Source organism: Salinivibrio sp. IB574, from assembly GCF_001996205.1.
Taxonomy (GTDB): Bacteria; Pseudomonadota; Gammaproteobacteria; order Enterobacterales; family Vibrionaceae; genus Salinivibrio; species Salinivibrio proteolyticus.
The window spans coordinates 62,198-119,868 of the sequence record NZ_MUFN01000001.1 but is presented as its reverse complement, the minus strand read 5'-3'; the positions used below and the strand labels follow the sequence as shown (position 1 = coordinate 119,868).

Below are 57,671 nucleotides of genomic sequence, written 5' to 3'. Positions count from 1 at the left end.
GAGAAAGATTACACCAGTGTTATCCAGTGGTTATCCCAACGCACCGGTGTCATATGATAATCCGGCGTGTGTGCGGTATTCAGCGTGACCATTTTGCCTCCTCCAGAGCTGAGGTTGATCACATCGCCATCGCGACTCGCTCCGGACGCATCGACCAACGGGTGAAGACCGATCATCTCGCCACTGTCGAGTGACCAGATGCCATAACAATTTCCTCGCGGAGAGGTCGCCACAATCCAACCATTTAAGGTCGCAATACTGGCAACGTAATTGTTAAATCGCGCCCACTGCTCTGGTTCTGCAGTGAGCTGTCGCATGGGCTCGCCCCGGCGATGGATCGCTACCAACGGAGCATTATCGTCACCGTGATACTGTTGGCCGGTGGCCACATAACCATCATGAGACACCATAAGATGCCGAATGCTGAGCTTTTTATTGGCCAACTCGGCACGCTCAACAACGTCACCACTGGCAATGTCGAGGTAGACTAACGCAGGCTGCATCTCGTTGATGTTCAATACGGTGCGGCCATCCGTGTGCATACCGCCAACCCCTACCACCAGCGTTTGCGCATCGTACAGGGCTACTTCATGAGGGCCGATACCAAAACCACTGATCTCACGCACCTTGCTCACTTGACCGTCGGATGACAAGCGATACACACCAATCACGCCTTCACTGGTTTGGCGTTTTCCTTCTGTGGTATACAACCATTGGCCATCGTCAGAGATAGCACCGTGGCCATAGAAATAACGATCCGGCTCGGCATCAACTTGTGACAAGGTCACTCCACGTTGATAATCAAAAACCTGCATGAAATCACCGGGACGACGCGCAAACGCCACGGCCAAACTGCCTACGTGACGACGCTGGGCTGCGACACCATGACCACGATCTGGTAACGGCAGACGAAACAGCGGCTGGCCGGAATCATCAGCGCCCACCACCGCGTAAGCGCCATCCGTGCTCAAGGCACAGCCCAGCAAGGTGCAGGCCTTTTGCGATTCTTTTTCGCTACAGCCTGTCACTAAGCTAACGACGGAAGGAAGCGCCGCGCCCATTAAGGCCGCTTTAAGCAAACGGCGACGTTTAAGACTAGTCTCCATCGGTGGCATTAAACCCTACAACGATACCCAAATCTTGCGCGACCTGCCCATTTAGCACTAACTTGAGGTATTCCAAGTTATTGTACACCGTAAGCATATCGCGATACCCGTCAACGCTATTAAGCCGCTCAAACAGCGGCACACCGTCCGTCGGCACACTGTCATAGGCAAGCTGCCAATGCTCGCTAACACGATCTGCAACCTTTTCAAAACCACGCTCGCGCAGTGCCTGCTCAATGCCACCATCAGCATGATACATCGCCTGCATCGCTTGAATACTCTCGCCTAATAGCGCTAACGAATGGCGAGAACGCCATGCTTCGCCTTGGTACGGGTTGGGAAAACCCGGCTTACCCAATGGGTTTGAAAGCTTCTTCATTACGTAATCTAACTGGTGGTTCAATGCACCAAGTTTTTCCGCCATCGCCATCGATGGGGGCATGCCCTGCCACGGATTTTGCTGCCAAGCCTCATTCAAGGCACTGGCAGTTTGCGATAATCGGCCACTCACCGCTTTCGCGAGCTGACATTGTTTGGCATCACGCATATCCGCTTGGGCGTCATAAAGCAGCCATTCCATTGCACCAACACCTTGGACCGCGACGCTTTGCTCGGCCAAATCATTCGCTTGCCATGTTTTATCCGCAGCAAGCAACGCATTAATTTTGCGTCCGGTGGTGTTTTTCTTATCCGGATAGAATTGAATGCGCCAACTTTGTGCGAGCGCTTGCTCCGATCCCTTTTCTACCCCTTGTAGCGGCATCCACGCCGCCATAGTGGTTTGCCATGCCGCACGAGCCTCTGCCAAAGTTGCGCGATCATCACATACCGCCGCTGTGGTTGAGGCAAGTTGCGCTGCCGTTTGTTTAAAATGCTCACTGCGTTGTTTTTGCAGCTGCCACAAGCCATGATTAGGCCCTGTCTCGGTTTGGGATAAACACCCCGTTAGCCATAGCGTGGCGCTCACAGAGAGCACCGCCACAGCATTGAGTCGAAAACGCATGCGATATGACTCCAATAATCGTGTTAGTTAATACCGTTATAATGAGCGTAAGAAAGCAACCAATGCATCACGCTCTGTTTTAGACATGCCTAGTACTGCCTGTTTGGCTGTCGCGGCTTCACCATCATGCCATAAAATCGCTTCCATCAGGGTACGCGCGCGTCCATCGTGAAGGTATGTTGCTTCTGGGCTAACTTCTTTGGTGTAGCCAATTCCCCAAAGCGGGGCAGTACGCCACTCTCGGCCATTGGCAATAAACTCGCCGCGGTGGTCGGCAAGCCCCTCTCCCATGTCATGCAAAAGCAAATCCGTATACGGATGAATGGTCTGCTCGCTCAATGCCGGTAAGTCAGGCCGCTTTTGGGTGGTAAAAGTCGGGACATGACATGCATGGCAGCCCGCTTCAACGAACAGCGCCTGTCCTTGTTTTACACTAGGATCTTCCATATTACGGCGCGCTGGCACGGCAAGATGGCGGGCATAAAAGGTAACAAACGAGAGAATATTGTCACTTACCTCCGGCGTTCCTCCATTTGGCATATCCTCACAAACGGATTGCGAAGACATGCAATTGTGATGCGGGAACATGGAGGTCGTGAGGCCGACATCACCGTTAAAGGCCGCTGCATTTTGTTGCTTAACAGTTGGCAAACCGGCTTTCCAGCCAAAGCGACCCAGTGCGGTACGCCCTTGTTCGACGTCCCAGACTTGGTTTGCCCGTCCTGAAATCCCATCGCCATTATCATCACTGGGGTCGGCCAGCGCGTAGATATCCTCTGCGGCAATCGACTCAAGCAGTCCCAGTCCAATCATGGGCGGCGCAATGCGTGCAGACATCTGCACATTCTCAGCCATAGGCCCGTAGTTTAAATCGGTGATCGCAATGTTAGGCTTGCGCAGTGTCACCGATTCTCCGTCTTCGAATGTGACCGTTACTGGCTGGTAGGAGAGTGTCACTTTTCCTTCTGGTTTGGCGCCCGGCAGCGCGAAGTCTTGTAACTGGCCACCGTAATTTGGCTCGGGAATATTGCCGTACTGGATCAGCTTTTGTTTTTCCGCGTCACTCAACGCCGGTACGCTTAGCCGCACTAACATCGAAACCGCGTTAATATCCCCCGCCTGGGGCGGATGACCACGACCATCTTTAATGTGACAGTTTTGGCAACCATTGGTATTGAATAAAGGTCCCAGTCCATCTCGCGCATCCGTAGATGCTGGCGAACTTACCCAAGGGTTACGAAAAAAACTATTGCCGACGCTAAAATCGATGCGCTCACTCATCGGTAGGTTAGCGGCTGGCTGTGAAAAGGCATTCTGCCCTTCTTTGATAACAGTGGTACTGCCACCCGAGGTGCGTTCAAATGCAAGGCTGGAAGGAAGGTACAACGCGCTTATACACGCTGCACTGAGATAAGCAATGACATAGGGCTTCATAGTGTATCCTGACAAAGCAAAAAGCCCCGCTGAACGGGGCTTGTCTTTCGCGGCTAAATTAGAATTGGTGATCCGCGGTATCTGGGTTGAGGTTATCAATACCAATCAGTTTGGCGGCACGTTCAATGTGCTTGGTTTGATCAACCAGCGCAAAAATTGATTGATTAACCAACGCATTACCCTCGGTGTTGCCCGCGGCAATCAACTGGTCAAAATGCACGTTGTTTTGCTCAGCCGACACAACCAAGGTTTTGACTTGTTGGTGGGCTTTGTCAAAGCTCGCTTTGATCTCTTTTGCCGCTTGTGGGTCTTTTTCCGCAACCAGATCCAAAATCGAAGGGCCAGACAGTTCACTACCATCCACACGCTGATAGGAGCCCGTCAGAACATTGTAAATCCCTTGCTCGTTGTAAAAGTGCGAGTTGTGTGTGTTGTCTGAGAAGCAATCATGCTCATCTTCAGTTGAGTTCGCTTCCAGTGCCACTTTCATGCGCTCACCGGCAAGCTCACCCAAAGACAGTGATCCCATACCAAACAGCATTTTACGCAAGCCATTTTCACTCGAGTCCGCCAGTAAGGTCGCACGATAGTTGTCTTTGTTTCCTTCCGCCCATTGGTCGCGCATCCACGCTAAATCATCGACCAACAGATCGGCCGCCGCTTTCAGATAGTCACGACGACGGTCGCAGTTTCCGTGCGTACACGCTTCACCGTAGGCAAAGTCGGTGTAAGGACGCTCACCGGCGCCTGCTTGGGTGCCATGTAAATCTTGTCCCCACAGCAAAAACTCAATCGCGTGATATCCAGACGCCACATTGGCTTCTGACCCACCCACTTCATTCAAACTTGCCAGCAAGTCAGGTGTGATCTCAGCAACGTCGAGCTTAGTGGCACCAATTTGAATGGACTGGTTAGCAATAATATTGGCCGTTGCGCCCGCATTACCTAATTCCGCTTGATATCCATCAGCAACATAATCAATCAGGCCTTCATCGAGTGGCCAAGCATTGAGTTGCCCTTCCCAATCGTCGACAATAGCGTTACCAAAACGGAAAACTTCCGATTGTTGGTAAGGTACACGCGCATCGAGCCATGCTTTTTTTGCTGCTTGAAGAGTTTGTTCAGAAGGTTTAGCAACAAACGCATCGATGGCCTGCTCTAACGCGATAGCTGTTGTGTGTGAATCAGCAAATACCGCATGAGCAACGTCAGCGTAATGCTCAACAACATCCTGCTGGGTCGCTGCCTGTGCACCTAAAGGTGCCGCAAAAAGGGAAAGCGCGATAAGATTACGCTTAAAAGGGGTCAGTTCCATAATACCTTTATCCTTCGCTAGTGAGATTCAAATGGTTATGAGAACCATTCTCTTTTATTGGCAAGCGATTTTAAGCAATGTGTAACTGAATGCAACAATCAATTTGCGTTATTTCTCTTTATGTGATCGACCCATTATGCTTAGTGTTGAATACAACGAGTTGCAACGCTGATCGGACCTGTTTGGCAGGAAAGTTTGTGACAAAGTAGTGCTTTTTGCACTGTGTCACTGAAAGAGCTAAAAATAACAATAAATTAGATTTAATTTGAACTCTAACGATTATAATATACTGAAAGACGGCGAGTTATTTCGCAGAGAAAAAAACCGTAAATCATCGTTTTTTCTCTAAATATCTTTGCACTACATCTGCTTGTATTGTAAGTTTCGCTCGCTGTTTTACTGGTGGAGGTTAATGAATGGAAAAACACGAAGAAGTCCTGGTCGCGCTGCGGCAAATCATCCGAGCGATTGACCTGCACTCACGCAAACTCAACAAAGTCTCTGGCATTACGGGTCCACAGCTGGTTTTAATGCGTGCTATCAAAGAATTAGGTCAAGTGACCATTCGAAAACTGTCCACGCACACCAACATGAGCCAAGCCACTGCAACCACGATCCTTGATCGCTTAGAAAAGCGCGGATTGATTGTGCGGGTGCGCAGTGAGCTGGATAAGCGTAAAGTCCACGCGCATTTAACCGAGCAAGGTGAAGCGGCACTCGAGCAAGCGCCGAAACCTTTGCAAGAAAGCTTTATTTCTCGCTTCCAAAACTTGGAAGAGTGGGAACAGTCATTATTGCTCTCGTCAGTCCAGCGTGTGTCATCGATGATGAATGCTGACGATATTGACGCCGCCCCACTTCTTGAGGTGTCTGCGCTCACATCACACAACGCGCAACTTCAAGCTAAAAAATAGTCGCGACCCGGCAGGTAACAGGACGTCTCCACCGGGCAACCTGCCAGTTATGGCGTCATGAAAGCAAAGGATCATCGCTCTCGTCGCCATTCATACTTCCCCACACTATCGCTGATTTCACCTATTACGGTGATAAAAAAGACGGCACCATGGCCGCCCTATTTGCTACTCTATTTGGCTATTCGCCGCTGCGCCTAAGGCACATTATGCCCTTTTGAGGCGACCCAAATACGGTACCATTGTTCACGACTTAAGGTTAATGAGCGCGCATTGATCGCTGATTTCACGCGTTCAATATTCCCTGAGCCAATAATGGGGAGCGGTGCTGACGGCAAACGCATCACCCACGCGTAAATCACTTGGTCGATGGTTGCACCCAACTCATCCGCAATCACTTGTAAGGTTTCTCTTACCCGCGTCGCCTGCGCACTTTCACCATTAAATAGCTCACCGCCGGCAAGGCACGACCACGCCATCGGCTTAATCCGCAAACGTTGCAACTGATCAAGCGTACCATCATGAATCACATCAAAGCGCAGTGGGTTGATTTCGACTTGGTTGGTCACTAACGACTCATCGAGTCGCGATTGCAGCAAGTCAAACTGCGATGGGGAAAAGTTCGACACCCCTAAGTGCTTCACTTTGCCGTGATGACGCAGTGTGGTGAAAGCTTCTGCCACTTCATCTGCGTCCATCAACGCATCCGGACGATGCAGCAAGAGTACATCTAGACGCTCAACGCCTAAACGCGACAATGAGTTATCAACAGACTGAATAATATGACGATAGCTGGTGTCATAGTGGTTAATTTTGCGGGTTGGCGCCGCTTCACTGACCAATTTAATGTCACACTTCGAGACCACTTGAATTTTCTGACGGACACTCGGATCGAGCTTGAGAGCCTGACCAAATAAGGACTCACAGCGATAATCACCGTAAATGTCCGCGTGATCCACCGTAGTAATACCAAGGTCGATATGCGCTTTAAGAAAGCTAAGGCGTTGTTGTGGCGTCATTTGCCAGTCATCAAGGCGCCAATAGCCCTGAACCAAAGGCGAAAAATACGGACCGACGGGCGAAATAGAAGTTGCAGTTAACTCAGACAAAACACGTCCTTAATGTCGAGAAGTGAGAGTTTCATGCTAATCCGAACCAGATAAATCTACAATCTTTTCTCGTCTATTCCCCGACCCAGTCACCTTGGTGGTTGGCTGTGTTCACTCCTCCCCCAAACGATGAGCAAATTATCATCAACACTTGGCAAACGGAAAGAAGGTCGGTATCTTATTTCGCGCAAAAAACGCAAAAAGGAAGCGAAAATGCTTATTCGACGCATGGAGTTGCGTGATTGTGACGCGATCAACACCATTTATAACTATTACATTTCGCAAACCGCGATTACCTTTGATCTGGTGCCTTGGCAAACGGTCGAGCGTGAACGTTGGTTTGCTCAGTTTGATGCGTCATCTCGCTATCAGGCATGGGTCGCGGAGCAAAACAACAAACTTGTCGGTTTTGCATACAACACCACCTTTAATCCCAAACAAGCCTATCTTATTTCCTCAGAAATCACGATTTATGTCGCTCACGATGCAGGTGGGCAAGGCATTGGTTCTCAACTGATGCAAACGCTACTCAATGGCATGCGTCAACAAGGCCTGCGCCGCGCCTACTCTTTGATCACTTTGCCTAACCCTGCGTCGTTGGCGCTACATCGCCGCTATGGCTTTCAACAAGTCGGTCAGCTCAGTGATGTGGGTGAAAAGTTTGGAAAACTGCACAGTGTCGCCATGCTGGAATGTGATCTCACCCGTTAAGTGATTTTCTTCATCGAATAAGCCTCTCCCACCTTGTCGCAGCAAGGTGTCTTTTTACGCCGGGATAACGACGTCTCAGGAGTCCAGTAGTATGAAAGTTCGTACCAAGGTATCTGCAGCCATTATCGCTGTTTGTATACTCTGCATTCTCGCCACCGCCGCGGTATTGGCACACCGCACTACCCTGCTTTTCGGCAATGAAATGCGCACGCAAGCCACCAATCAGCTCAAAGCCGTGCGAGAGGCCAAACACTCAGAGTTAGCTAGCTATTTTGATTTTATCGGCCAACAACTCACCGCACTGGCCGATTCTACAATGACCGAAGAAGCCATAGACGCATTTAGCCAAGCATACCAGCTGTATGATCGTGAAGTGCGTACCGACCGCGCTTCTCGCCGTGCCTTACAAGACTACTACACCGAAACCTTTGGTCAGGTCTACAAAGCACACAATGATACCAATGCCAATGCTCGCTCAAATCTTGCAGCACTGGCGCCGGCAACTCGCACGTTGCAGCAAGCCTATATCAGCGGTAGTCCGCATCCTCTCGGTGAGAAAGATAAACTGATCGCGACCCAAGACGGTTCAACCTACGACCAAGTTCATCAACACTATCATCCCAATTATCAACGTTATGCCGAGACCTTTGGGTATCAAGATATTTTACTCGTTGATGCAAACGGACGCATTGTGTACTCGGTCGCCAAAGAAATTGATTTCGGAACCAGTCTTTTTGCCGGTCCCTATGCGACAAGTGGAATGGGTGATGCATTTTTAGCTGCCATCGATGCGAATGCAGGCCAGATTAGCTTCATCGATTATCGCCCTTATTTTCCTAGCTATGACGAGCCCGCCTCTTTTATCGCCACCCCGGTTATTGCAAAGGACGAAACCGTCGGTGTGCTGATCTTTAAGCTACCCATTCAACGTCTCAGTGGTGTCATTAGCGCACAAGGCCATTGGCAATCCGCAGGCTTTGGTCAAACCGGAGAAATGTTCTTAGTCGGCCCAGATAATGTGCTGCGCACTGAATCTCGTTACTTACAAGCAAACAAGGATCAATACCTTCAGCAACTTACCCAAAATGGCGTAAAGCCCGAGCTGCTTAGACGGATTGCATTCACCGAGACAGCCGCCGGTCAACAACCCATTGAAAGCCAAAGCGTGACACGAGCACTGAACGGTCAATCAGGCACTCTCCAAGAAACCAGTTATACCGGCGATAGCGTATACACCGCCTACGCCCCGATAGAAGTGTTTGGCACGCGCTGGGCGTTGGTCAATCAAATCAATCAAGATGAGGCGTTGGCGCAAGTCAGTACCATGGAGACCACGATATTGACAGCCACGGTGGTCACATCATCTTTATTGATTGTGATGACTATCATTGTCGGCTATGTGCTCGGCGGGAGTATTGCCAAGCCACTGATGGCGATTACCACACGCATCAAAACCATTGCCGAAAACAAAGATCTTACTCAACGGCTACCTGACAAAGGCAACGACGAAACTGCGCGACTCGGGCAATCACTCAACGCCATGTTTGCCAGTTTCCAACAGGTGATTCAAGAAGCCAGCCAAGCTTCAAACCTATTGGGTAAAGCCTCCGATGATATTGATCACGACATGGTATCGATGCGTGACAGTGTGAACGGACAGGTCAGACACACGCACCAAGTGGCCTCCGCGGCAACGGAGATGGCCAGTTCCGTGACTGATGTGGCTCAGTATGCCGATAAAGCCTCAGCGGCTTCCGATGATATAACGCAAGCCGTGCATCACGGTACCCAAATTGGTGATGACTTAGTTAGCCAAATCCGCACCCTGTCTACCAGCATGAGCGCCGCCACCGCAACCATGGGACGACTATCGCAACAGAGTGAAGAAATCGGTACCGTGTTAGATGTGATCCAAGCAGTCGCAGAACAAACTAATTTGCTCGCACTTAATGCAGCTATTGAAGCGGCACGCGCTGGCGAACAGGGACGTGGTTTCAGTGTCGTGGCTGAAGAAGTACGTACGCTCGCCAATCGCACCCAAGAATCCACAGAAAGTATTCGTGAAAAAATTGCTGCGTTGCGTCAAGAAACGCAATCTGCGGTGAACGACATGGATGCGACAAATCAAACCGTCGAACAATGTGTGAATTACTGTCAGCAAAACAATGCTGCGCTAATTGATATCGCTAATATGGTGACTGAAATTAATGAGATGACGTCACATATTGCCACCGCAACGCAACAACAAACTCAGGTAACACAGGAAATTAGCGAGAGCATTACCGACATCGCTCAGTCTGCCGAATCGGTGTCACAAAAAAACCAAGATACGGCAGATACCGTGGYGAATTTAGGGCAACGTTCTCAACGCTTAGCAAACACCATTGATCACTTCACGACGGAAGCGACCCACTAATCACGCTCTTTGGACAAAAAGTGACAGCGTACGTCACTTTTTGTCTGTCTATTTTAGAATATGTCGATCTAATTATACACGACATTAAAAATACACGTATCGGGCATCTATTTCTGTGCACATTGACACTCTGGTATCTATCTTTTGCTTAAAGCAGTACGTGGAGTGTCAAAAATGAAAGTCAGTAAAAAAATAACTCTCGCCATTGTGGTTGCCTCATTAAGTTGTGTCATTATTGTTGCTACCATTCTTGCGACAAGAACCATTTCACTGTCTTCTCAATCACTCACTGCGAAAGTGAGTGACCAACTCACCGCGATCAAAGAAGCCAAAAAATCGGAGATAAGTAACTATTTCCAACTGATTGGTAATCAAATAAAAACTCTGGCTAATTCAACGATGACGGAAGATGCATTGGCACAGTTTTCTTATGCATTTCAAAGTATTAATGATGAAATCTCCACATCGCCTCAGAAAGAAACCGCGCTAAAGCGATATTATACAGAACAGTTTTCTAATCAATATCAAAACATTAATGACGAGAGAACCAACGCATTAGAAAAATACAATCAATTGACTGAAACCGCAAAGCGCCTTCAGCAAAGTTATATTAGTGAAAACACGCACCCACTGGGGAGTAAAGATACATTAGCAAACGCAAATGATGGGTCAGTCTACAGCGAAATTCATGCCGTATTTCATCCTAACTTTCAGCACTATTTAAAAACCTTTGGTTATTACGATATATTTCTGATTGATAATCAAGGCAATATTGTTTACAGCGTGTATAAAGAGCTTGWTTACGCCACTAATTTACTCAATGGTCCCTACGCATCGAGTGGCAWCGCACAAGCGTATAAAAAAGTGCGCCAAGCGCCAAAAGGCGAGCTGGGATTTGTCGACTTTGCCTCCTACTACCCGTCTTACGACAGCCCTGCCTCATTTATCGCCAGCCCTGTGTATAAAAATGATAAACAAATCGGCGCCTTAATTTTCCAGATGCCGATTGAGCGCATCAGCCAAATTATTAGCAACAATGATAAATGGGCTGAATCAGGCATGGGCAAAACAGGCGAGCTATTTCTCGTGGGTCCTGACAAGCGTCTGCGTTCTGAGCCACGTCTGCTAACCGATGACAAAGACGCCTATCTTAGCCGGCTGCAGGCGATGGGCATAAATGAAGCAACGATCCACAAAATTGACTACCAGAATAGTGCGGCTGGTAAGCAACCCATCGACAGTGAAGCCGCATCAAAAGCATTAACGGGTCAGCAAGGGCTCATGACCCAGATGGGCTATCGCGGCAATGAGGTTATCGCCATCTATTCACCGCTAGAGGTGTATGGCATCACTTGGGCTGTCGTGAGCCAGCAAGATACGTCCGAAGCCTTGAGTGCTATCGCGCAGATTAGCGATGATATCCTCTACTCGACATTACTAACCGCACTGGGCTTGGCCGTGGTTGCATCGATTGCCGCGTTCTACCTCGGCCGCAGTATCGGCGCCCCCATTCTTGCCCTTGCTGATAAAATTCAACACATTGCAGCCAATAAGGATTTAACCATTCAACTTGAGCTCAAAGGTAAAAACGAGCTTTCACAGCTGAGCAATAGCCTCAATGGTATGTTTGCTAGCTTCAGAGACGTCATCCAGCAGACCCACAGTGCGTCTTCATTACTACTGCAATCCTCAAAAGATATCAGCACCGATATTGTCGATATGCGTGGTCAAATTGATGAGCAGGCACGCAACTCAAGCCAAGTCGCGACAGCTGCTACACAAATGGCGGCCTCGATTAGCGAAGTCTCTGAGCATGCGAGTAATGCCTCTGAAGCCTCAGATAACATCACCCTATCTGCTCAAGAGGGAAGCCAAATTGGCGATAATCTCGTCGCGAGGATGCAGCAACTTCAAAACGATATGTCTAATGCCACGCAGTCTATGGAGCAGCTGTCGCAAGAAAGTGAGTCCATTGGCTCGGTGCTTGATGTCATCCAAGAGATTGCAGAGCAAACCAACTTGCTGGCACTGAATGCGGCGATTGAAGCCGCGCGTGCCGGCGAGCAAGGACGCGGATTTGCGGTGGTTGCGGATGAAGTGCGCTCACTGGCAACACGCACGCAAGACTCGACGGAAGAAATCCGTAAAAAAGTCGAAGCACTTCAACTCGAAACACGCAAAGCGGCGTCGGGCATCGAACAGGCGAACAGTGCTGTGCTTGAAAGCGTTGAGAACTGTACAGAAAACAATAATAAACTCAGCCAAATCACAGAGATGATTGAGCGTATCAACGAGATGAATATGCAGATCGCCACCGCCGCTAATCAACAGACTCAAGTGACCGATGAAATCAGTCAAAACGTTAATACCATGGCGCAATCGGCCGATCGCGTCTCAGAGCGCACCCGCAGTACTGAGGAAACAGTGACGCAGTTAAGTGAGCAGGCGACCACCTTAGAAAATACCATCAGCCACTTTAAAACCTAATCTTAACGCCACAAAAAAAGGCCAGCATTCGCTGGCCCTGTTGTTTTTCAGTCTTGCCTCTAGCCGAGGACGGGTTCTTGCGCTAACTCTCGGCGCTTTTCTTCACCGAAACCGCGCAATCCAACCACATGCACATGCTCCCGATCGTTGAAGATCTTACGCACTAGCTTGTACGTCGTGCCTTGCTCAGGACTGATGTTTTCCGGTGCCGCAATCAAAAGCTGCATATCAAGGCGGTGACATAGCTCAAACAACGTCGAAATGGATTTAGCATCTAGGCGCGCTGCCTCGTCCAAGAACAGCAGACGACATGGGATCACATCTTTACCGCGCAAACGGCGTGATTCTTCTTCCCAGCTTTGCACCACCATCAGCAAGATAGCTTGACCCGTACCGATTGCTTCACCGGTCGATAACGCGCCCGACTCGGCCTGCAACCAGCCATCCGTACCACGGTTAACCTCAATGCCTAATTCTAGGTAATTGCGATAATCAAGGAGCTCTTCTCCCAACACCTGTGGCGAACGTTGGCCCAACTCAATATGCGGGTTGAGGCGCTGGAACAGCTTCGCCATCGCTTCCGAGAAGGTGAGGTTGTGATTGCCAAACAAGTCTTGATGTTGCTCAGCATTCTCAGCCAAGCCCGCTAAGAGTTGTGCATGCGTCTCGCGAATCGACACATTCAAACGCACCCCTTTTACCTGACCAAAGCCAATATTCTGTAGGCCTTGGTTAAGCATGCGGATACGGTTTTGCTCTCGCTGAATGGTTTTACGAATGATGTTCGCCACCGACTCTGAGCTTATCGCCAAACGTTTTTCCCGTTGCGTCAGCTCTTCGGTCAAGCGCGCGAGTTCAACTTCCATCTCTTCAATTGCTTCGACAGGATCATCGGTGCGAATAATGTCGTGGCGAATACGCTCGCGTAAGTGCTGATAAACCGCGACATAAAAGAGTACCTTGCGTTCAGGACGACCAATGTCTTCCGATGCACGCAGTGCGTCACGTAAGGTTTCATTGTCGGCGACTGCCAAACGCAACGCGCCCAGTGATTTATCCGACAACGAACGCAATTCATCAGCCGACATATAGGCCATTTCGCGGCGATGCAGCTGTTTTTCCACGCCGTTATCACGCGCAATACGCATCACCGTGCACCAGCCTGCTTTCGCATTCACCACAAATGTGCGCAAGTCTTGATATTGCTTCAATGATTTACGCAGGCCTTTAGTCAGCGATTTCACTTCCATATCCAGCGAAGTAATACCGCGTGAAAGCTGACTATGGCGCTGACGCGCTTGGTGCACCTGTTCATGTAAGGTGTCCCGGCGGACACGAGCACGTTCCATCGCATCATCGTCGGCCTGAACGCCCAACTCAGCTAACTCACGTTTAAATTCGGCGACGGTTTCTTGTTTCGCCTGGTGCGAGCTTTTCAGTGACGCCAATACCTGATGGTATTGATTCGTCTGTTGCTGAATATTTTTTAGTGCCTCGCGCTCACGCTGCCGCACTTGCTCCGCGGTTTTCAGCTTGCTTTTCAGTTGCTCATTCAACTCACTGCTTTGCGTGAGCATATCTGCCGCATCTTGATAGGCAAAGTGCGGACGACGCTCGGCTAAATCGGCGATCGCAAACACTTGCTGCTTAATCTGTTGCAGCTGCGCGTCTGCATCTTGGTATGCCTGCTCAAGCTTATCAAACTGCTCAGGATCAGCATCCAACGTCGAGAGTCGCGCTTCCAACTCGGTGAGGGTGTCACCGTGCTGCTTGATAAAGGCACTAGCCTGCTTTGCCGCTTCAACCCGCTGTTGCATCGCATCGATTTGACTGTCCAGATCGCTCTCAGCCAGCGCGCCAGCGCAATAACGGAGTTTGTCGAGGATCTGCAGCGCGTGCTGAGTCCGTTTGATTGCCTCGTCCGTTTGTTGCTGTTGCGCTTTGGCGTCTGCCAATTGACGCTGAATAGCCGAGCGCTTATCACGGCGTTGCTTGATGGCTAATTCGGGATCCGCCTCAAAAGCAACCGTTAAATGCTCGGCAATAAAATGGCTAAATGCCTGAGACAAACGCTGTTGTTTTTGCACATCAAAAGATGCTTTGGCGTAGTCTTCGACCAAGGCTTCGCGTTGCTCGCGTAACGCTTCAAGACGGTACTCACGCGCTGCGCGACCAAACAAAGGCGTTTCAGGGAAGCGCGAATAACGCATTTGACGATCATTGAGGTGTACACACACCGCGCCAGAGAGTTCCTCAGCATCAAACACGCTGTCGTCAAACGCGTCAGCATCACCTTCGATGACATACAGATCGTCTGGGCAATCCTCTAAATCAGCCAGTTTTGCTTTCACGCCTTTTAAGTCAGGGACCACTATCGCGTGACGAGCCGGACCATACAGCGCACTGAAATAAGGCGCATCATCCAGGGTGATGTCGTCATAAATCTCAGAGAGCAAGGTACCCCCTAAGGTATCCGCCAGCGCTTGCAACTGAGCATCATCACTGCCACCTGGCTGGGCAAGCTGCTCGATCGCTCGCTCGACCTTGGTTTTTTGCGCCGCTAATTGATCGCGCGCTTGGGTACGTTCACGCACTTGCTCATGCGTCTCATGCATCGCCGCCATCACCGCTTGGCGATCGTGCAATGCTTGACCACTCTGCTCAATGAGCTTGGTCAGTGCGTCGTTGGCGGCTATCCATGCAGGTGCTTGTCCCTCTAACACACGAATTTCGTTTGCCAGTGCATCATCTTGGCGTTGATGCTCGCGAACCTGCTCGGCCTGTTGCTCGCGGGCTAGCTGCAACTCATCACGCGTCGCTTGCTGCAATGCTACCGCCTGCTCGACCGCATCCGCGTTGGTCAGTGTTTCGTGGGTTACATCCTGATATTGACTCACCAGTGATTGTGCTTGATCACGGTGCTGCTGACGTTGCAACAGCTCGCGCTGCTCATACTGTAGTTGATTCAGGCTATCGGCTAAATAACGACGCTCGCGGCCTTGTTCCACCCAATACTTCGCTTGCGTTCCGGCTTTCTCGCGCAGCGCATCCGGCTCAATGCGACGTAATAACGTAAACGCATGATCAAATTGGCTCGCCGTCGCAGAAGCAAGGTCACGTTTGTGCTTCAGGGACAGCACGGTATCGGTTTGCTGCGCTTCTTCGGCTTTAAGTGTCTGCAACCGAGCACTGGCATCATCAGCCAGTAGCTCTTCATCGCCGGTCAGCACACGGGCTTTTTCCAGCGCATTCACCGCTTGCTGGTATTGCAAAGAACGCGTCTGTTGCGTGTTCAATGCCTGTTGATAATCGGCCAATTGGCTTTTTAGGCTATCAACTTCTTCTTCGCTTTGCGCCGCTCGTAGTTCGGCCTCAGCTAATTGCTCAGCCGCCTCTTCCACCACCATGATTTGTTCTTCAAGGCGCTCACTCAATTCAAGTAAGTCTTCTTCATAGCGTTGGATTTTTTCTTGCTGACGTAACGCAGATTGCACTAACTGCAAATGATCCGATGCCGCTTGGTGGTCTTGTTCCAAGTGATCTTGGCCCGCTTCCAACTCATCCAGCTCTTCTTGCATCGCGTGTGCTTGCGCTTGCTTTTGCTGCAATTCCGCTTGTGCACTGCCCAACTCGGCACGCAACGACAAGGCTTGTTCTAATTTGCTGCGTCGTTCGTTGGCATGGCGCATGTAGTCTGAGGCGACATAGTGCGTTGCTTCGGTGATCAAGTGCTTGAACAAATCCCGATCACGCTGGGTCAGTTTAATCGCTTCCAGCGTCATCCGGTTCTCTTTTAAAGCGACTTCCATATCTTGGAACGCTTTTTTCACGCCACCGTTTTGCGGCAACAAATAATCGCGTAACGATTTGGTGATGGCACTTGAGATCCCGCCGTACAAGGACGCTTCAATCAAACGATAGTATTTACCGCGATCTTGCTGAGTGCGCAGCTTTTTCGGCAGTACGCCAAACTCAAACATCTGGGCGTGATAGTCGGTGACCGAGTTAAACGCCTTGAAATGCGCGGTCTCATAGCCTCCGGCTGCCTCTTTCACTTCATTTAATTGACGAACACGAGCCTGCCCATTAGCCAGTGTTTCTACCAATACTTCAGTCGGGGTCACGTGTGAGGGCAACCCTTGAATGACGAAAGGTTTAATATCGACTTTTTTGTCTCGCCCTGCGACTTGCTGCAAACGTACCGCAAATAACACTCGTTGCTGACGGGAATTCACCACATCCAGCGCGGCATAACACGACCCCGGCTGCAACTTACCGTGTAGCCCTTTGTCTCGTGAGGCACTCGAGCTGCCCGCTTCCGTGGTATTTCGGAAGTGAAGCAAGGTTTGGTCGGGAATCAAAGACGTGATAAACGCCGCCATCGTGGTTGATTTACCGGCACCGTTACCACCAGAAAGCGTGGTCACCAAGGTATCGATATCAAAGGTTCGAGCAAAAAAGCCGTTCCAGTTCACCATGGTGAGTGATTGATATTTACCGCGTTGGCTCATGCTGTCTGTTCCTCAGTTGGTTCGGATTGGGTAGACGAATCCTCTTCATGCAGATCGTCGTCCAAAAAGCTGGATTGGATATGCTCTTGGGTATGCACTACCGCTTCACCATCGCGGATAAGGCGCAATTGTGCATCCTGCATGTCTTCTCCAGTGCGCACATCGGCGCCAAAACGGAACGTAGCTTCGCTGACACGGAACTTGTGCCCTTCACCAATTGGAATGATCATGCCTAATCGGCGCAGACGGCGCAGTGAGGTTTTGACTTTGTCGAACAGTTTGTCACGATCTAAGTCAGAGCCGCTGGCGCGATGTGTGACCAGCTTCATCAGCTTTTTCTCATCGGCAAGCGCCATCAGTTCGTCGAAGAGCTCTTGGGTGGTGAAAATCCCTTCTTGCGCCAGTCGCTCTGGGCTGAGATAAAGAAAACACAAGACTTTGCCCACCAGCATATCTAGCTCAGACAGAACACTGCGGCGTATCAGGCTGGTTGAGCGAGGACGCAGGTAAAAGAACCCTTCTGGGGCACGCACTAATTCTGCGTTGTAGCGCTGGTAAAAAAGATTCAGTTCTTGCTCAAACTCAACCAACAACGCATGGTTATCCAAATCTTCACTGGCAATATGGCGGCCAGCACGCAAAGCACTATCCAACGCCGGAAACAGTGGATTAGCGATCGCTTTTGCTAACCCTTCAGGCATTGGCATTTCAGTATTTATCGATGACATTCGCTTGTACCTTGGCTCCAAAGTCATTAATGGCCTGCCAGTCAGGCTGGATCGCGTTAAAGTCGGACTGGGAATAGCCCATCCGAACCGCTTGGTTAATCACCAAACGCGCGAGATCAAAGTGGCGGGCTTGCGGGTGCTCGGCCAGATAAGATTTCAGGACGTCGCCTAAGTTGATGGCTTGACCGGTTTGACGGTGACGCTGCAGCATCTCAGAGACTTGACGTGATAACGCATCATCCACCACCGTCAGCTCTTCAAATTCAACCTCTGCAGGCATTTCTCCCGTTACTTCATCGTCACGTAGCACTAAGGCTTCATCACGGGTGTCACGAAGTCGCTCTGCATCGGCATAGGTCAAAAACCAAGGCGCATCGAAAAAGTCACTCACCGATTGACGTAAGCGCTGGCTGAATGCGCGGTTTTTATCCATGTCGATGGCGGTACGAATAAACTTGTGCACATGACGGTCGTAGCCGATCCACAAGTCAATCGCTTGCTGCCCCCAGTTGATGATCCGGTCGAGTTTCATTTGCAGGCTGTAAACCATCGCATCCACGAAATCGAGGTCATCACGCGAGCGCACCACTTCTTGAATCTCGAGCAATTGGCTTTGTAAGTTATCTCCCGCGGCTTGCAAGGTGTCTTGCAACTCGCGCAGCGTGCTCGAGGTTTCATTGAGCAAATATTCACAGTTAGCGATCGCAGCCTGCCAATCTTGCGTCAGCAGCGCAGCAATATCATCTTTCACTTGCTGTTGCTGCTCGTCCATCACGCGCTGATTGAGGTCGATGCGATCAAAAATTTCGGCTACCGAGTATTTCAACACGCCATATACGTTGTGGCGCCAAAACTTCGCATCGCCGTCTTGCATCGCTGCACTGCGGGCTTTTTCAATTTCATCAGCCACCATCGATAATTGCACCGACAACTTCAATGCTGAATACTCGCGGTGGCGCGCATAATAATCTGCAATGCCCATCGCCAACGGCGTTAAGCGATAAATGCTATCGCCCTCGGTCATTTCACTCGTAAACCGGCTCAGCAAACGGGCTTGTACCATTTCATTGATGGCGTTGTTGGCGCGAAAGGCAAGGTTCCCCGCAGAGCTATCACCCGACGCGGCAAACTGTTCGCTCACGATGCGGAAGGCATCAATCAATTCACCTTCGCTTAGTTCATCTTCGAAACGTTCTTGGCTCATTACCGTAATGGCCAATAAAAACGCCAATCGCTCCGGCGGCAAGTTAAGTGAAAAGCCACCTTGCTTCACCCAGTTGACCAATTCGGGCACTGTCTGAGCGTCGTCTGCCCGCGTCAGGGTTGATTGGGCCTGATCACTCATCCGTTGTCCTTGTTGTTTTCATCATTTCTCATCTTATTCTGCCTTCTGTGCCCAGACGTGAATGTAACGTCCTAGCGACACAAAGGGTTCTTCGCGGCATAGCTGCTGTTCTAGCGCCACTACTTGTTCAAAGGTAAAGTCACCGGTGCGGGTATCTCGCATGTAATCATGAAACGTGCGCACTCCGGTTTTGCCCTTAATCTCGCATCCTGCTTGCGTGATCCATTGATACACGTCGTTAGGCATTAAGCCTTTCGTCGGCTGCAGTTTGAAGCGTTTTCGGTGCGGCATCCCCGCCTGAACATGACTTAAATTGCCGCACACTAAATTCTTAAAGAGTAAGCCGGTCTGGTTATAAAACATCACCGATGCGAAACCGCCGGGCTTTAGCAACGTCAATAACGTCTTTAGCACCTGTTCTGGATGCTCTAGCCATTCCATCACCGCGTGAAACAAAATCACATCCGGTGCAGTGGTCAAATGTTCGCCGATCGCTTGCACGGGGGCGTGAACCAGCTGATACTGCGAGAGTAAGCCTTGTTGTTCAATCTCCTGTCGCGCTAAGTCGAGCATTTGCGAAGAGAGATCACATACTATATTTCGGGCGACATTGCATGTTTGAATTAAAAAAACTGATCTCAACCTTGATAATGCCCTTGCCCGCGCTGTTGTTGTTGGGTCTTTTCGGGCTATGCCTGCTTTGGTTCTCTCAGCGTAAAAAGCTGGCATCATTTGTTATCTTAGGGGCATTTTTAGGTATCTTTCTCGCGTCTTTCCAACCCGTCGCCTCTGGACTGCTTCGGCCGCTGGAACGTCAATATCCCGCCTTTCTCCCCACGGATAAACCCGTGGATTTCGTCATGGTGTTAGGCAATAGTCATGTAGTTGATGACGCATTGCCTCCCACCTCCGAGCTATCACGTACCGCGCTGATGCGCTTGGCTGAAGGTATACGCATCCATCGGATGTATCCAACCTCCAAACTGATTTTATCTGGTTATGATCACGGATATGAAGTGAGCCACGCCAGAATGTTGGCGAGAGTGGCCATGGCACTGGGCGTTAATAAGAACAGTATTCTGTTACTTGAAACCGCCAAAGATACATGGGAAGAAGCCTATCAAGCCGCATCTGTCGTAGGCAGTAGTAACCTCGTGTTAGTCACCTCTGCCTCTCACATGGATCGTGCCTTGTATGAATTTCGAAGCGCCGGGCTTGACCCTATCCCTGCCCCAACCAATTTTATGGCGCAAAAAGAAATCAAACAGCCGTGGATTAAGTACAGTCCTCGCGCACAATACTTGGAACAATTTGAGCGTTATTGGCATGAACGGTTAGGCCAAGCATGGCAAAGGCTGCGCGATCTCATCGCCCAGCCGAGCGCATAAAAGGTAACAAAAAGCCGCGATAACTATCGCGGCTTTTTTATTGGGGCTCAAACGCACACGGTTACGACGCCAAGTGCGCGCGTACCGCCTCTAAATCCGCTTGGGTATCCACACCGTGTGGCGGTGTTTCACTGGCCACATCAACATGAATTTTCTCACCATGCCAGAGTACGCGTAATTGCTCCAGTGACTCGATTTTTTCCAAAGGACTCGGTGTCCAATGGATGTACTGGCTGATAAACCCGGCGCGATAACCATAAATACCAATATGGCGCAGTAATGACTCAGGAACCTGCGGCGAGTCCTCGCCAAAATGCTCCCGATCCCAAGGGATGGTGGCGCGACTAAAATACAGTGCAAAGCCTTGATGATCGGTGACAACTTTGACCACATTAGGGTTGAAGACCTGCTCCGGTTGGTCAATCGCAACCGCAAGAGTCGCCATTGGTGCTTGTTGGTATGTGTTCAGGTTGTCCGCAACTTGCCGGATCACCGCCGATGGGATCAAAGGCTCATCACCTTGGACGTTGACGATAATGGCATCATCCGCAAACCCATAGGTTGTCACAACTTCAGCCAATCGTTCAGTCCCAGATTGGTGATCATCTCGGGTCAAGCAGACTTCACCACCGAAAGCCTCGACGGCAGAAACAATCCGTGCATCATCCGTCGCAACGATGACTTGTTTGGCACCAGCGGCTTGAGCGCGCTCGTAAACGTGTTGGATCATAGGCTTTCCGCCGATATCAGCGAGTGGTTTTCCCGGTAATCGGCTTGAGCCATAGCGCGCGGGGATCACCACATAAAAGTCTGTCATCCCTGAACCTCTTCCAATGACATATCACGTGCTTCCGATTCGAGCAGCACCGGGATCCCATCTTCAATCGGATACGCAACACGGTCGAACTTACACACGAGTTCATTATTTTCTTTATTGAAGTAGAGCTTACCCTGACAAGAAGGACAAGCCACAATTTCAAGCAGACGGTGATCCATAAGTTTCCTTTAATTTTTATGCCTTTTCAGGTGGTGAAGCTTTTCTAGCACATAGTTTGCCGCTGTGTCAGGGAGTTTCGCTGCCACAGGCAAATACCACCAATTATCTTGAGCAATGCCTTGATATTTCACAGCATCTTTTTCGGTCATCAATAGATGTTGCCCCTTTGCGGCTAAACTGTCTAGCGCTTCGGCACTCAATGATTGGTGATCTTGCACCGCTTCACTGTGTACTGGGGTCACACCCATTTTTTGTAAGGTGGCAAAAAAGCGAGGCGGATGACCTATGCCCGCCATCGCGACCACCTCAGGGAGAATCGACACCTGACAACGTTGGCCACTACGTAAATTCACCGCTTCGGTCGGTACCAATGTCATCGGCCACTCCCCTTGGTGCGGCTCACATCCATTGTTGACCACCATATCCACGGTATCGAGACGTGACGTCTGCTCGCGCAATGGTCCTAATGGAATATAGTGCCCGTTTCCGAATCGACGCTGACCATCCACAATCACAATTTCGAGGTCGCGATCGAGCCGGTAGTGCTGCATACCATCATCCGTAACCACTACATTGACGCCCTCATCGAGGAGTCGTTTAACTGCCGCGCTACGATCCGGGTCAACACAAACAGGCACTTGAGTACGGCGGGCAATCAAGACCGGCTCATCACCGGCCACGCGAGGAGAGGTTGTTTGCGACAACAACAATGGATACTGTTCCGATTTCCCCCCATAGCCACGTGATACCACTCCGGGACGGTAGCCTTGGGCCTTAAGTTGCTCTACCAGCCAAACCACAAACGGCGTTTTGCCATTACCGCCGATCATGATGTTACCCACCACAATCACAGGCACGGGCGCGCGATAACTGGGGGCTTTACCACTCAGATAGCGCTGACGACGATAGCGTGCCACCGCGCCAAATAGCTTGCTGATGGGCCACAAAGGGGCGGCCCAAACCGGAACATCTTCACGAAACCAAAGTTTTTCAACCATGGTCAGTCACCAAATTGAATACGGTGCAACTGGGCATACGCACCGTCTTGCTCTAACAGCGCCTGATGGTTACCACGCTCAACAATTTCACCTTCATCCACAACGAGAATTTGATCCGCATCCTCAATCGTGGACAAACGGTGCGCAATCACCAACACAGTGCGGTTTTTCTGCAACTCGTCCAATGCCGCTTGAATGGCGCGCTCAGATTCAGTATCCAATGCCGACGTCGCTTCATCCAAAATCAGTACTGGTGCGTTGCGCAGCAGCGCACGAGCAATGGCAAGGCGTTGACGCTGACCGCCTGATAAGCTGACGCCATTCTCACCAATAATGGTGTCATAGCCTTCATCCAATTCACGAATGAAGTCATCTGCATACGCTAATTTTGCCGCCTCAATGATCTGCTCACGGGTGAACTGATCCTCGGCTGCGTAGGCGATGTTGTTGGCGACCGTGTCGTTAAACAGGTGGACATTTTGCGAGACCACCGCCACATGTTGGCGCAGATTGGCGAGCTTATATTCATCAATGGGTACGCCGTCCAATGTGATGGTGCCACTGTCGATGTCATAAAAACGCGTTAACAGATTGGCTATGGTACTTTTGCCTGAGCCGGAACGTCCCACCAGCGCCAAGGTTTGCCCTGCCGGTAATTCAAAGCTGACATTGCGAAGCGCAGGCGCTTCTTTGGATGGATACGTAAAGACGACATTGTCCACCTGAATATCGCCCTTCACGCGATCCGCTTCATGCTCACCGGTATCTTTTTCGGTGTCGAGTTCCATCAGGTTGAACAGGCTATGACACGCTGCCATGCCTCGTTGGAACTGCGACGTGACGTTAGTGAGGGATTTTAGTGGACGCATCAAACCAAACATCGCGCCGAACACCACTGCAAACGTACCGGCGGTTAGCTCGGAGCGAATCGCCTCGGTATTCGCCAGCACCAAGACCACGACCAGCGCCATTGAAGCAATCAGCTGGATCACTGGGTTGGCAATGGCTTGAGCAGAGACCAGCTTCATCGTTTGTTGGCGCATGCGATTACTGACTTTATCAAAGCGCGCTTTTTCAACGTCTTGGCCACCGTAGCTCAGGACAACTTTATGCCCTTTCAGCATTTGTTCTGCCGAGCTAGTGACGGACCCCATAGCATCTTGCATATTCGATGAGATGCGACGAAACCGTTTCGACACCACACGAATCGAAAACGCCACCACAGGCGCGATAACTAACAAAATCGCCGATAGCTGCCAGCTCGACCAAAACATCAGTATCATCAAACCGAGAATTGACGCTCCCTCACGAACTAGGCTCACTAAGGCACTGCTTGTCGCCGATGCAACCTGTTCAGAATCATACGTGATACGAGAGAGCAAGGCGCCGGAAGATTCTTGATCGAAAAAACTGACGGGCATTTTCATAAAGTGGTTGAACATGCGTCGGCGCATGGTCATCACCACATTCCCTGATACCCATGACAAGCAGTAAGCGGAGACAAAACTAGACAGCCCGCGAACTACCATCAATACCACGAGATAAACGGGCATCCACTTGAGGAAATCCCCCGCCACGTCATCATAGGTAAAACCTTGATCGAGAAGTGGCTTGAGCATGGATAGCATGAGGGTATCACTGGCAGCATTGATAACCAGTGCGACAATAGCAACGATCAAGCCAAGCTTATAGTTGGCGATGTATGGCCAGAGTTGCTTAAACGTCTGCCAGGTCGTTTTATCTTGATATTCGCTCATTAAAATCGTTTAGCTGTGTAAAACAGACCGGCATTCTACTCTTTTACCCGCCGTCGTCCAAATTTACCGGTCGCCGTTCAAACAGCGTCCGATACCATTGCCCTTGGTGATCATGCCGCCACCGTATCATTTGCCATCGACCCTGGCGGCGCTGAAAACGCACTTGACCCTCTTTCGCAGTATCTAACCACTTGATCCCTGCTTGCTGATAACGCTCGCGAACAGCCGCCGCTGGCAATCCCCACGGATTAAATAACCCGGTAGACGCCACCACCCAATGCGGTGATACCGCGGTTATCCAAGGCGGCGATGATGACGATACACTTCCGTGATGGGGCACCAGCATAATGTCGCTCTGCAAAGCTTCGCGACGCTCTAAACGCGCCAGCAATGCCAACTCCCCCTGTGATTCAATATCGCCGGTTAGCAATATACTGGTGCGTCCATCACTGACCCGCACGACACAAGAGTCATTGTTACCCGCGCGATCCACAGGTCTCGGCGGCCAAAGCACGTTAAACCTCAAGCCTTGCCAATCCCAATTGGCCCCTTTCTGACAGGGTAAATACCCGCGCCTTTTTTCACTGGCCCGCAGCCAAATCGGTTGAAAGCGTTCGGTGACATACCCTGCTCCACCATCATGGTCACTGTCACCATGGCTTAAGAGTAGGCCATCGAGTTGATCGATGCCTCGTTGCTCAAGAATCGGCGTAATCACCGCTTGCGCAATCCCGCCTACTTGCCATCGATTTCCGGTATCATAAAGCACCGCTCTGCCGTTTTTAGTGATTAATACCGCTAAGCCATGCCCCACATCGAGCACATCCACCTGCCAGTCGGGCAATGGTGGCGCACGCCATGCAAAACCAGTCGTAACCAATAGCAATAAAAGCGACGTTTGGCGGTGCCAACGCCAACTCATTATCAGCCAACATCCCCCCGCCACCAGCAAAGACCACAACCACGATAACGGTGAAGGCTGCAGCCAGGCTTGGCGGGCAACGTCGGCAAGCCATATCACTGGCGCTAGGCTCCAATCGGCCGCTTGCCAAATAAATGTCGCGACGGCACTGCCCGCTATGAACTGAGCAACCAGGGCGACAAAGACCAAGGGCACAGTGAATATTCCCACCCAAGGAACGGCAAAGAGATTTAACAGCGTGGCGGCGGCGCTCACACCAGAAAAAAAGCCCAGTTGCAAAGGCAACATGCCTATCAAGAGAACGAGTTGAATAAACACCAGTTGCTTGCCCCGCCAAATCATACGGGCATAAGCTGTGGTCGGAAACTCTCGCCAACGAGGTAGCGAGTAATGCGCGAAGCACAGCGCTGACACCGCGGCGAACGACAGCCAAAAGCTCAATGAAAAACCAGCGAAAGGATCGCGCACTAACACAGCCAGTAAAGTGATTTGCAACAAGGTACTGGGAGACACCTGAGCCCCCATGCGCTTTGCACTGGCATAGATAAATAGGGCAATCAAGGCGCGCTGGGTGGGCAACGCAAATCCTGCCAACGCGGCATACCCTAAAGCAACCAGCATAGCGCTATAGAGCGGCCACCAAAGGGTGAGTCGCCATTCGGGTAGCAGCAAACGGATCCACCAGCCTACTTGCCACCCCAACGCAAACGCCAGCCCAATATGAAGCCCAGAAATAGCCATCAGGTGAGCAAGACCACTGTGCGTCAAGATCTGCCAATCTTCATGGGTCAACCATTGCCGCTCTCCCAAGCTTAGCGCCAGCAAATAGCGGCCATAACGCAAAGGCTCAAGCATAGGGGACAGTGCATTTAAGACTGATTGCCGCCATGATGGCGTGTGGGTGAGCCGCTCGGCGTTTTTGAGGCTGGCTTTGCCATGAATCCGTCGCGCCACAAAGTAACGCTCTGCATCAAAGCCCGCTTCGTTTAAACGTCCATACGGCGGCTTTAGTCTGACCGTGAGCCTCCAACGCTCACCTTGTTGGGGAAACGGCGGCGATTGCCAATAAAGACGCACTCGAACTGAACGAAAAAACGGCAGTGGTTTATCATTAATTTTATCAACGTCAAAAATAATCGATTGTGGGCCAGCTTTGGGGCTAAAAAGGCTGCCCACAGAGCCAGATATTGTAGTATCCTCTGTGCTAGAAATGATGTGGATCACGTCTGCTTGGTACAAGGTTGCGGATAATACAGCCCAAGTGAGCCCTAACGCGCTCCCCGCGAGCCACCAAAGGCGCTTTTTCCACCCAAAATGAAACACAATACACGCAATGAAACACGTCCAAACTGGTGGCAAACTGGGCCACCACGGCAGCGATAAAATCGACGCAGCCAAGCCGAGCGTGAATGTCAGCTTCATCGCGTAACATCCAGGTAAGTTAAGCAGGTATGCCCAAGAAGTTTTTTCAACGCTACATGCCAAAACGCGAGGCATTGCGCGATAACAAAGCACTGCGCGTGTTTGGAAGCCTGTTGCACGACCCAAACCTGTGGTGCTTGAATCGTCGCTCCGCATCGGGGGCCTTTGCGGTCGGTTTGTTTATGGCATTTGTCCCCTTGCCCAGCCAGATGATCATGGCCGCGGGACTGGCGATCTTGTTTGGTGTCAATCTGCCTTTGTCGGTCGCGTTGGTTTGGATCAGTAATCCTATTACCATGCCTGTGCTGTTCTATCTCGCCTATAAACTCGGCGCGTGGATGATGAACACACCGCCCTATCCCTTCCATTTTGAGCTCTCTTGGCACTATTTGGTTGAACAAATGGGCCACATTGGACCGCCTTTCTTTCTCGGCTGTATGACCAGTGGTTTGGTACTCGCCGTGATTGGCTATTTTGCCGTCAGAGGCATTTGGCGCTATTCCGTGGTAAGAAGCTGGCGTAAACGTAAGCTTCGTATTCCGAACAAATTAAAAGAAGTGCTGCCGAAGCCGAATAAACCCTCTTGATTCACGGTGATATCAGGCAACGCTAAAACGGTAGGAAAGGAAAACAAGCCGCTTGAGAGCGCATTGCGACACAGTCATCATCCGGCATTATCAAAACGTAAAACCACCCAAAAAATGTCGAGACAGATCGAAAAAGGGCCAGTACTCATACTGGCCCTTTTGGTAATTGCTTGTAGTAGCTGGCGCGCTAGCTAGCCACTATTTTGCACTCAATACCGCTGCTGGCTGCAACTGACACGCGCGACGCGCTGGATACCAAGCGGCCAATAAGCTGAGGAGCATCGCGGTTAAACTCACCACCACCACATCCGACACGCGTAACTCACTGGGTAGGAAGTTAATAAAATACACATCACCGGAGAGAAAACGATGACCCACAACCTGCTCTATCCATTGGATTAAGTGGGTTAAATTGCTTGCCAGCAATACCCCCAACACACTGCCAATCAGGCTCCCCAACGCACCGGCGAATAGCCCATACCAAACAAAAATCCGTCGTATCAAGGTATCGCCTGCTCCCATCGTACGTAGAATCGCAATATCAGCCGCACGGTCTTTCACAGACATCATCAGCGTTGATACCACGTTAAAGCAGGCCACACCAATCACCAAAACCATGACCAGATACATAATCGAACGCACCAAATGGATATCGCGATACAAATAGCCAAATTCACTGGTCCAGTCTTTCATGTACACATAGGCGGAAAGGGTTTGACCGACCTCTCGGACGATACGTCGCGCCTCCAACACCGGCTCAACTTTGAGTGAGACCCCAGTAACCGCATCATCTAGTGCCATCAACTGCTGCGCATCAGATAGACGCATCAAGGCTAACGCATGATCAATTTGTCCGCCTAGCCGTAACAATCCACCCACTTGCATTCTCACTCGCTGAGGTGAGCGCAACTTTAAGCTCGCATCCSCCGCGGGGATCATCACCGTTAACCAATCGCCTACCTTCACGCCTAAGCTATCGGCGACACCTTGCCCGAGCACGATATTTGATTGCCCCGCTGGCAAACTGTCCCAACCGCCATCAATAAACGCACCAATGCGACTCACGGCCGATTCGTCGCTCGGTGAAACGGCACGGATCTGGGCTGGCTTAAGTGCACTGCCATGTTCCATCAACACAGTCATTTCCACGTACGGTGCGGCAGCCACCACTTGAGGATGCTGCAAGGCTTGGCGCTTTACTTGCTGCCAATCGTCAAGCGGACCATTCACGCCAAACACTTGCGCATGCGGCACCACAGAGAGCACGCGCTGATTAAGCTCACGCTCAAAGCCATTCATGGCCGATAGACCAACAATAATGACCATCACACCGATGGCAATGCCAATCACCGATGACAACGAGATAAATGAGACCAACCGATTACGCTGGCGAGCACGACTAAAACGGCGTCCAATAGCTAACGACAGTGGTTTCATTGCCCCTCCTCGGTGGCACTCACAGCAAGCAGTTGGCCATCTTGCATTCGCACTTGGCGGTCAAGTTTGGCTGCCAGCTCACTGTCATGCGTCACCACGAGAAACGCCGTCCCATGTCGTGCATTCAACGAACGCATCAAATCATAGATCTCCAAAGCTGTCGCATGGTCAAGATTCCCCGTCGGTTCGTCTGCGAGAACCAGCTTAGGATCGTTGACTAGCGCACGCGCGATCGCAACACGCTGACGCTCGCCCCCCGATAACTCAGCAGGACGGTGGGATAAACGATGGCCCACGCCGACCGCATTCAACATTTCCGTAGCTCTTGCTGTGGCCGTTTTGCGTGCAACTTTGTTGATCAGCAGTGGCATCATCACATTTTCAAGCGCAGTAAAGTCAGCCAGTAGGTGATGAAACTGATAAACAAATCCAAGCGCTTGGTTTCTTAGCTGCGCTTGTTGGTTCGCAGACATTTGGCTAATCGCTTTGCCCTCAAAATACACCTCACCCTCGCTCGGTGTATCAAGCGTGCCCAAGGTGTGTAGCAAGGTACTTTTGCCTGAGCCAGACGAGCCGACAATCGCCACAAGCTCTCCCGATGCAATGGTCAGAGACACCTGATTCAATACATGAATCGCCTGACCACCCTCTTGATAGGTTTTACTGATTTGGTGACAGGACAACAAAGACTCATTCATAACGCAGTGCCTCAGCAGGTTGAACAGATGCCGCTTTAAAAGCAGGGAAAAGGGTCGCTAACGTGCTGAGCAAAATAGCCAACACCATGACCATAACGACGTGAGTTGGATTGACGACCACGGGAAGCGCAAGGCCATTGCCCAGCAAACTCACCCCAAACAGGGCCATGATTTCATTAATATAGAGAGACGCGAGTACTCCCAATACGCCCCCGACCAATGCGCCCAATAACCCACTGAGTGAGCCTTGAGCGATAAAGACAGCAACAATATCGCGATTTTGCATGCCTAAGGTTTTCAAAATGGCAACTTCGGCTTGCTTCTCCATCACCACCATGATCAAGGCAGCAATAATGTTGAATGCAGCGACAATAATGATCAGACTGAGCATTAAGCTCATCATGTTCTTTTCCATCTTCACCGCTTGAAAAAGCTCGCCCCGCCAGACGCGCCAATCTTGCCACGCTGCACTCTCTGCCATCGGTTTGAGATCCGTTATCGCAAAGGGATCGTCAAGGAAAAGACGTAAGTCTTGCGCTTGCTGCGGCGGAATACGCATTAAACGCGCGACATCATGGATGTTAGCCAGCATCAATTGATTATCGACATCGGTCCCGGTGTGAAAAATGCCCGCCACGGTGAATAAGCGCTGCGCAGGGATCCGCCCAATCGGGGTAAATTGGCTCGCACTGGTGACCATCACTCGCACCTGATCGCCAACACGTAAACGTAAATTACTCGCCATCGCCCGGCCAATGATGATTTGATAACGGCTCTCGGCTAACGCTTGAATGTCCCCTTGTAATAAATGGTCTGCCAACGGCTCATAAGCGGTTGGGTCAACCCCTTCTAATAACCCTGCACTCAGCCCTGTTCGGCTTTGTAACACCGCCTCTGTGGTTTGAATGGGAGCCGTCGCCACCACATGTGGCCATTGTTCAACGCGTTTTTTTACCGATGCCGTTTGTCCGTCCGCGATGACCGCATGCGGTAGTACGCCTAAAATGCGGCCTTTTAACTGGGCTTCAAAGCCATTCATCACCGATGACACGGTGATCAAAGCGAGCACACCAATGGCAATTCCTGCAGTAGACATAGACGACACAAATCGCCCAAAACGATCGGCCGATCGGCCGCGCAAATACCGCAAGCCAATAAACACCGATAAGGGTTGATACATAGTGCACCTAGCTTATTGTTTTGATTCGCTGCAAAGCATACCTGCCTGAGCGAATGTCGCCAAGTTTACACACGGATTTGACTGAATATTGACGAATACTGCCCAGAAGCGCACGTTGACGCCCGATAAGGCGGTCTTGAAACTTTACCTAACGCGACGGGTGCGTGATAATCATCAAATGACTGCAAGATAAGGCACAGTGATGAGCCAAGACGAGTATTTTTCTGTAAGAGCCGCCATACGCATTAATGTTGAGCCGCTTCAAGATAGCCAAGCCCAACCCGATGCGGATGCATTTATGGCGGAAATCCCCGCGCCCTTTCGGGTTGCAAGCCAATGTGGCCAAGTCGATAACGCGGTTGAAAAAGAGTTACAATCTCTTGAGCCGGACGATGCCTCAGCACTGTACCGTATCTTGCAAGCGCAAAACGAAAAGATCACCTTAATGATGGGCTATATGCTCAGTCAGGAAGACGATCCCACGCAGCGCTTCACCACCCATACATTCGGCGCAAGCAGCTTTGCCTATCTCAGCCCTGCGCCGTTAAAGCACGGCGATCATGCGCGTGTGAAGCTGTTTCTTGATTTTCCACCCACAGCGATCTATTGCTATGGCGTGGTCACCCACTGTGAAGAAAAAGCGCCTGACGGTGACCATCCACCCCAATATTTGATCCAAATCCAGTACACACGCTTATTGGAAGACGACCGAGACACTCTGATCCGCGCCGCCTTACATCATCAGCAAAAGCTTTTGCGAAAGCGCGCACTCAACCGAAAGAAATCAAGCAGTTAAATTCATGACTCAACAACCGCTTTACACGTTTACCCTTCCCCGTGGTGCGGGTGACGTCAAACACCTAGGCAACTTAACGGGTGCGGCGTTACCGATTGCCGTCGCCAACATTCGCCAGCAACATCAGGGACCCATTTTTTTGTTGGTGCCCGATAACCAAACCGCGATTCGTTTGCAGCCCGCTATCAGCCAATTTACCGAGGGGCAGTGCGATATTTTTCCCGACTGGGAAACCTTGCCTTATGACAGCTTTTCGCCCCATCAAGATATTATCTCTGCACGACTGGCGTGCCTGTATCAACTGCCAACCCAAGGTGACGGCGTACTGATCGCACCGGCGAGTACCGCCTTACAACGTGTGACGCCGAAGCAATTTCTCCATCAGCATGCATTAATGGTGAAAAAAGGGGACGTCCTGTCGCTCGAGAAGCTGCGCGACCAGCTAACGGATGCCGGCTATCGCCATGTTGACCAAGTCATGGAGCACGGTGAATTTGCCAGCCGCGGTTCGATCCTTGATTTATTTCCGATGGGCAGTGATGAGCCTTATCGCATCGACTTTTTCGATGATGAAGTGGACACAATTCGTCAATTCGATCCAGAAAATCAGCGTTCGACGGGTGAGTTAGCGCAAATTCAATTGCTGCCTGCACACGAATTTCCCACCGATGATGCCGCCGTCGAGTTTTTCCGTGGCCGCTTCCGCGAGCACTTTGAAGCCCGCCGTGAACCAGAATCTGTCTACCAACAAGTCAGCAAAAAAACATGGCCGGCGGGGATTGAATACTGGCTACCGCTATTTTTCGACCAAACCGAAACGCTTTTCGACTACTTGCCCGATAACACCCTGATTTTAACCGTGGGTGATATCGAAGCGGCGATGACACACTTTCTCGATGACGTGGCACACCGCTACGACCAGCGCCGAGTGGACCCCTTACGTCCGCTGTTACCGCCGCACGCTATTTGGCTTAATAAAGACCAGCTGTTTAGTCACTTGAAGGATTATCCGCAACTGCGCTTATCAAGTGACAACGTCACAGAAAAAGCAGGCCGTGAGAATGTCGATATCTCTCCACTGCCGACGTTAACGGTCAATCATCAAGCCAAAGAGCCGCTAGCCGCACTGCGCCAATTCAGTGAACAATTTAGCGGCCACTTGGTGTTCTCGGTCGAATCGGAAGGTCGCCGCGAGGCACTGCTTGATCTGCTGGACCAAGGCTTTATTGATAACACTCGTCAATTTGCCCTGATTTGTGAAAGCGACATGTTTGGCGAACGTGCTGTACAGCAACGTCGTCGTGATAAGCGCAAGCAAAGCGTCAACAACGATGCCGTGATACGCAGTTTAGCCGAGCTCAAACCGGGACAGCCTGTGGTTCACCTTGAGCATGGCATCGGTCGCTACCAAGGACTGCAGACGCTTGAAGCCGGTGGGCTCAAAACCGAGTACATGACCCTTGAGTACCAGCAAGGCGCCAAGCTTTATGTACCAGTCGGTGCGTTACACTTGATCAGTCGCTACTCCGGTAGCGCGGAAGAAACTGCGCCTATCCATAAGCTCGGTGGCGAAGCGTGGGAAAAAGCACGTCGCCGCGCGGCAGAAAAAGTGCGCGATGTCGCTGCAGAGCTATTGGATGTTTATGCCAAGCGTGAAACCAAGCCTGGCTTTGCCTTCAAACACGATAAAGAAGCCTATCAAGCGTTTCGAGCCAGCTTCCCGTTCGAAGAAACACCGGATCAATCCCAAGCCATTAACGCGGTCCTCTCGGATATGTGCCGCCCCATTGCTATGGATCGCTTAGTGTGTGGTGATGTGGGTTTTGGTAAAACCGAAGTAGCCATGCGGGCTGCGTTTCTTGCCGTTAACAACAGCAAACAAGTCGCCGTGCTGGTGCCAACCACCTTGCTTGCCCAGCAGCATTTTGAAAATTTCCGTGACCGCTTTGCCAATTTACCGGTACGCGTCGAGGTACTTTCTCGCTTTAAATCAGCGAAAGAACAAAAAGCCATTCTGGCCGACTGTGCCGAGGGAAAAGTCGATATTTTGATCGGCACCCATAAACTGCTGCAATCGGATGTGAAGCTGCGTGATCTGGGCTTGCTTATCGTGGATGAGGAACACCGTTTTGGCGTCCGCCAAAAAGAGAAAATCAAAGCCATGCGCGCCAACATTGATATTCTCACCCTCACGGCAACCCCGATCCCGCGTACGCTCAACATGGCCATGAGTGGCATGCGCGATCTCTCGATCATCGCCACGCCCCCATCCCGCCGCTTGGCGGTAAAAACCTTTGTCCGCGAGCGTGAAGACACCTTGGTCAAAGAGGCGTTGTTGCGCGAAATTATGCGCGGTGGCCAAGTGTATTTCTTGCACAATGACATCGAAACGATTGAAAAAACCGCGAATGAAATCAGTGAAATGATCCCCGAAGCGCGCGTAACCGTGGCCCATGGTCAAATGCGTGAGCGCGAACTCGAGCGGATCATGAGCGATTTTTATCATCAAAAGTACAACGTCTTGGTGTGTACCACCATCATTGAGACCGGTATCGATGTGCCGTCCGCGAACACCATCATTATTGACCGTGCCGACCACTTTGGTTTAGCCCAGCTTCACCAACTGCGCGGACGTGTCGGTCGCTCGCATCATCAGGCTTATGCCTACCTACTGACCCCACATCCTAAGCGGATGACCAAGGATGCCGCCAAGCGTTTAGAAGCCATTGCCTCACTCGAAGATCTGGGCGCTGGTTTTACCCTTGCCACCCATGATTTAGAAATTCGCGGCGCGGGAGAGCTATTAGGCGATGAGCAAAGCGGCCAAATTCAATCGATTGGCTTTACCCTCTACATGGATATGCTTGAGCAAGCCGTCGAGGCACTAAAAGAAGGCAAAGAGCCGAGCTTGGATGCGCTGTTAAAAGAGCAAACCGACGTCGAGCTCCGCCTCCCCGCTCTGCTGCCGGATGACTATATCCCTGACATCAACACCCGTTTGTCGATGTATAAACGCATCGCCAGCGCGAAATCGAATGATGATATTCAAGAGCTTCAAGTCGAGTTAATTGATCGCTTTGGGCTGCTCCCTGATGCCACCAAAAACTTGTTACATGTCCAACAAATCAAGTTAAGGGCGGCACACCTAGGAGTGAAGAAAATCGAAGCCAGTGACCGCGGAGGAGTGGTTGAATTTCATGAGGATGCGCAAATTGATCCCGGATTCTTAGTGGGACTGTTACAATCGCGTCCAGACAAGTATAAATTTGATGGGCCAACCAAAATTAAGTTTGTCGAAAGCCTCACTGACCGACGTGAGCGGATGAACTTTATTGATGAGCTGTTGACTCAATTTGCAAGTCACCAACTGGTCGCCTAATCGGCGATCAGACTGGCTTGCCAGAGAGAACGGAGTAACCTGTGAAAAACCATCAACGTCAACTACAAAGCTGGCTAACCCGCATTGCCAAGCAGAGCATTTGGGCATTACTGCTTATTGCCATCAGTCAACCGGCTTTGGCTAAACGACTTTATGATGTCGAGCTGATTGTGTTTAAACGCAATCAAGATCCCGCGAGTGTCCAAGAAAGCTGGCCCACCCAAACCGATATCCAGTCGGTCAATCGAGCGGTTCCAGTCACCAATACGACTGCATTACAAAACGCAGGCCTAACCCCGCTACCACGTAGCCAATGGCAATTAACAGACGCGTACAACAAACTGGCCAACCATGCAGGCTTCACCCCGATGGTGCACGTGGCTTGGCGTCAAGATGATAGCGGGCGCGCAGCACTTCCCCTACTGCGAGTTAGCGCGGGCCGAGATTATAGCAACCGGTTTAACGCAGATGGCACCCCGATCACAGCCCAACCTGCTGCACCAACAAACGCAACCGCTTCTACAACCGAATCGCAGTGGGAAGAGCAATCATTGGATACTCTCCCCCCTCGCCAGCCGCTCTATGAACTCGATGGGACACTACGCGTCTATGTACAACATTACTTGTTTGTCGAGGCCGATATGGTGCTACGCGAGCCCAGCGAGCGACGGGCGCTGGTTGAAGACATTATCGATATGCCGTTGCAAACCTCAGACGCACAACAAGATGCGGCAACCAATACCAACAATGTACAAGTTGCAGGCTTGGAAAAGGTGAAAAAGCAGTATCACATCCAACGTTTCTTGCAGCCCTATGCTTTCACCCACAAACGACGGATGCGCAGTGGCGAGACCCACTATTTGGATAAYCCSATGATGGGCATGATTATTCAAGTAAGAAAGGCAAACTAACCCTGTCTAGTCACGGCTGAACCCTATCAGCACTGAACAAAGTGGCCTTGTCTTCCTATTGGAGGGCAAGGCTCTTTTATGCGCTCACACAATGTAAAAGATATATTTGTCAATTTCACTTAGGGTGGTTATTGATACCATATTCAACAAAAAGACTACTGACACATTTATAATCACTGAACAACAGCCACACTCGTTATTTAGGCTTGCTAACTCTGTGATTATTCCATGCGCTTTTCGCTCTCCCACACACAATGTCGCCATGCCATGCTTTGGGTGGCTATTATCGCCTTGGCAGGCTGTACGTCCCAGTCATCAAAACAACTGGTAAAAGACTATGCGGAACAGTCCGTAAAGATTCATCACGCGGTTGACGCTGTCTACGCCACCGCCGAACAAGCACGCGTGGATGCTATTCTTTCGCGTGCCGTGCGCGATGGCGTGTCTGCGTCCGAGCTGAATATCGCGCCCATCCCGCACACGGGGCAACGACAAGCCCTYGACGATTTAATCCGCTACGCCAACCTTCTTTATGCCTTGGCGTCTGACGAACACTACGCACGCCTTGATGATACCTCGGCAAAATTGCACGACACACTGAACGACTTAGCCAACAACCCTTTTTTGCGTGACGGCCAACCCATTGATGAGTCGGATATTTCGTTGGTGTCGACCGCTATCAACGCACTCGGCCGCGCGATGACAGAGACCTCTCGTCATCAACAGTTACGCGCCGTGATGGAAGCAGGGCAACCCGTCTTGCAACAAACCATTACGCGCTTACAACAAGACTTACCCAATTGGAAAATGGCCACACGCGTCTCTTTCGATCAAGCCTTATCGATTCGCTTGCAGCTTTTAAATAACCCCAATCGCTGCCAACAAAGCAAGGAAATGCGCTGTATCACACTGCATACATCTTATGATGATCGCCTTAAAGCATACCGACAGGCTTACCGTATCAAGCAGGCCCTGCTCAACCTAGACACACGGTTTGCGCGGCTAGACTTGACGCTATCGGACTATCTGGTCATGCACGAAGCCATCATCGCCTCGCTCACCATCGATAACACCGCTTCTTTACAAGGGGCACGCCGCGCTATCGATACGACTAAACAGCATCTTGATGCACTCAAGGATTTTCAGCAGCAGTTGGAGGAATAAGCCATGAGCCCTAAAGACGCCAGCTACCAGCTGCTCAAGGCGAATTACGACAGCCTCGACCGTTTTTTAAACCAAACCCTGATTGGCCCTAAACTCGCGCCTTTACAGCGGAAAAGAGAACAACTCGGCGAGAAACTTTACCTGTACCACACCACCGTGATAGCCACGCACAGTGAGCAATTTGAACAAGACGCTGATGCGTTTGATCGCCTCATCGCCCATGCCCGCCAAGCGCAAGCAGTGATTGATGAAGCGGAAGAGACAATTGAGCATGTTGCTAAAATCGGTGACGCGATTGATAAGGTACTGGCACAGCTAGCTAAGGTCATCTAATAAAAAAACCGGCGAGTGGCCGGTTTTTTATTCTTGCTCAGTACACAGTGTCTAGGTTAGGCGCTGTTTTTTGCCGCAGCGGGTCGCGCTCGGCGTGGCTTATTCGCGCCGTTGCTATCGCTGCGCGTGCGTGGTGGGCGATTGCCGGAACCACGTGACTTACCGTCGCCTGCGCTATCGGTATGACGTCGATTTTTGCCTACCGGTTTGTGTCCGCGCGCGTTATCGCCAGAGCGTTGTCCGTCTTGACGCGGTTTATTCTTTTTCGGTTTCTTTGGCTTTATTGGACGCGTATCCAATTTCGACTCTGGCAACGGATTCGTGACGGGAAAGTCCGCCAGAGTATGACGCGGCAATACCTGTTTAATTAAGCGTTCAATGGCGAACAAATCTTTCGCTTCGTCCGCACAAACCAAAGACACTGCATTGCCCACGGCACCTGCACGACCAGTACGACCAATACGGTGAACATAGTCTTCTGCCACATGGGGTAAATCAAAATTTACCACTTGCGGTAAATGGGCAATATCGATCCCTCGTGCGGCAATATCCGTGGCAACCAATACCCGTACTTCACCGGTTTTAAACTTCTCTAACGCTTTCGTTCGCGCGCCTTGACTCTTATTACCATGAATTGCCGCCGCGCTGACACCGTACTCTTCGAGATAACGCGACAAACGGTTAGCGCCATGTTTGGTTTTGCTAAACACTAACACCTGCTGCCAATTATTATCGGCAATCAGTGACAGCAGCATCGGCGCTTTTTTCTTCTTATCCGCGGGGTAAATGCATTGCTCTACCCCAGTCGCGGTTTGGTTCGCAGGATTGACTGAAATCTCAACCGGATTGTTGACTAGCTCTTTCGCCAGTTGGCGAATTTCATCCGAGAATGTGGCGGAGAACAGCAAATTCTGGCGCTTAGCCGGCAGCAAGCCCAAGATCTTACGAATGTCACGAATAAAGCCCATATCGAGCATACGGTCGGCTTCGTCCAAGACCAGCACTTCAAGCTGAGAAAAGTGCACGGCATTTTGCTGGTACAGATCCAGCAAGCGTCCCGGTGTGGCCACCAGCACATCAGCGCCTTTGCGAAGTTTCATCATCTGCGGATTGATCTTCACACCACCAAATACCACGGTTGAGCTAAGCGACGTGTATTGGCTGTATTGCTCCACGTTTTTGTGCACTTGCGCAGCAAGCTCGCGCGTTGGCGTCAGGATCAAGGTACGTACATGGTTGGGGCGAGCACGTTTACCCGCCTGCAAACGCTCCAAAATCGGTAAGGTAAAGCCCGCGGTTTTACCGGTACCGGTTTGCGCCGCCGCCATGACATCGTGTCCTTCAATCACCGCAGGGATCGCTTTTTCCTGAATCGGTGAAGGTGTGGTATAGCCTTGCTCTTGCACGGCTTTCAATAGTGGTGCAGATAGTCCTAAAGAGGAGAAACTCATTAATTGATCTCAATAAATAAAAAATGTCGTCACAGGCCGCATGGCCCGTCACTTAGGGTCATGAATATCAATATCGTGGTATGAGAAAAACTCGGCGTCAGGAGGGTTGCTCTAGAAGTGATATCAATAATCTTGATTACGGCGCTATTGTGACGACTTTCACGTCAGGCGGCAACTAGAAATGCGCCAACTCGAACAATAAAAAAGACCGAGGCAAGCCTCGGTCTTGGGGTTTATAGGCTGTTTTAGCACAGCTTCACACGTGTTTAGTGCAGCTTCAAACTTGGACGTAGAACGCGGTTGATCCGCCCTACCAGCATCATCAGGCCAGTTTTCACGTAACCGTGCAATGCAATTTGGTGCATCCGATACAAAGAGATGTATACCACACGAGCAATCCGCCCTTCGATCATCATCGAGCCTTTGGTCAGATTACCCATCAAGCTGCCTACCGTAGAGAAGCGGCTGAGCGAAACCAGTGAACCATGATCTTTAAACACATAAGGCTTGAGCTCACGACCATTTAATTTAGCAACAATGTTGCTAAAGCAGCGGCTTGCCATTTGGTGCGCTGACTGTGCACGTGGCGGTACCATGCTGCCATCGGCTTGCGTACACGCTGCACAGTCACCAATCACAAAGATGTCGTCATCACGCGACGTCTGAAGTGTGTTTTTCACGACCAACTGATTAATGCGATTGGTTTCCAAGCCGGCGATATCTTTCAAGAAGTCCGGAGCCTTGATCCCAGCAGCCCACACCATAATATCGGCGTGAATACGCTCACCCTCTTTGGTTTCCAAGCCTTGGTCGTCCGCTTTAGTGACAAAGGTATTGGTTTTCACCGTGACACCCAGCTTCAACAGCTCTTGGTGCGCAGCACTCGAGATACGAGTAGGCAGCGCTGGCAAAATGCGCTCACCGGCTTCCACCAAGGTCACGTTCAGTTTCGAGCTATCTAAATCACGGAAACCGTAGTTACGCAGCTCTTTGATGGCATTGTGCAGCTCTGCTGATAGCTCAACACCAGTCGCTCCTGCGCCCACAATCGCAATATCTACGCTGCCTTGGCCGTGTTTAGCATGCAAACGCAAGAATTCGTTGTTCATTTCCGCGCGGAAGCGGTGAGCCTGTTTAGGATTATCGAGGAATATACAATGGTCACGAACGCCCGGTGTGTTGAAATCATTAGAGGTCGAGCCAATCGCCATCACTAAGATGTCGTACTCGAGCTCACGCTCAGGCATCAGCAGTTCGTTATTTTCATCGTACATGGGCGCCAAGGTGATCACTTTCTGGTCGCGATCAATGTCCCACAAGGTCCCCATTTGGAAATCGAACCCATGATTTTTGGCATGAGCACGATAGCTCAAAGCATCAACGCCCTCATCCATTGAGCCGGTTGCCACTTCGTGAAGCAATGGCTTCCAGAGGTGGCTACTGTTTTTATCCACCAAGGTGATTTCTGCACGACGCTTGCGGCCTAACGTTCGGCCCAGTTTGGTTGCAAGCTCTAGCCCGCCTGCACCGCCACCGACAACGATAATTTTGGTCACTTCTACATCCTTACCTAATTAAAAACTTACACATCAGCCACTTATATAGTCACTGACAAAAATGGGGTTGGGCCAGTAATCAAATTACAATCTGTTTCGTGCGCGCTGCTTTCATTGTTTTTGTTTGTTGCATCAGCGCTTAGTCTATTTTGCCGGAAAACGTCGCCTACTTCGAGCATAGATTCGGATTCGGCCGCCTTTTATATGATGAAATAAAACACCATATTCTGTGCCTAAGACAAGTTAAATTTCGCCCTTTTCTTACACTTTTCTTCGAAATGCAGATAGCTGAGGATAAGCAAATGAATTTTAAATTCTGATGGTTAGAGTGATTGCAAGACATGAATGCAGGCTTGCGCAAGCGTTACGGACCAAAACTGACCAGCAAGAGTAAGTTGTAATTTATTTTCACATAATGTTACCAATCCATGTTGCTGCCAGACCGCGAATAGTGGCGAGAGATACTGAAACACGCTCATCCCTTGCCAAGGCGGTAACGTATCCGCGTGAAGCACACCCATATCTAATCCCGCTTTGATAGCATCATACACTCGACGATGCTCCACAGCGGCTACAACGCGCGCAATCGGCATGGTATTGGTTTGCATTGCATCGAGATAGGTTGCCAAGTCGCGATGTTGCATGATCCCGACACCGTCAATACTGCCACCGGCACCACACCCTAGCGGTAAAATATCAGCACCATGCTTGGCAAGCCGGTTGTAACGACTTTGCTCACGTTGATCACGTGCCCAGTGATTGACACTGAGTCGTCGACAATCGTGTTGGTCCATCAAACTAACGCCCTGCGCAAACAAGCTGGCTTTTTCTGCCGTGGTTGCCGGCGGTGGCATTCTTCCTTGCTCGACCATGCGCAGCATCGGCGTATTTGGCGCCACCACCAGCTGGTAGAGATCAATACCATTGGCGCCGGTTTGCAAATAGTCAGCCACATCTTGTGCAAAGATCTCAGCCGTTTGATAAGGCAAGCCATACAACAAATCCACCACAATCGTGGCCTCCTGACGGGCACTCAGTGCATGAATACGCTCACGCACAGTGTCACCATCATCTAAACGTTTTGCCGCGCGGCGGACTTGGGTATTAAAGCTCTGTACCCCAAACGAGAAACGGTTAAATCCCCCAGCAAGCGCATGCTCGAACGCATTATCATCAAAGCCATTGATTCGCCCCTCAAGGGTGATTTCGCAGTCGGGCGTGAGCCAAAATTGGCGACGAATTTCCTGACCCAATTGCTGCAATTGCGCTGCCGACAACGCAGTGGGTGTTCCCCCACCGACATACACCGCCTCAAAAGGCTGCGCTTGGGTCCATGGCATCGCCGCTTTCATACCAAGCTCTTTGAGCAAAGCCGCGAAGTAGCTGTCAATCAGTGTGCGGCTCGCCGCATGTTGGAAAAAGTGACAGTAAGTACACCTCACTCGACAAAATGGCACATGGATATATAAACACCGCGGCCCAGATTGCACTGGCGGAGATAAAAGCTGTGTTGTAACGCCTGCGATGCCTTGTTCGAGCGGGAAAGGCATTTGATGGGTCGCCGCGTGGGCGTGTWTTTTCGGCGGAAAGGCAAAACGCAATGGGTCTGGGGTATGCGTGCCCAAAATCGTCTCATCGAACGGAGTAAGATCAACAAACATAACGGCTCCAAGTATTTATACGCCGAAGACGGCTCTGTAATATAAATACAAGTGATACGCGATCTCATTTGTTGTTTTATTGATCTCACATCGTTCTGAGGCGCTGTTGATGTTTATTCGGTCAATTCGACGCACCCCAGTGCGCAAAGACCCACTTTGCGACTGGGGAACCGATTACGTGTGGAGTGCGGGCTGCTTTTTAAAATCCGCAATGGCGTTGAGGTGTGCCGATAGGTTTTTAAACTTGTGGGTTTGCGTTTCATCCCAACGAACAGGATAGAAAGGTGACAACACTTGATAACTGCGGCGACTGTCGAGGACTTCATCCTCTCGCGACAACACCACCAATGCTCGTTGTTGATTGCGTTGACGAAAGTCTGCCACACATTTGGTCGCAATGTCCTCATACTCTTCCGGCCGATCAATTTTTCCAGTCATATTCTCGTGTGGATATAAGTTTGGGTTAAACAGAACCTGCTTAATCCCACACAAAAAACCCACCCGTTCTGCCCAATATGCGCCTAAGCCAACGCCGCAGATCAGTGGATTGGGATCCTGACTCGCGTCTAGCTGCGTCTGTACTTGTTTGAGCAAATGCTGCATATCGTGTTTTGGGTGCATGGTGCTGTAATTGATGGTACGCACGTCATCATCGACAAATTGGAGCTGCAACACTTTCTCATGGTTGCCTGGGCTGGTTGAATCAAAACCGTGGAGATATAAGATCATGGAAAGCCATCCTTGGTTATCGCAAAGCTGTGACCCCTATCAATAGCATAGCCACCCAGATAGAAAAATGAGCAAGATCACCCTAAAAATAATCAGGGTATTTGGCGTAACCATGAGGTAGGTGGTTTAATGCATACAGCAACGCCCACGCCCTACCCAATCCAAGGGAAGAGGAACGAGACTAACGGCTCATCTCGTTCAGACGCGTTTGCCACTCAATGAGGTTATCGACCAGTTGAGAACGCTGATCCTCATCAAGGCTACGATCAAGGCGCAACAACCAATCTAACCGGCGTGAACGGTAGATGGCCATTTCGGTTTCCGTCTCCGGTCCGGCTCGCCATGCCACCACATCGTCCACCCACTCTGACAACGCGGCCTCAGTGTCGATAGACTGTCGATTTTTGATAATCGCAAAAAGGCGGCTGACTAAGCGCTCTCGTACCTGACGGAACGTTGGCATCGCCGCTTGCTGATACTCTGCCATTTCAGCAAACAAGGGCTGTTGATGACGCGCAGCGCTGCCAATCCACTCTTCCGTATCTTCCTCGAGATCATCACGTTGATAGGCAAATTGCTCATCTTGCGAACGCTTTGCACGTCGTTCGGTTGCCTCTTGAATCTCGTCTTCCATCCACTGGGTGAGCGCCTGCGCTTGCTGGTCATCAAAGCTATCAAGTAAACGCGCCGTCGCGGGCACAAACGCCTGTAGCGTCGCGTGGATCCGCGCTTTTACCGCCTCTTGATGGTCACGTAATTGCGCCATGGTATGTCGCTCGGTACTGTGGGTGGCAATCAGCCCTAACCGTTCGGCTATCGCAGGTAACTCATGGGTTCGATGCCATTGCTGAATCTTGTCGAGGTCGGCTTTCACTTGGCGAGATTGCTCGGGGCGCAAGTTAACAATGTCATCGATGTAGTAATGAATCCAAAACGGCAAGGTGTTATACGCAAGCTCGGTGGTGCATCCGGTCAGGATCAGTAATAAGCCTCCTATCAAGCCATAGCGAAAACGCGACCTAGCCWTTGCAACTCTCCTTATGATTCATCCATTCCCGCCAGTTGGCGATATAACCGCTGCGCTTGCTCTTGGTAAGTGCTGAGCCCATATAACGATGCGCCCACTTCATACCAGCATAGCGCGAGATAGTCGGCAAAGGGCAGCCATGCCTCTACCGCTTGGCGAACCGGTGCCGAGTCCTCGATGCATCGCAACGCACAATAATCGGACACGACCTGTGCTGGTGTATAGCCATTTGCCCGACAAAAAAGTGCAATGTCCAAACACGCACTGCCTAATCGCGCATATTCCCAATCAAGCACACAGGGCTCGCCATTTGGCTGAATAACCACGTTATAACTACCCAAATCCATATGACACACCACAGGGGCGAGCAGATCCGTGGGTAATTGCCATTGGCGTCTATCACGCAGCTGTTTGAGTGTTTGCTGCTTTGCCAAGGTCAACTGCTGCTCATAATGCTGGCATTGGGTGCGAACATCTTGCGTATCCAAACGGCCTTCCATGGAATGGATACGTACCAACAGGTCGATCAGGATCGCTTGGCTCTCAACTGAGTGCGGATCAAGGGATTCACCTTCCACCCAAGGGACCAAAAGCCCTTCTGACAACTGACAAACGGGTGCGGAGGCAAGTTGATAGGTAGCGGCCAGCGATTGCGCAGCCGCCTCGCGCGACCGAGAAATCGCAAAAGCGTCACTCACATGGCTTTGGGGCCGCCACACAAAGCGTCCCCCTTGTGAGTCATCAATCCGCAAACAGCGGTTGGTCAGGCCCCCTTCGAGTGGGGTAACACGCTGAATCGAAACGGGCGCTGAATAGTGCTCATACAACGCCGCTTCCAGTAAGCTTTTTAACGCGGGCGAAAGATTAACGACTGACAAAACGCTGAGTGTCCTGCCATTCAATCACACCTGTGGTCAAATCCATCAGCTGCAGTGATAAGGTTTTCTCTTCTTGCCCCGTGACCTTACCACCGAGCTGATACTGTGCCCCCAGTAAGCGTCCGTATTGCATCACCGTGGTCGGATCAATGAGAACCTGTCCCTCACCCAAACCTAGCGACTGACGGACCACATCGACCTGCGCCTGTGAGACCGTTCCTATCAGCCCTTGTGCGGCAAGGCCTTGCTCTAGCTGTTTTGACACACCCACAGTGTCAATATAACCGTCAGTCAGATTTTGTAGCGGCTGCACCAAAGTAACAGGGGCGCCTTGCAGGCTTTCACTACCCATTAAGGACTGCACCGCGGCGCGCATGGCTTGATTAAAACTGCCATGCACCACCCCTTGCTGCACGGTGGTTTCTTTTGGCGCCGACGGCTGATAAATCGGCTGCGTGCGAGGTGCACAGCCTGCAACTGTGACAACAAATAGCCCCATCGATAATGCTTTTACCAATGCATTTGGCTTACGTAAAGCGGCCGTCAATGCGCAGCATGCGGACATAGAGATGACTCCGTAAATAAAAAATGAATAGACCAGAAAAGCGTGAAAAAGTGCCAACAAACAAGGGGATTATTCTGGTTGCATGACGGCTAAACGAAACTGCGAAACCTTAATATCAGGTATCGGCGCATGAATATCGCGCTGTGTATGGGGAGGAATGGTCACAGATTGCCAAGACGCCGCCGCAGAGGTCGATAATTGGAGCCCTTGGCTATCGTACCAACTAAAGCGATACTGCAAGGTTTGCGGTTGACTAGACGTATTTTCTAACCACACACATGCTTGATTTCCGTTTGGGGTGCGACGAACCATCGTCTCTTTAACCCATAGCGACATCGCCAGCTCTGGATCGGCAAAAACCACGGTTTGGTGTGGCGCGATGCGCAGGTCAGTCGACTGACTCCCTGCGCAGCCCGCCAACACCAAGGCAAGTGCAATCATCAAAGTTCGGATTTGATTTTTACACATCATTCATACCATCGTCGGCTTAGCCGTGCTTAACTCACCACCATGGGACCCAGCGCGCGTCCCCCTACTAGGTGCATGTGAATATGGTACACCTCTTGGCCACCGTGTTGGTTGCAGTTCATGATCAAACGGTAGCCGTCTTCAGCGATCCCTTCGTCAGCCGCCAGTTTTTTTGCCACCGTCACCATACGACCTAACGCTAACTCGTCTTCAATATTGACATCATTGGTGGTGGGGATCAGTTTGTTTGGTACCACCAAAATATGCACAGGCGCACGCGGGTTAATATCACGGAAAGCAGTGACTAAATCGTCCTGATACAAAACATCTGCGGGGATTTCTTTGCGAATAATTTTGCTGAAGATGGTTWCTTCCGCCATGGTGTGCTCCCTTTTATAAATATAAACCCTGCCAAGTATGCGGTACCCCTTTGCCAAGGGCAATATGTACAGCGCAGTTGCATGCGACAATTTGGTCAAACTTGTGTTAATTGATGTTTATATCACCTTGTAAAATCAAGGGCTGAATCAGGTAATCGTTTGCGCTACTATAGCGCCGACGCCTTTACATGTAAGGATGACAACATGACCACCCTGCTATTTAAAAACGCTTCTGTCGTCAACGAAGGACAAGTTGTTGAGACCGATGTGCTGGTCGAAAACGGCCGAATCTCTCAGATTGCCCGCGATATTAGTGCCCCTGCCGCGGCGGACTGCCGTGTGATTGATGCATCAGGCAAACATTTGTTGCCCGGTATGATTGACGACCAAGTGCATTTCCGTGAGCCGGGATTCCCGAAAAAAGGAACCATCGCGACCGAGTCCAAAGCGGCCGTCGCAGGCGGTATCACCACGTATATGGAGATGCCCAACGTTAATCCCCCCACCACGACACTCGACGCGTTAGAAGAAAAGTATCAACGTGCGTCTCAATCCAGCCACGCTAACTATGCCTTCTATTTGGGCGCGACCAATGACAACATTGATGAAATTCGTCGCCTCGATCCGAACAGTGCCTGCGGTGTTAAAGTCTTTATGGGGGCTTCCACCGGCAATATGCTGGTCAATGATCCGGACACCCTTGACGCTATCTTCGCCGATTGCCCGACCTTGATTGCAACCCATTGCGAAGATACTCCAATGATCACCGAACTCGAGAACATTTATCGCGAGAAATACGGTGAGGACGTGCCGATTGATGCCCACGCGCACATTCGCTCAAAAGAAGCGTGTCTTAAATCATCCCAACTGGCGGTCAACCTCGCTAAAAAACACGGTACACGCTTACATGTGCTGCACTTGACCACTGAAGATGAGCTGTATCAGTTTGAGCCTGCGAAAACGCTCGAAGCGCTTCAGCAAAAACAAATCACCGCGGAAGCCTGTGTGCATCACTTATTCTTTAACCGTGATGACTACGCGACCAAGGGCACCTTGATCAAATGTAATCCCGCCGTCAAAGAAGCCCACCACCAACAAGCACTGATCAAAGCGGTGAAAGACGGTGTGATCGACGTGATTGCCACCGACCACGCCCCTCACACCTTTGAAGAGAAACAAAACAGTTACTTTAAAGCGCCAGCAGGCTTACCGCTTGTCCAACACGCGCTTCAAGTGGCGCTTGAGTTTTATCATCGTGGTATTTTCGATTTGCCTTTGGTGGTGCAAAAAGTCTCACATGCGCCAGCGGTACGTTATCAGGTGAAAGAGCGTGGCTTTATCCGTGAAGGATATTGGGCCGACTTGGTACTCGTTGATCTCAACCAGACGCAAACGGTCGGTAAAGACAACCTCTTCTACCAATGCCAGTGGTCACCGTTCGACGGCCATACCTTTGGCTCAAGCATTGATATGACGATCGTGAACGGTCAAGTCGCATTCGAGCACGGTCAGCATAGTGACGAGCGCTACGCGACACGTTTAGAGTTCGATCGCAGCTAACCTGACATGGTGTGCGAATTGCACGATTCGCACGCCTTTTATACGCCCGAGGTCTGAGCCTCTCTGCCAAATGTTGCCCACAAAATAAACAACCCAAACCTCGCTTATCCTCCTGATTATTGACTATCGCGAACGCTAAAAGCCGTGATTTTGTCTGTGAGTTCAAAGTCTGACATGGTAAATCTTGCAGTTAATAACAGTTTGCTTTTATATCCGAATCGTATATTGTGTGGGTGATATATGGATATTCACGCTGCTTGGTATCAACATCTGATTATGTTGAAAAGCTGTGTTCGCAAGGAGAGGTAACCTGAAGCGCATTTCGGTTATCGCGGCACTCGTATCCTACCTCTTCCACTGGCGCAAGCTGTTCATTTCCCTGAATGGGTAATGAGTCGCTCCAGCTGGCTGATATCCGCATCTAGGGGATATGTTGTTGAGCTTGGCTCGCAAATATCAACCCAACATGATTGAACCAGAGCAAGTGGCATCCCCACTCGCTTAATCTCTAACAATCGAGCGCTAGCCCTGTGTCGAGCATGCACGTGTAATGCCTTGATACCTTGTACGACAATCTTGGGCTGGCGAGTGACGTCGAATAATCAACCAGTGAGGTGATGATGTCTTCATCTGCTTCTAAGCCACTGCTTAGTGTCAATAATCTAAGCGTGTCATTTACCACGAACGATGGCATCGTTGATGCTGTTAAAAACGTCAGCTTTAACATCATGCCCGGCGAAACACTCGCCATTGTGGGTGAGTCAGGCTCGGGGAAATCCGTCTCTAGCAGCGCCGTAATGGGCTTGCTCCCCAACAACGCCATCGTCAAACCAGAGTCACAAATCTCGTTTAACGACACCGATGTGTTGCGCCTTTCTACCAAGCAGATGCAAGCGATGCGCGGCAACCGTGTTGCCATGATCTTCCAAGAGCCAATGACCTCACTGAACCCCTACATGCGTGTCGGTGAACAGCTGACCGAGGCGATTCAGTGCCACCACCGCACCACACCAGCGAAAGCCAAAGAGCGCATTATCGAGTTGCTGAAATTAGTGCAGCTGCCTAACCCAACTGGCGCACTTGAAAAGTATCCGCACGAGTTCTCCGGCGGTCAGTTGCAACGGATCATGATCGCAATGGCGCTGGTCAACGAGCCCGATTTGCTGATCGCCGACGAACCGACCACTGCATTGGACGTAACCGTACAAGCCGAGGTATTGAACCTGATCGGCGATCTGCAAAAGAAAATGGGCATGGCGATCATGTTCATCTCACACGATTTAGGCGTAGTGAAACACTTGGCTGACCGTGTTGTGGTGATGTGTAAAGGTGAAGTGGTAGAGACTAACGAAACCCAAGCACTATTCGCCAATCCGCAAGAAGACTACACCAAGATGCTGATTGATGCAGTGCCTCGCGGGCGCAAAGAAGCCCCACAAGAGGACGCAGAAAACCTCTTGTCGGTGGATAACGTCACCATCAAGTATTTCTTGGGCGCTGACTTCTTTGGCGGCAATAAGCGCTATTTTGAAGCGGTGAGCAACATCAGTTTGTCACTACGCCGCGGCGAAACCCTCGGTATAGTTGGTGAATCAGGCTCGGGTAAATCCACGCTTGGGCGTGCCATTATGCGTCTGCTTCCCGTCGCGGAAGGCAGTGTGCGTTTTAAAGGCCAAGACATTCACGACATTAAAAACAGCGAAAACAAAGCGCTGTGCCGTGATATGCAGATGGTGTTCCAAGACCCATTTGGCTCGCTATCGCCACGCATGACGGTGGGTGAGATTGTCGCCGAAGGCCTTCGTACTCACTTCCCTGAGCTGAGTAAAAAAGAGCGCCTCGATCGCGTTAAAGATGCGCTTTATGAAGTACGCCTTGATAGCTCTGCAATTAACCGTTATCCACATGAGTTTTCAGGCGGCCAGCGTCAACGTATCGCGATTGCGCGTGCCCTGATCCTCAACCCAGCATTCATTCTGCTTGATGAACCAACGTCTGCACTGGACCGCTCCGTCCAATTGACCGTCATCGACTTGCTGAAAGATATTCAGAAACGCCACAACATTGGCTACCTGTTTATCAGCCACGATTTGAGTGTGGTTCGAGCCCTGTCTGATCGCGTGATGGTGATGCAAAAAGGGAAAGTGATGGAAGCAGGTACGCCAGAAGAAATCTTCCATAACCCGCAACACGAATACACACGTAACCTGATTGCTGCCTCATTCGATCTCGACGAAGAGGAAGTCGCCTAACGCAGACGCGTGGTGATACGGTTAAAAAAAATGCGCCAAAATTGGCGCATTTTTTATCGCTGCTTATGACAGACTAGCTGTCCATTTCCGCAATTTTCACTTTCCAAGTATCCGGACCAATTTGGTGCGCGTTCTGCCCTTGCGAGTCAACCGCGACGGTCACCGGCATGTCTTCGACTTCAAACTCATAAATCGCTTCCATACCCAGATCTTCAAACGCCACCACGCGCGCTTTCTTAATCGCCTTCGATACCAGATAAGCAGCACCGCCAACAGCCATTAAGTAAACGGCTTTGTGGTTTTTGATCGATTCTACCGCCGCTGGACCGCGCTCGGCTTTACCAATCATGCCCATCAAGCCGGTTTCGGCGAGCATCATATCAGTAAATTTATCCATACGTGTTGAGGTGGTTGGCCCAGCCGGACCGACAACTTCATCACGAACCGCWTCCACAGGGCCGACGTAATAGATAAAGCGGCCGTTAAAATCGACTCCATCAGGCAACCCTTCGCCATTGCGTAGCATTTCTTGAATACGTTTATGCGCCGCATCACGCCCGGTCAGAATTTTGCCCGAGAGCAAGACAGTTTCACCGGTTTTCCAGCTCTGTACATCTTCTTTGGTGACCGTATCAAGATTTACGCGGCGGACGTTGTCGCCCACTTGTGCACCAATACCTAACTTGTTCACACGATTGAAAATATCGAGACGTAGCGCTTCTTCGGCATTGCTTGGCCCGCGGTCGATAAGCTCTTGAATATCAATGTGCTCCATCAGCGACTCTTTCGCCAACACCGCCGCTTTTTCCGCCGTGCCGCCGATACCAATGCCTAACATCCCCGGAGGACACCAGCCCGCGCCCATTGCAGGCAGCGTTTTTTCCACCCACTCGGCCACATCGTCCGACGGATTGAGCATCACCATCTTGGTTTTGTTCTCTGACCCGCCCCCTTTGGCAGCAATTTGAATATCGACCGTATTGCCCGGCACCATATCAATGTGAACCACCGCTGGGCTGTTATCGCGGGTGTTTTGGCGCTTACCAGCAGGATCGGCGACCACAGAGGCACGCAGTGGATTATCTGGGTTGGTGTATGCGCGTCGCACGCCTTCATCAACCATCTGCTGAACGGTCATATCATGGCGATCCCACTGTACCGCCATACCCACTTTGACAAAGCAGGTCACAATGCCGGTATCTTGGCAAATCGGACGTTGCCCTTCTGCCGACATGCGGGAGTTAATCAAAATTTGTGCAATGGCGTCTTTCGCCGCTTGGCTTTGCTCCTTGTGGTAGGCTTTTTCTAGGGCTTGAACAAAATCAAGGGGATGGTAGTAAGAGATATATTGCAGGGCATCTGCAACACTTTCGATCACGTCTTGCTGTTTAATTGTGGTCATCATTGCCTCTGGTGTCATTTGCAGGACCCAAAGCGGGTATCCAGTGTGGGGGAGCCTTCCCCTCGTTATTATCGTTACGTCTGTTGAGCACGCACACCCTGTGATTATAGAAGCCGCGGGTTTACATGACCTCGGCGGGTTTATTCAGTGTGCGTCTGCCGGAAAAGGCCTTGCTATGATACGCTTAGCGCTATTCTCGCGCCATACAGCGCATCAATCGTGATCACAAAAAAGAAGAATGCAGCCACAAAACGCCACTATGCTGACCACTACACCGATTCCTTACGCAACGGACTTAGCCCTCACCCTGTTTAATAACATTGCCCACCAGCCTTGGGCCATGCTGTTGCACTCGGCAACCCGTACCCACCCGGATAGTCGTTTTGATATTGTGGTCGCCGATCCTCTTGCCACCGTGACGGCGCGAAACGGTCAGGTTACCACCCATTACACCGCCAGTGGCGACACCCAAACACACATCGACGATCCATTTACATGGGTAAGTTCGCTTCAAGCGCAGCTACTCCCCGATATCGACGCTATCGAGCCTTGGCCCTTTATTGGCGGGGCACTGGGCTATTTCGGCTATGATTTGGGCCGATGTGTGGAAACCTTGCCCGTCATTGCTCTCGATGAGCTCGATGTGCCAGACATGGCCGTGGGGATTTATGATTGGGCGCTGATTGTGGATCACCACCAACAAACGGCAGTGGTAATTGCACCGGATAGTGACACGCGTTGGGCATGGCTTAATCGCCAGCAGGCGCCGCAAACCACACCATTCGAGCTCACCGAAACCTGGCAAGCCAACATGAGCGAAGCGGATTACACCGCCAAATTTGCCAAGGTTAAAGACTACCTGCATGCCGGCGATTGCTATCAAATCAACTTAGCCCAACGCTTTAGCGCACACTATCAAGGAGACGAGTGGCAAGCCTACCGCAAACTCGCCACCAGCAATGGCGCGCCGTTTTCTGGATTTATCCGCTTAGCTGAAAGCGCTGTGCTCTCGGTCTCGCCGGAGCGCTTTTTATCCGTGCACGACAAACACATCGAAACCAAACCCATTAAGGGCACACGACCACGCTTTAGCGACCCCGAACAAGATGCCGACAGCGCCCACGCGTTGAAATCAGCCAGCAAAGATCGGGCGGAAAACTTGATGATTGTTGACTTGTTACGTAACGATATCGGTCGTGTCGCCTCGCCAGGTAGCGTTTCTGTGCCTAAACTCTTTGATATAGAGAGTTTTCCTGCGGTACACCACTTGGTCAGCACGGTCACCGGCACCCTGCCCGAGGACAAAAGTACGCTTGAACTGCTACGCGCCGCCTTTCCGGGCGGATCGATAACCGGCGCCCCCAAAGTGCGTGCCATGGAAATAATCGAAGAGCTTGAGCCGCACCGACGTCATGTCTATTGCGGCAGTTTCGCCTACCTCAGTCGTTGTGGCCGAATGGACTCTAGCATCACCATCCGCACCTTGGTGGGGCATCAAGGCCAGCTCCATGTATGGGCAGGCGGTGGATTGGTTGCCGACAGTGAAGCCGGCGCGGAATATCAAGAAACACTCGATAAGGTCAGTCGTATCCTGCCCGTTCTAGCACAGTCTGATGGGTAAGTGGCAGGAATAAAGAGAGGTTGTTATGACAGAGATTGCTCCCCCACAAACGTGGACATCACACCGCTTCGCGGCATCCATGCGTGCCTCAAGCCAAGGTGAGGGAGCACCTACCTCAGCGCCACAATATGGGCTCGATCATAACCCACTCTTTATCGACCATCCTTTGCAGCACGTGGCTGCAACCCCTGCTTATTTCAGCGATCATACAATAAACAGCCGCCACATTGCCGCCAGCCAAGAGAGCTTGTCACCGGCGGTGCCCCAGCATTGGGAGCGAGGAGAGAGAAAAACGCGTACACCACTGCAACCGGGTGACATTCTCCAACGCTTTAGCCTCAGCCCACTGGCACGTCACGACAATCGTATTCTTAACCGCGTTCGACTCGCCCCCCGCATTCTACGCGGATTAGACTTTCAACCGGCAGCGGTACTGATCGGCTTAGTGGCGCGCCCCAACGGTATTCAGTTGATTTTGACCCGCCGCGCCGATCATTTAAAGCATCATCCAGGCCAAGTGAGCTTTCCCGGCGGTAAACGCGAAACGGTCGATTGCGACAATATCGCGACTGCAACCCGCGAGATGTGGGAAGAAACCGGCATTCAGGTTGGCCGCGAACACATTATTGGCGAGCTTTGTCCTCTGCCCACCGTCACCGGTTACTACATTCATCCGGTGCTGGCATGGGTGGATCCCCAATACCAACCGATACTGGATGACAACGAAGTAGCCGAATGTTTTGAGGTGCCTCTTGATACTCTGTGCCAACCCGGCCATATCCGCGAACAATCCTTCTATCTCTACGGACAATGGCATCCAGTTGCCGCGTTTTATCATCAAAACCGGTTAATATGGGGTGCAACAGCACAACTTTTGCGCGCGCTGGTCACGCAATTATCATTACATGTCTCTTGCTCAAGATAACCGCAAAAACCATGCAATAAGTACTGTTTTTAGTGCACATTGGTGCTTATTCAACCAACAAAAAACTTGACACTTTTGCCGACATTGTTGGCCATTACTGACAAGTTAGGTGATTATCGTCACACTTTGGTGCAATAGTCTCGTCTCTCTTTTTCATATAGCGATCCAGCTCTTGGTTTTCTGCGTGGAAATCGCCAGAATTCGCCATCCCTGATTTCTGTTCCCCTACAACGTGAGTAGTATTGTTATGCAAACGACCTCAACCACAGGTACCAGTGCGACATCGCGCCTGCGCTGGACCAAACAAGATACAACTTGGGCGCTCTCTCTTTTTGGCACCGCGGTAGGCGCTGGCATCCTGTTCTTGCCAATTAACGCCGGCATGCACGGATTCTGGCCGCTCGTAGTAATGACGCTGCTTGTTGGCCCTATGACCTTTTTTGCCCACCGTGGCCTATCTCGCTTTGTCCTATCTTCAAAGAAGCCCGGCAGCGATATCACCGAAGTGGTTGAAGAACACTTTGGCGCGACCGCGGGTAAGATCATCACCCTGCTCTACTTTTTTGCTATTTACCCTATCGTGTTGATCTACGGCGTCGGTATCACCAACACCGTTGATTCTTTCTTAGTCAACCAGCTAGGTATGGCCTCACCGCCACGCGTGATCCTGTCACTGGTTCTGATCCTCGGTATGATGGCTATCATGCTGCTGGGTGAGAAAATCATGCTACGCGTGACCCAGTTCTTGGTTTACCCACTGGTCGGTATCTTGCTGTTTATGTCGCTATACCTGATCCCAGAGTGGAACACGGCGGCCCTATCACAAGTCCCTTCTGTTGGTGACTTTACCATCACTCTTTGGATTTCTATCCCAGTGTTGGTCTTCGCGTTTAACCACAGCCCTGCGATTTCAGCGTTCTCAATGGCACAAAGCCGTGACCACGGTAAAGATGCCGAGCAGAAATCTGCGCAAATCTTGCTGCGTGCGGCAGGTATGCTACTTGGCTTCGTGATGCTGTTCGTGTTCTCTTGCGTACTGTCACTGACCCCTGCCGATCTGGCAGCGGCGAAATCAGAAAACATCGCGATTCTTTCTTACCTCGCTAACAAGCACGAAAGCCCATTCATTTCGTACCTAGGTCCTATCGTCGCGTTCGTGGCTATCGTCTCTTCGTTCTTCGGTCACTACTTAGGTGCTCGTGAAGGTCTGAACGGTTTGATCGTCAAAGTGATGCGTGGCGCCGATAACAAACCAGTCAACCGTAAGAAAATCGACGTGTTCACTGTGGTCTTCATGATCCTGACCATTTGGCTGGTTGCGACCCTAAACCCAAGCATTCTGGGTATGATTGAATCACTTGGCGGCCCAATCATTGCCACCATCCTATTCATTATGCCAATGTACGCCGTGAAAAATGTGCCAGCAATGAAGAAGTATTCAGGTACAATTAGCAACGCCTTTGTATTGGTCATGGGTTTGATTGCAATCTCAGCCATTCTTTACGGTTTGTTCTTCTAAATCGCAATAAAATGCGTGATAGTCATAGAGGTGACTATCGGGATGACTCAGTCAACCGCATCCATCGATGTTTGCGGTGATTCCCAAAAAATCAGGAGTGGGGTTTGCCCTGCTCCTGATTCTCATTACGAGCGCGGTATCGCTCGTTATCACAGTCAATACCACGGACGGATTGCGTAAACACTAAATCCATTGCCCTTAGGGCATTGACTGAGGTAAGACACATGATCAGTGTTTTTGACATTTTTAAGATTGGTGTAGGTCCTTCCAGCTCTCACACCGTTGGCCCAATGAAAGCCGGTAAATGCTTTATTGATGAGCTCGTCGCGAATCAACGTTTAACCGACGTCGATCGGATTAGCGTTGATGTCTACGGCTCTTTGTCTCTCACCGGTAAAGGCCACCACACCGATATCGCCATTATCATGGGCCTTGCAGGCAACAGCCCTGAAACCGTTGATATTGACTCTATTCCTGGCTTCGTCAAACGCGTCGAAGACACCGAGCAACTGCCGCTGGGCGAACAGCAGCATGTGGTCGCTTTTCCGCGTGACGGTGGAATGAACTTCCATACCTCTAACCTCTCCTTGCACGAAAACGGCATGCAAATTCATGCGTGGCAAGGTGATGAGTGTGTGCTGAGCAAAACCTATTACTCGATCGGCGGCGGCTTTATTGTCGAAGAAGCCGAGTTCGGTCAGCCTGCCATGCAAACGGTTGAAGTCCCTTACGACTTCAATACCGCAGACGGCTTGTTGGCGCTCACGCAAGAAACCGGTTTTTCCATCAGCGGTTTGGTCATGGCCAACATGCGAGCCATGCACAGCCAAGAAGAAATCGATACCTACTTTGCTGACATTTGGAAAACCATGCAGGCGTGTATGAACCGCGGTATGGAGAACGAAGGGGTGCTTCCGGGACCACTGCGTGTGCCACGCCGTGCCGCTGCGCTGCGTAACCAATTAAAAACCAGCGAAAAATACAACATTGATCCGATGGCCGTGGTGGATTGGGTGAACATGTTCGCCTTTGCCGTCAACGAAGAAAACGCCGCCGGTGGCCGCGTCGTAACCGCACCAACCAATGGCGCGTGCGGCATTATTCCCGCCGTACTGGCCTACTACGATAAGTTTATTGAAACCGTCGACAAGCAAACCTACACGCGCTATTTCGCTGCATCCGGTGCAATTGGTGGCTTGTATAAGCAAAACGCCTCGATTTCTGGTGCAGAAGTCGGCTGCCAAGGCGAAGTAGGCGTTGCCTGCTCTATGGCCGCAGCAGGCTTGGCCGAGCTAATGGGTGGTAGCCCTCATCAAGTGTGCATGGCGGCAGAAATCGCTATGGAGCACAACCTCGGTTTGACCTGTGATCCAGTGGCGGGCCAAGTGCAAGTGCCTTGTATCGAGCGCAATGGTATCGCCGCGGTGAAAGCGATTAACGCCTCTCGTATGGCGCTTCAACGCTCTTCCGAGCCACGTGTTTCTTTGGATAAAGTCATCGAAACCATGATGGAAACCGGTAAAGACATGAATGCAAAATACCGTGAAACATCGCAAGGCGGTCTTGCGGTTAAGGTGATGTGCTAACCGTCTTTGACGCGATAAGCACCGTTCACACGGTATAAAAAAGCCCGAGTTCGTCATGAACTCGGGCTTTTTGTTTGGGCTTTTCGCTAACCTATTAAGCGGCGTGTTGCGCCACCGCTGCCTGTGGCTGTTTGTCGCCCACTGGCAAAATAGTGCGACCATATTCTTCGTTTAGCACTTGCGCCATCGCGAAATAGATCGCGCTTAAACCACACACAATCCCTTCAAAGCCTGCAATGGTGCCAATAAAGGCACTGCCGGTGAAATCACGCGCGGCAAGTAGGAAGAACAGTACCGTCAAACTACCGAAAACAAACTGCTTGGCGAAGCAATAGCGCAGTGACCCGATAAACATAAAGCCGGTAAACAGGCCCCACATGACCAAATACCATCCCATAAATGCGGCTGGGCTGGCCTCAGCAATGCCAAGCTTTGGCATCACAATCAAACCAACCAGCGTCAACCAAAACAGGCCGTATGAGGTAAACGCTGTGGTGCCAAAGGTGTTGCCCTTTTTAAATTCCATGATGCCCACGATCACTTGCGCGAGGCCTCCGTAGAACAGGCCCATCGCCAAAATCATGCTATCAATCGGAAAGAACCCGGCGTTATGAATGTTTAACAGCACGGTTGTCATACCGAAACCCATCAACCCCAAAGGCGCTGGATTAGCCAATTTGTTTTCCATAGTTACCCTACTTCGAAAAAATATGATTCAAAAGTCAAAAACTGTGCTCACAACCCTAAGGAAAAATGATCGAAGAGCACAAAAACGCGGCAATATTACGGGTTATACCAAGGATGTAAATAGGTTTTGGCGCATTAAGGAAAAATCAAACTTTAAGCCAACAAAACAGTGAGAAAACTTAGGCACATTGCGCCCAAAAACATAAAAAAAGCAGCGTAATGCTGCTTTTTTACTCGGTGAATATAAAAGGGAAACTTAATGCGTTTAGCGGGTGCTAAAGCCCTGCTTATTCACGAAATCCTTCATAAATGGGCGCGACTCTTTTTCCAATGTTGCCGAGATTTGCTCACTCCAAGAC

At 50.8% G+C, this 57,671-nt stretch carries 44 protein-coding genes and 2 pseudogenes; 17 read left to right on the top strand and 29 right to left on the bottom strand.

Going from position 1 to position 57,671, the window contains the following annotated elements; all coding sequences use genetic code 11:
- Positions 1 to 8 precede the first annotated feature (8 nt).
- From BZJ17_RS00520 to BZJ17_RS00505, 4 genes are read right to left on the bottom strand one after another with little or no spacing between them, the layout of a single operon-like run.
- The gene (locus tag BZJ17_RS00520; protein WP_077639439.1) at positions 9 to 1,106 is read right to left on the bottom strand and encodes a DUF1513 domain-containing protein; all 1,098 of its coding nucleotides are present in this window, start codon (positions 1,104 to 1,106) and stop codon (positions 9 to 11) included.
- Complete coding sequence (locus BZJ17_RS00515) at positions 1,096 to 2,109, bottom strand: imelysin family protein (protein ID WP_077639438.1); 1,014 nt, start codon at positions 2,107 to 2,109, stop codon at positions 1,096 to 1,098. Before BZJ17_RS00515 ends, BZJ17_RS00520 begins: the two co-directional genes overlap by 11 nt.
- A 36-nt stretch (positions 2,110 to 2,145) precedes the next feature.
- A complete protein-coding gene (locus BZJ17_RS00510) occupies positions 2,146 to 3,543 on the bottom strand; it encodes a di-heme oxidoredictase family protein (protein WP_077639437.1) in 1,398 nt (465 codons plus the stop codon).
- A gap of 58 nt (positions 3,544 to 3,601) precedes the next feature.
- A complete protein-coding gene (locus BZJ17_RS00505) occupies positions 3,602 to 4,858 on the bottom strand; it encodes an imelysin family protein (RefSeq protein WP_077639436.1) in 1,257 nt (418 codons plus the stop codon).
- A 416-nt stretch (positions 4,859 to 5,274) separates the two neighbouring features.
- Between BZJ17_RS00505 and BZJ17_RS00500 the strand changes: the two genes are divergently transcribed.
- Positions 5,275 to 5,772, top strand: coding sequence for a MarR family transcriptional regulator (locus BZJ17_RS00500; RefSeq protein ID WP_069587048.1), 498 nt, complete (start codon positions 5,275 to 5,277; stop codon positions 5,770 to 5,772).
- Positions 5,773 to 5,966: 194 nt separating this feature from the next.
- On the opposite strand, the gene BZJ17_RS00495 is transcribed toward BZJ17_RS00500, so the two are convergent.
- On the bottom strand, positions 5,967 to 6,878 hold the full coding sequence (locus BZJ17_RS00495; protein ID WP_077639435.1) for an aldo/keto reductase family oxidoreductase: 912 nt from the start codon (positions 6,876 to 6,878) through the stop codon (positions 5,967 to 5,969).
- Positions 6,879 to 7,091: 213 nt separating this feature from the next.
- Between BZJ17_RS00495 and BZJ17_RS00490 the strand changes: the two genes are divergently transcribed.
- From BZJ17_RS00490 to BZJ17_RS00480, 3 genes are all read left to right on the top strand, one after another.
- Positions 7,092 to 7,589: a GNAT family N-acetyltransferase gene (locus BZJ17_RS00490; protein WP_077639434.1), complete on the top strand. Its 498-nt coding sequence runs from the start codon at positions 7,092 to 7,094 to the stop codon at positions 7,587 to 7,589.
- Positions 7,590 to 7,680: 91 nt separating this feature from the next.
- On the top strand, positions 7,681 to 10,005 hold the full coding sequence (locus BZJ17_RS00485; protein WP_077639433.1) for a methyl-accepting chemotaxis protein: 2,325 nt from the start codon (positions 7,681 to 7,683) through the stop codon (positions 10,003 to 10,005).
- Between the two features lie 174 nt (positions 10,006 to 10,179).
- Positions 10,180 to 12,492 carry a methyl-accepting chemotaxis protein gene (locus BZJ17_RS00480; RefSeq protein ID WP_077639432.1) on the top strand — a complete coding sequence of 771 codons (2,313 nt, stop codon included), beginning with the start codon at positions 10,180 to 10,182 and terminating at the stop codon, positions 12,490 to 12,492.
- Positions 12,493 to 12,551: 59 nt separating this feature from the next.
- Here BZJ17_RS00480 and mukB read toward each other — a convergent pair whose 3' ends face one another.
- The 4 genes and pseudogenes from mukB to BZJ17_RS00460 form a co-directional block, all read right to left on the bottom strand.
- Positions 12,552 to 17,003 (bottom strand): chromosome partition protein MukB, encoded by a 4,452-nt coding sequence (gene mukB / locus BZJ17_RS00475; RefSeq protein WP_077639431.1) that lies wholly within the window; start codon positions 17,001 to 17,003, stop codon positions 12,552 to 12,554.
- Positions 17,000 to 17,731, bottom strand: a complete 732-nt coding sequence (gene mukE / locus BZJ17_RS00470) for a chromosome partition protein MukE (protein ID WP_077639430.1) — start codon at positions 17,729 to 17,731, stop codon at positions 17,000 to 17,002. Before mukE ends, mukB begins: the two co-directional genes overlap by 4 nt.
- Positions 17,712 to 19,076 (bottom strand): chromosome partition protein MukF, encoded by a 1,365-nt coding sequence (gene mukF, locus BZJ17_RS00465; protein ID WP_077455880.1) that lies wholly within the window; start codon positions 19,074 to 19,076, stop codon positions 17,712 to 17,714. Before mukF ends, mukE begins: the two co-directional genes overlap by 20 nt.
- A 33-nt stretch (positions 19,077 to 19,109) precedes the next feature.
- Positions 19,110 to 19,670 (bottom strand): annotated as a pseudogene (locus tag BZJ17_RS00460) (methyltransferase); the annotation flags it as partial.
- Between the two features lie 20 nt (positions 19,671 to 19,690).
- Here BZJ17_RS00460 and elyC point away from each other — a divergent pair.
- A complete protein-coding gene (elyC, locus tag BZJ17_RS00455; protein WP_077455881.1) occupies positions 19,691 to 20,464 on the top strand; it encodes an envelope biogenesis factor ElyC in 774 nt (257 codons plus the stop codon).
- 61 nt (positions 20,465 to 20,525) lie between these two features.
- On the opposite strand, the gene kdsB is transcribed toward elyC, so the two are convergent.
- Genes kdsB through BZJ17_RS00430 form a run of 5 tightly spaced genes read right to left on the bottom strand, consistent with a single transcriptional unit; the run spans position 20,526 to position 26,560 of the window.
- Complete coding sequence (gene kdsB / locus BZJ17_RS00450) at positions 20,526 to 21,281, bottom strand: 3-deoxy-manno-octulosonate cytidylyltransferase (protein WP_077455882.1); 756 nt, start codon at positions 21,279 to 21,281, stop codon at positions 20,526 to 20,528.
- Positions 21,278 to 21,460 (bottom strand): Trm112 family protein, encoded by a 183-nt coding sequence (locus tag BZJ17_RS00445; RefSeq protein ID WP_069587307.1) that lies wholly within the window; start codon positions 21,458 to 21,460, stop codon positions 21,278 to 21,280. The genes kdsB and BZJ17_RS00445 overlap by 4 nt, the downstream gene beginning before the upstream one ends.
- 9 nt (positions 21,461 to 21,469) lie before the next feature.
- The gene (lpxK, locus tag BZJ17_RS00440) at positions 21,470 to 22,459 is read right to left on the bottom strand and encodes a tetraacyldisaccharide 4'-kinase (protein ID WP_108743754.1); all 990 of its coding nucleotides are present in this window, start codon (positions 22,457 to 22,459) and stop codon (positions 21,470 to 21,472) included.
- Positions 22,460 to 22,461: 2 nt separating this feature from the next.
- Positions 22,462 to 24,216, bottom strand: a complete 1,755-nt coding sequence (msbA, locus tag BZJ17_RS00435; RefSeq protein WP_077639427.1) for a lipid A ABC transporter ATP-binding protein/permease MsbA — start codon at positions 24,214 to 24,216, stop codon at positions 22,462 to 22,464.
- Positions 24,217 to 24,259: 43 nt separating this feature from the next.
- Positions 24,260 to 26,560: a DNA internalization-related competence protein ComEC/Rec2 gene (locus tag BZJ17_RS00430; RefSeq protein ID WP_157893147.1), complete on the bottom strand. Its 2,301-nt coding sequence runs from the start codon at positions 26,558 to 26,560 to the stop codon at positions 24,260 to 24,262.
- A gap of 29 nt (positions 26,561 to 26,589) precedes the next feature.
- Between BZJ17_RS00430 and BZJ17_RS00425 the strand changes: the two genes are divergently transcribed.
- A complete protein-coding gene (locus tag BZJ17_RS00425) occupies positions 26,590 to 27,147 on the top strand; it encodes a DUF2062 domain-containing protein (protein WP_069587302.1) in 558 nt (185 codons plus the stop codon).
- A gap of 198 nt (positions 27,148 to 27,345) precedes the next feature.
- On the opposite strand, the gene lolE is transcribed toward BZJ17_RS00425, so the two are convergent.
- From lolE to BZJ17_RS00410, 3 genes are read right to left on the bottom strand one after another with little or no spacing between them, the layout of a single operon-like run.
- Positions 27,346 to 28,584 (bottom strand): lipoprotein-releasing ABC transporter permease subunit LolE, encoded by a 1,239-nt coding sequence (lolE, locus tag BZJ17_RS00420; protein WP_077639425.1) that lies wholly within the window; start codon positions 28,582 to 28,584, stop codon positions 27,346 to 27,348.
- Positions 28,581 to 29,282: a lipoprotein-releasing ABC transporter ATP-binding protein LolD gene (lolD, locus tag BZJ17_RS00415; RefSeq protein WP_077639424.1), complete on the bottom strand. Its 702-nt coding sequence runs from the start codon at positions 29,280 to 29,282 to the stop codon at positions 28,581 to 28,583. Before lolD ends, lolE begins: the two co-directional genes overlap by 4 nt.
- On the bottom strand, positions 29,275 to 30,462 hold the full coding sequence (locus tag BZJ17_RS00410; protein WP_077639423.1) for a lipoprotein-releasing ABC transporter permease subunit: 1,188 nt from the start codon (positions 30,460 to 30,462) through the stop codon (positions 29,275 to 29,277). The genes lolD and BZJ17_RS00410 overlap by 8 nt, the downstream gene beginning before the upstream one ends.
- A gap of 202 nt (positions 30,463 to 30,664) precedes the next feature.
- On the opposite strand from BZJ17_RS00410, the gene BZJ17_RS00405 reads away from it, so the two are divergent.
- The 5 genes from BZJ17_RS00405 to BZJ17_RS00385 all read left to right on the top strand — a co-directional run bounded on the left by BZJ17_RS00405 (position 30,665) and on the right by BZJ17_RS00385 (position 37,045).
- Positions 30,665 to 31,258 carry a PilZ domain-containing protein gene (locus tag BZJ17_RS00405; protein WP_077639422.1) on the top strand — a complete coding sequence of 198 codons (594 nt, stop codon included), beginning with the start codon at positions 30,665 to 30,667 and terminating at the stop codon, positions 31,256 to 31,258.
- Between the two features lie 4 nt (positions 31,259 to 31,262).
- Positions 31,263 to 34,637, top strand: a complete 3,375-nt coding sequence (gene mfd / locus BZJ17_RS00400; RefSeq protein ID WP_077639421.1) for a transcription-repair coupling factor — start codon at positions 31,263 to 31,265, stop codon at positions 34,635 to 34,637.
- 41 nt (positions 34,638 to 34,678) lie between these two features.
- Entirely contained in the window at positions 34,679 to 35,548 is an 870-nt protein-coding gene (locus BZJ17_RS00395; RefSeq protein ID WP_241836732.1) for a peptidoglycan binding protein CsiV, read from the top strand.
- Between the two features lie 228 nt (positions 35,549 to 35,776).
- Positions 35,777 to 36,712, top strand: coding sequence for a hypothetical protein (locus BZJ17_RS00390; RefSeq protein ID WP_131826784.1), 936 nt, complete (start codon positions 35,777 to 35,779; stop codon positions 36,710 to 36,712).
- Between the two features lie 3 nt (positions 36,713 to 36,715).
- Positions 36,716 to 37,045 (top strand): hypothetical protein, encoded by a 330-nt coding sequence (locus tag BZJ17_RS00385; RefSeq protein ID WP_077639419.1) that lies wholly within the window; start codon positions 36,716 to 36,718, stop codon positions 37,043 to 37,045.
- Between the two features lie 56 nt (positions 37,046 to 37,101).
- On the opposite strand, the gene BZJ17_RS00380 is transcribed toward BZJ17_RS00385, so the two are convergent.
- The 9 genes from BZJ17_RS00380 to hinT all read right to left on the bottom strand — a co-directional run bounded on the left by BZJ17_RS00380 (position 37,102) and on the right by hinT (position 45,760).
- The gene (locus tag BZJ17_RS00380) at positions 37,102 to 38,496 is read right to left on the bottom strand and encodes a DEAD/DEAH box helicase (RefSeq protein WP_077639418.1); all 1,395 of its coding nucleotides are present in this window, start codon (positions 38,494 to 38,496) and stop codon (positions 37,102 to 37,104) included.
- Positions 38,497 to 38,762: 266 nt separating this feature from the next.
- Positions 38,763 to 40,052, bottom strand: a complete 1,290-nt coding sequence (locus tag BZJ17_RS00375; RefSeq protein ID WP_069587283.1) for an NAD(P)/FAD-dependent oxidoreductase — start codon at positions 40,050 to 40,052, stop codon at positions 38,763 to 38,765.
- 323 nt (positions 40,053 to 40,375) lie between these two features.
- On the bottom strand, positions 40,376 to 41,713 hold the full coding sequence (gene hutW / locus BZJ17_RS00370) for a heme anaerobic degradation radical SAM methyltransferase ChuW/HutW (protein WP_077639417.1): 1,338 nt from the start codon (positions 41,711 to 41,713) through the stop codon (positions 40,376 to 40,378).
- A gap of 174 nt (positions 41,714 to 41,887) precedes the next feature.
- Positions 41,888 to 42,442 (bottom strand): alpha/beta hydrolase YcfP, encoded by a 555-nt coding sequence (ycfP, locus tag BZJ17_RS00365; RefSeq protein WP_069587280.1) that lies wholly within the window; start codon positions 42,440 to 42,442, stop codon positions 41,888 to 41,890.
- Positions 42,443 to 42,623: 181 nt separating this feature from the next.
- Positions 42,624 to 43,442, bottom strand: a complete 819-nt coding sequence (locus tag BZJ17_RS00360; protein WP_077639416.1) for a DUF6279 family lipoprotein — start codon at positions 43,440 to 43,442, stop codon at positions 42,624 to 42,626.
- A 38-nt stretch (positions 43,443 to 43,480) separates the two neighbouring features.
- A complete protein-coding gene (locus BZJ17_RS00355; RefSeq protein WP_157893146.1) occupies positions 43,481 to 44,347 on the bottom strand; it encodes a phosphotransferase in 867 nt (288 codons plus the stop codon).
- Positions 44,334 to 44,912, bottom strand: coding sequence for a hypothetical protein (locus BZJ17_RS00350; protein ID WP_077639414.1), 579 nt, complete (start codon positions 44,910 to 44,912; stop codon positions 44,334 to 44,336). The genes BZJ17_RS00355 and BZJ17_RS00350 overlap by 14 nt, the downstream gene beginning before the upstream one ends.
- Positions 44,913 to 44,981: 69 nt before the next feature.
- Positions 44,982 to 45,383, bottom strand: a complete 402-nt coding sequence (locus BZJ17_RS00345; RefSeq protein ID WP_077639413.1) for a YcfL family protein — start codon at positions 45,381 to 45,383, stop codon at positions 44,982 to 44,984.
- A 26-nt stretch (positions 45,384 to 45,409) separates the two neighbouring features.
- On the bottom strand, positions 45,410 to 45,760 hold the full coding sequence (hinT, locus tag BZJ17_RS00340; RefSeq protein WP_077639412.1) for a purine nucleoside phosphoramidase: 351 nt from the start codon (positions 45,758 to 45,760) through the stop codon (positions 45,410 to 45,412).
- A gap of 204 nt (positions 45,761 to 45,964) precedes the next feature.
- Here hinT and BZJ17_RS00335 point away from each other — a divergent pair, with 204 nt between their 5' ends.
- Positions 45,965 to 47,320 carry a dihydroorotase gene (locus tag BZJ17_RS00335; protein WP_077639411.1) on the top strand — a complete coding sequence of 452 codons (1,356 nt, stop codon included), beginning with the start codon at positions 45,965 to 45,967 and terminating at the stop codon, positions 47,318 to 47,320.
- A 620-nt stretch (positions 47,321 to 47,940) separates the two neighbouring features.
- Positions 47,941 to 49,572, top strand: a complete 1,632-nt coding sequence (locus tag BZJ17_RS00330; protein WP_077639410.1) for an ABC transporter ATP-binding protein — start codon at positions 47,941 to 47,943, stop codon at positions 49,570 to 49,572.
- Positions 49,573 to 49,645: 73 nt separating this feature from the next.
- Here BZJ17_RS00330 and BZJ17_RS00325 read toward each other — a convergent pair whose 3' ends face one another.
- Positions 49,646 to 50,974: a fumarate hydratase gene (locus BZJ17_RS00325; RefSeq protein ID WP_077639464.1), complete on the bottom strand. Its 1,329-nt coding sequence runs from the start codon at positions 50,972 to 50,974 to the stop codon at positions 49,646 to 49,648.
- Positions 50,975 to 51,212: 238 nt separating this feature from the next.
- On the opposite strand from BZJ17_RS00325, the gene pabB reads away from it, so the two are divergent.
- From pabB to BZJ17_RS00305, 4 genes are all read left to right on the top strand, one after another.
- Positions 51,213 to 52,595 (top strand): aminodeoxychorismate synthase component I, encoded by a 1,383-nt coding sequence (gene pabB / locus BZJ17_RS00320; protein ID WP_077639409.1) that lies wholly within the window; start codon positions 51,213 to 51,215, stop codon positions 52,593 to 52,595.
- 25 nt (positions 52,596 to 52,620) lie between these two features.
- Entirely contained in the window at positions 52,621 to 53,520 is a 900-nt protein-coding gene (locus tag BZJ17_RS00315) for a CoA pyrophosphatase (RefSeq protein ID WP_077639408.1), read from the top strand.
- Between the two features lie 247 nt (positions 53,521 to 53,767).
- Positions 53,768 to 55,039, top strand: coding sequence for a serine/threonine transporter (locus BZJ17_RS00310; RefSeq protein ID WP_069587267.1), 1,272 nt, complete (start codon positions 53,768 to 53,770; stop codon positions 55,037 to 55,039).
- A gap of 224 nt (positions 55,040 to 55,263) precedes the next feature.
- Complete coding sequence (locus BZJ17_RS00305) at positions 55,264 to 56,625, top strand: L-serine ammonia-lyase (RefSeq protein ID WP_077639407.1); 1,362 nt, start codon at positions 55,264 to 55,266, stop codon at positions 56,623 to 56,625.
- 94 nt (positions 56,626 to 56,719) lie between these two features.
- Here the strand turns inward: BZJ17_RS00305 and BZJ17_RS00300 are convergent, their stop codons facing one another.
- Together BZJ17_RS00300 and BZJ17_RS17335 are read right to left on the bottom strand one after the other, a co-directional pair.
- Positions 56,720 to 57,313 carry a GPR1/FUN34/YaaH family transporter gene (locus BZJ17_RS00300; RefSeq protein WP_069587264.1) on the bottom strand — a complete coding sequence of 198 codons (594 nt, stop codon included), beginning with the start codon at positions 57,311 to 57,313 and terminating at the stop codon, positions 56,720 to 56,722.
- Positions 57,314 to 57,577: 264 nt separating this feature from the next.
- Positions 57,578 to 57,671, bottom strand: a pseudogene (locus tag BZJ17_RS17335) (oxygen-insensitive NADPH nitroreductase); the annotation flags it as partial.

Excerpts from the sequence above, each read along its gene's own strand:
- pabB (WP_077639409.1), top strand. The coding sequence starts at position 51,213 with ATGCAGCCACAAAACGCCACTATGCTGACCACTACACCGATTCCTTAC.
- BZJ17_RS00345 (WP_077639413.1), bottom strand. The coding sequence starts at position 45,383 with ATGATGTGTAAAAATCAAATCCGAACTTTGATGATTGCACTTGCCTTG.
- ycfP (WP_069587280.1), bottom strand. The coding sequence starts at position 42,442 with ATGATCTTATATCTCCACGGTTTTGATTCAACCAGCCCAGGCAACCAT.
- BZJ17_RS00380 (WP_077639418.1), bottom strand. The coding sequence starts at position 38,496 with ATGAGTTTCTCCTCTTTAGGACTATCTGCACCACTATTGAAAGCCGTG.
- BZJ17_RS00385 (WP_077639419.1), top strand. The coding sequence starts at position 36,716 with ATGAGCCCTAAAGACGCCAGCTACCAGCTGCTCAAGGCGAATTACGAC.
- BZJ17_RS00405 (WP_077639422.1), top strand. The coding sequence starts at position 30,665 with ATGAGCCAAGACGAGTATTTTTCTGTAAGAGCCGCCATACGCATTAAT.
- BZJ17_RS00305 (WP_077639407.1), top strand. The coding sequence starts at position 55,264 with ATGATCAGTGTTTTTGACATTTTTAAGATTGGTGTAGGTCCTTCCAGC.
- BZJ17_RS00490 (WP_077639434.1), top strand. The coding sequence starts at position 7,092 with ATGCTTATTCGACGCATGGAGTTGCGTGATTGTGACGCGATCAACACC.
- BZJ17_RS00425 (WP_069587302.1), top strand. The coding sequence starts at position 26,590 with ATGCCCAAGAAGTTTTTTCAACGCTACATGCCAAAACGCGAGGCATTG.
- BZJ17_RS00500 (WP_069587048.1), top strand. The coding sequence starts at position 5,275 with ATGGAAAAACACGAAGAAGTCCTGGTCGCGCTGCGGCAAATCATCCGA.
- lolD (WP_077639424.1), bottom strand. The coding sequence starts at position 29,282 with ATGAATGAGTCTTTGTTGTCCTGTCACCAAATCAGTAAAACCTATCAA.
- BZJ17_RS00300 (WP_069587264.1), bottom strand. The coding sequence starts at position 57,313 with ATGGAAAACAAATTGGCTAATCCAGCGCCTTTGGGGTTGATGGGTTTC.
- BZJ17_RS00430 (WP_157893147.1), bottom strand. The coding sequence starts at position 26,560 with ATGAAGCTGACATTCACGCTCGGCTTGGCTGCGTCGATTTTATCGCTG.
- lpxK (WP_108743754.1), bottom strand. The coding sequence starts at position 22,459 with ATGGTTGAAAAACTTTGGTTTCGTGAAGATGTTCCGGTTTGGGCCGCC.
- BZJ17_RS00505 (WP_077639436.1), bottom strand. The coding sequence starts at position 4,858 with ATGGAACTGACCCCTTTTAAGCGTAATCTTATCGCGCTTTCCCTTTTT.
- elyC (WP_077455881.1), top strand. The coding sequence starts at position 19,691 with ATGTTTGAATTAAAAAAACTGATCTCAACCTTGATAATGCCCTTGCCC.
- BZJ17_RS00350 (WP_077639414.1), bottom strand. The coding sequence starts at position 44,912 with ATGTCCGCATGCTGCGCATTGACGGCCGCTTTACGTAAGCCAAATGCA.
- mukF (WP_077455880.1), bottom strand. The coding sequence starts at position 19,076 with ATGAGTGATCAGGCCCAATCAACCCTGACGCGGGCAGACGACGCTCAG.
- BZJ17_RS00445 (WP_069587307.1), bottom strand. The coding sequence starts at position 21,460 with ATGGATCACCGTCTGCTTGAAATTGTGGCTTGTCCTTCTTGTCAGGGT.
- mukE (WP_077639430.1), bottom strand. The coding sequence starts at position 17,731 with ATGTCATCGATAAATACTGAAATGCCAATGCCTGAAGGGTTAGCAAAA.
- kdsB (WP_077455882.1), bottom strand. The coding sequence starts at position 21,281 with ATGACAGACTTTTATGTGGTGATCCCCGCGCGCTATGGCTCAAGCCGA.
- mfd (WP_077639421.1), top strand. The coding sequence starts at position 31,263 with ATGACTCAACAACCGCTTTACACGTTTACCCTTCCCCGTGGTGCGGGT.
- BZJ17_RS00315 (WP_077639408.1), top strand. The coding sequence starts at position 52,621 with ATGACAGAGATTGCTCCCCCACAAACGTGGACATCACACCGCTTCGCG.
- mukB (WP_077639431.1), bottom strand. The coding sequence starts at position 17,003 with ATGAGCCAACGCGGTAAATATCAATCACTCACCATGGTGAACTGGAAC.
- BZJ17_RS00310 (WP_069587267.1), top strand. The coding sequence starts at position 53,768 with ATGCAAACGACCTCAACCACAGGTACCAGTGCGACATCGCGCCTGCGC.
- BZJ17_RS00520 (WP_077639439.1), bottom strand. The coding sequence starts at position 1,106 with ATGGAGACTAGTCTTAAACGTCGCCGTTTGCTTAAAGCGGCCTTAATG.
- msbA (WP_077639427.1), bottom strand. The coding sequence starts at position 24,216 with ATGAGCGAATATCAAGATAAAACGACCTGGCAGACGTTTAAGCAACTC.
- BZJ17_RS00335 (WP_077639411.1), top strand. The coding sequence starts at position 45,965 with ATGACCACCCTGCTATTTAAAAACGCTTCTGTCGTCAACGAAGGACAA.
- BZJ17_RS00330 (WP_077639410.1), top strand. The coding sequence starts at position 47,941 with ATGTCTTCATCTGCTTCTAAGCCACTGCTTAGTGTCAATAATCTAAGC.
- BZJ17_RS00510 (WP_077639437.1), bottom strand. The coding sequence starts at position 3,543 with ATGAAGCCCTATGTCATTGCTTATCTCAGTGCAGCGTGTATAAGCGCG.
- BZJ17_RS00515 (WP_077639438.1), bottom strand. The coding sequence starts at position 2,109 with ATGCGTTTTCGACTCAATGCTGTGGCGGTGCTCTCTGTGAGCGCCACG.
- BZJ17_RS00410 (WP_077639423.1), bottom strand. The coding sequence starts at position 30,462 with ATGTATCAACCCTTATCGGTGTTTATTGGCTTGCGGTATTTGCGCGGC.